At 53.3% G+C, this 46,207-nt stretch carries 49 protein-coding genes and 1 pseudogene; 28 read left to right on the top strand and 22 right to left on the bottom strand.

Annotated features, from left to right (window positions below):
* Together AC2FNE_RS10335 and AC2FNE_RS10330 are read right to left on the bottom strand one after the other, a co-directional pair.
* On the bottom strand, nt 1–872 hold an 872-nt coding region (locus AC2FNE_RS10335; protein ID WP_496805323.1), incomplete at its 3' end, for an aminotransferase.
* A 71-nt stretch (nt 873–943) separates the two neighbouring features.
* Complete coding sequence (locus AC2FNE_RS10330; RefSeq protein ID WP_496805322.1) at nt 944–1,639, bottom strand: GntR family transcriptional regulator; 696 nt, start codon at nt 1,637–1,639, stop codon at nt 944–946.
* Between the two features lie 131 nt (nt 1,640–1,770).
* Here AC2FNE_RS10330 and AC2FNE_RS10325 point away from each other — a divergent pair, with 131 nt between their 5' ends.
* From AC2FNE_RS10325 to AC2FNE_RS10305, 5 genes are all read left to right on the top strand, one after another.
* Nucleotides 1,771–2,856, top strand: coding sequence for a polyamine ABC transporter substrate-binding protein (locus tag AC2FNE_RS10325; RefSeq protein WP_170603174.1), 1,086 nt, complete (start codon nt 1,771–1,773; stop codon nt 2,854–2,856).
* Between the two features lie 67 nt (nt 2,857–2,923).
* Nucleotides 2,924–4,051, top strand: coding sequence for an ABC transporter ATP-binding protein (locus tag AC2FNE_RS10320; protein ID WP_496805321.1), 1,128 nt, complete (start codon nt 2,924–2,926; stop codon nt 4,049–4,051).
* Complete coding sequence (locus tag AC2FNE_RS10315; RefSeq protein WP_170479309.1) at nt 4,051–4,941, top strand: ABC transporter permease subunit; 891 nt, start codon at nt 4,051–4,053, stop codon at nt 4,939–4,941. The genes AC2FNE_RS10320 and AC2FNE_RS10315 overlap by 1 nt, the downstream gene beginning before the upstream one ends.
* Nucleotides 4,938–5,756: an ABC transporter permease gene (locus AC2FNE_RS10310; RefSeq protein WP_170603178.1), complete on the top strand. Its 819-nt coding sequence runs from the start codon at nt 4,938–4,940 to the stop codon at nt 5,754–5,756. Before AC2FNE_RS10315 ends, AC2FNE_RS10310 begins: the two co-directional genes overlap by 4 nt.
* On the top strand, nt 5,753–7,054 hold the full coding sequence (locus AC2FNE_RS10305) for an NAD(P)/FAD-dependent oxidoreductase (RefSeq protein ID WP_170603180.1): 1,302 nt from the start codon (nt 5,753–5,755) through the stop codon (nt 7,052–7,054). Before AC2FNE_RS10310 ends, AC2FNE_RS10305 begins: the two co-directional genes overlap by 4 nt.
* A gap of 4 nt (nt 7,055–7,058) precedes the next feature.
* Here AC2FNE_RS10305 and AC2FNE_RS10300 read toward each other — a convergent pair whose 3' ends face one another.
* The 3 genes from AC2FNE_RS10300 to AC2FNE_RS10290 form a co-directional block, all read right to left on the bottom strand.
* Nucleotides 7,059–7,883 carry a phosphotransferase family protein gene (locus AC2FNE_RS10300; RefSeq protein WP_367648128.1) on the bottom strand — a complete coding sequence of 275 codons (825 nt, stop codon included), beginning with the start codon at nt 7,881–7,883 and terminating at the stop codon, nt 7,059–7,061.
* Between the two features lie 96 nt (nt 7,884–7,979).
* A complete protein-coding gene (locus AC2FNE_RS10295) occupies nt 7,980–8,645 on the bottom strand; it encodes a flagellar hook capping FlgD N-terminal domain-containing protein (RefSeq protein ID WP_496805320.1) in 666 nt (221 codons plus the stop codon).
* 3 nt (nt 8,646–8,648) lie between these two features.
* Complete coding sequence (locus AC2FNE_RS10290) at nt 8,649–9,896, bottom strand: flagellar hook-length control protein FliK (protein ID WP_170603184.1); 1,248 nt, start codon at nt 9,894–9,896, stop codon at nt 8,649–8,651.
* Nucleotides 9,897–10,008: 112 nt separating this feature from the next.
* Between AC2FNE_RS10290 and AC2FNE_RS10285 the strand changes: the two genes are divergently transcribed.
* From AC2FNE_RS10285 to AC2FNE_RS10260, 6 genes are all read left to right on the top strand, one after another.
* The gene (locus AC2FNE_RS10285; protein WP_496805319.1) at nt 10,009–10,284 is read left to right on the top strand and encodes a rod-binding protein; all 276 of its coding nucleotides are present in this window, start codon (nt 10,009–10,011) and stop codon (nt 10,282–10,284) included.
* On the top strand, nt 10,274–10,621 hold the full coding sequence (locus AC2FNE_RS10280; RefSeq protein ID WP_496805318.1) for a flagellar biosynthesis protein FlgN: 348 nt from the start codon (nt 10,274–10,276) through the stop codon (nt 10,619–10,621). The genes AC2FNE_RS10285 and AC2FNE_RS10280 overlap by 11 nt, the downstream gene beginning before the upstream one ends.
* A gap of 210 nt (nt 10,622–10,831) precedes the next feature.
* Complete coding sequence (locus AC2FNE_RS10275; protein WP_496805317.1) at nt 10,832–12,067, top strand: flagellin N-terminal helical domain-containing protein; 1,236 nt, start codon at nt 10,832–10,834, stop codon at nt 12,065–12,067.
* A gap of 77 nt (nt 12,068–12,144) precedes the next feature.
* Nucleotides 12,145–12,522, top strand: coding sequence for a flagellar biosynthesis regulator FlaF (gene flaF / locus AC2FNE_RS10270; protein WP_496805316.1), 378 nt, complete (start codon nt 12,145–12,147; stop codon nt 12,520–12,522).
* Complete coding sequence (flbT, locus tag AC2FNE_RS10265) at nt 12,519–12,920, top strand: flagellar biosynthesis repressor FlbT (RefSeq protein ID WP_496805315.1); 402 nt, start codon at nt 12,519–12,521, stop codon at nt 12,918–12,920. Before flaF ends, flbT begins: the two co-directional genes overlap by 4 nt.
* Entirely contained in the window at nt 12,917–13,708 is a 792-nt protein-coding gene (locus AC2FNE_RS10260) for a DUF1217 domain-containing protein (RefSeq protein WP_496805314.1), read from the top strand. The genes flbT and AC2FNE_RS10260 overlap by 4 nt, the downstream gene beginning before the upstream one ends.
* Before the next feature lie 130 nt (nt 13,709–13,838).
* Here AC2FNE_RS10260 and AC2FNE_RS10255 read toward each other — a convergent pair whose 3' ends face one another.
* The 3 genes from AC2FNE_RS10255 to AC2FNE_RS10245 all read right to left on the bottom strand — a co-directional run bounded on the left by AC2FNE_RS10255 (nt 13,839) and on the right by AC2FNE_RS10245 (nt 16,463).
* Nucleotides 13,839–15,410 carry a DUF427 domain-containing protein gene (locus AC2FNE_RS10255; RefSeq protein WP_496805313.1) on the bottom strand — a complete coding sequence of 524 codons (1,572 nt, stop codon included), beginning with the start codon at nt 15,408–15,410 and terminating at the stop codon, nt 13,839–13,841.
* A 92-nt stretch (nt 15,411–15,502) separates the two neighbouring features.
* Nucleotides 15,503–16,204 carry a winged helix-turn-helix domain-containing protein gene (locus tag AC2FNE_RS10250; RefSeq protein ID WP_170603188.1) on the bottom strand — a complete coding sequence of 234 codons (702 nt, stop codon included), beginning with the start codon at nt 16,202–16,204 and terminating at the stop codon, nt 15,503–15,505.
* On the bottom strand, nt 16,176–16,463 hold the full coding sequence (locus AC2FNE_RS10245) for a hypothetical protein (RefSeq protein ID WP_170603190.1): 288 nt from the start codon (nt 16,461–16,463) through the stop codon (nt 16,176–16,178). The genes AC2FNE_RS10250 and AC2FNE_RS10245 overlap by 29 nt, the downstream gene beginning before the upstream one ends.
* A gap of 175 nt (nt 16,464–16,638) precedes the next feature.
* Between AC2FNE_RS10245 and AC2FNE_RS10240 the strand changes: the two genes are divergently transcribed.
* The 4 genes from AC2FNE_RS10240 (at nt 16,639) to AC2FNE_RS10225 (ending at nt 20,597) form a co-directional block, all read left to right on the top strand.
* Nucleotides 16,639–17,109: a hypothetical protein gene (locus AC2FNE_RS10240; protein ID WP_496805312.1), complete on the top strand. Its 471-nt coding sequence runs from the start codon at nt 16,639–16,641 to the stop codon at nt 17,107–17,109.
* Nucleotides 17,110–17,841, top strand: coding sequence for a ribonuclease HII (gene rnhB / locus AC2FNE_RS10235; RefSeq protein WP_174823092.1), 732 nt, complete (start codon nt 17,110–17,112; stop codon nt 17,839–17,841). It abuts the gene before it with no gap.
* Between the two features lie 105 nt (nt 17,842–17,946).
* The gene (locus AC2FNE_RS10230; protein ID WP_496805311.1) at nt 17,947–19,050 is read left to right on the top strand and encodes a site-specific DNA-methyltransferase; all 1,104 of its coding nucleotides are present in this window, start codon (nt 17,947–17,949) and stop codon (nt 19,048–19,050) included.
* Nucleotides 19,051–19,190: 140 nt separating this feature from the next.
* Nucleotides 19,191–20,597 carry an adenylate/guanylate cyclase domain-containing protein gene (locus AC2FNE_RS10225; protein WP_170603196.1) on the top strand — a complete coding sequence of 469 codons (1,407 nt, stop codon included), beginning with the start codon at nt 19,191–19,193 and terminating at the stop codon, nt 20,595–20,597.
* A gap of 12 nt (nt 20,598–20,609) precedes the next feature.
* On the opposite strand, the gene AC2FNE_RS10220 is transcribed toward AC2FNE_RS10225, so the two are convergent.
* On the bottom strand, nt 20,610–21,746 hold the full coding sequence (locus AC2FNE_RS10220; protein WP_170603198.1) for an alkane 1-monooxygenase: 1,137 nt from the start codon (nt 21,744–21,746) through the stop codon (nt 20,610–20,612).
* Between the two features lie 58 nt (nt 21,747–21,804).
* Nucleotides 21,805–22,860, bottom strand: a complete 1,056-nt coding sequence (gene mutY / locus AC2FNE_RS10215; RefSeq protein ID WP_170603200.1) for an A/G-specific adenine glycosylase — start codon at nt 22,858–22,860, stop codon at nt 21,805–21,807.
* An 81-nt stretch (nt 22,861–22,941) separates the two neighbouring features.
* Here mutY and AC2FNE_RS10210 point away from each other — a divergent pair, with 81 nt between their 5' ends.
* Nucleotides 22,942–23,448: a DUF721 domain-containing protein gene (locus AC2FNE_RS10210; RefSeq protein ID WP_170603202.1), complete on the top strand. Its 507-nt coding sequence runs from the start codon at nt 22,942–22,944 to the stop codon at nt 23,446–23,448.
* 13 nt (nt 23,449–23,461) lie between these two features.
* Nucleotides 23,462–24,124 (top strand): DsbA family protein, encoded by a 663-nt coding sequence (locus AC2FNE_RS10205; protein ID WP_170479270.1) that lies wholly within the window; start codon nt 23,462–23,464, stop codon nt 24,122–24,124.
* 52 nt (nt 24,125–24,176) lie between these two features.
* On the opposite strand, the gene lpxK is transcribed toward AC2FNE_RS10205, so the two are convergent.
* The 5 genes from lpxK to AC2FNE_RS10180 all read right to left on the bottom strand — a co-directional run bounded on the left by lpxK (nt 24,177) and on the right by AC2FNE_RS10180 (nt 30,259).
* The gene (lpxK, locus tag AC2FNE_RS10200) at nt 24,177–25,175 is read right to left on the bottom strand and encodes a tetraacyldisaccharide 4'-kinase (RefSeq protein WP_170603206.1); all 999 of its coding nucleotides are present in this window, start codon (nt 25,173–25,175) and stop codon (nt 24,177–24,179) included.
* Nucleotides 25,162–26,397, bottom strand: a complete 1,236-nt coding sequence (locus AC2FNE_RS10195) for a 3-deoxy-D-manno-octulosonic acid transferase (RefSeq protein ID WP_170479266.1) — start codon at nt 26,395–26,397, stop codon at nt 25,162–25,164. Before AC2FNE_RS10195 ends, lpxK begins: the two co-directional genes overlap by 14 nt.
* Nucleotides 26,394–27,194, bottom strand: coding sequence for an inositol monophosphatase family protein (locus AC2FNE_RS10190; protein WP_170603208.1), 801 nt, complete (start codon nt 27,192–27,194; stop codon nt 26,394–26,396). Before AC2FNE_RS10190 ends, AC2FNE_RS10195 begins: the two co-directional genes overlap by 4 nt.
* A complete protein-coding gene (locus tag AC2FNE_RS10185) occupies nt 27,181–28,527 on the bottom strand; it encodes a TldD/PmbA family protein (protein ID WP_170603210.1) in 1,347 nt (448 codons plus the stop codon). The genes AC2FNE_RS10190 and AC2FNE_RS10185 overlap by 14 nt, the downstream gene beginning before the upstream one ends.
* 208 nt (nt 28,528–28,735) lie before the next feature.
* Complete coding sequence (locus AC2FNE_RS10180) at nt 28,736–30,259, bottom strand: DUF2125 domain-containing protein (RefSeq protein WP_496773311.1); 1,524 nt, start codon at nt 30,257–30,259, stop codon at nt 28,736–28,738.
* A 132-nt stretch (nt 30,260–30,391) separates the two neighbouring features.
* Here AC2FNE_RS10180 and AC2FNE_RS10175 point away from each other — a divergent pair, with 132 nt between their 5' ends.
* Genes AC2FNE_RS10175 through AC2FNE_RS10165 form a run of 3 tightly spaced genes read left to right on the top strand, consistent with a single transcriptional unit; the run spans nt 30,392 to nt 32,480 of the window.
* Entirely contained in the window at nt 30,392–31,141 is a 750-nt protein-coding gene (locus tag AC2FNE_RS10175; RefSeq protein ID WP_170603214.1) for an SDR family oxidoreductase, read from the top strand.
* Complete coding sequence (locus AC2FNE_RS10170) at nt 31,138–31,746, top strand: enoyl-CoA hydratase/isomerase family protein (protein WP_170479256.1); 609 nt, start codon at nt 31,138–31,140, stop codon at nt 31,744–31,746. Before AC2FNE_RS10175 ends, AC2FNE_RS10170 begins: the two co-directional genes overlap by 4 nt.
* Nucleotides 31,743–32,480 (top strand): VOC family protein, encoded by a 738-nt coding sequence (locus AC2FNE_RS10165; RefSeq protein WP_170479253.1) that lies wholly within the window; start codon nt 31,743–31,745, stop codon nt 32,478–32,480. The genes AC2FNE_RS10170 and AC2FNE_RS10165 overlap by 4 nt, the downstream gene beginning before the upstream one ends.
* Here AC2FNE_RS10165 and AC2FNE_RS10160 read toward each other — a convergent pair whose 3' ends face one another.
* Complete coding sequence (locus tag AC2FNE_RS10160) at nt 32,481–32,777, bottom strand: HNH endonuclease (RefSeq protein ID WP_170479252.1); 297 nt, start codon at nt 32,775–32,777, stop codon at nt 32,481–32,483. It lies immediately after the preceding gene.
* On the opposite strand from AC2FNE_RS10160, the pseudogene AC2FNE_RS10155 reads away from it, so the two are divergent.
* Nucleotides 32,706–34,013: pseudogene (locus AC2FNE_RS10155) on the top strand (TIGR03862 family flavoprotein). The gene AC2FNE_RS10160 and the pseudogene AC2FNE_RS10155 overlap by 72 nt on opposite strands.
* Here AC2FNE_RS10155 and holA read toward each other — a convergent pair.
* The 4 genes from holA to AC2FNE_RS10135 all read right to left on the bottom strand — a co-directional run bounded on the left by holA (nt 34,010) and on the right by AC2FNE_RS10135 (nt 38,605).
* Complete coding sequence (gene holA, locus AC2FNE_RS10150; protein ID WP_496805310.1) at nt 34,010–35,038, bottom strand: DNA polymerase III subunit delta; 1,029 nt, start codon at nt 35,036–35,038, stop codon at nt 34,010–34,012. The pseudogene AC2FNE_RS10155 and the gene holA overlap by 4 nt on opposite strands.
* A complete protein-coding gene (gene lptE / locus AC2FNE_RS10145) occupies nt 35,035–35,526 on the bottom strand; it encodes an LPS assembly lipoprotein LptE (RefSeq protein ID WP_496805309.1) in 492 nt (163 codons plus the stop codon). The genes holA and lptE overlap by 4 nt, the downstream gene beginning before the upstream one ends.
* Nucleotides 35,513–38,050: a leucine--tRNA ligase gene (gene leuS, locus AC2FNE_RS10140; RefSeq protein WP_170603224.1), complete on the bottom strand. Its 2,538-nt coding sequence runs from the start codon at nt 38,048–38,050 to the stop codon at nt 35,513–35,515. The genes lptE and leuS overlap by 14 nt, the downstream gene beginning before the upstream one ends.
* 72 nt (nt 38,051–38,122) lie before the next feature.
* The gene (locus AC2FNE_RS10135) at nt 38,123–38,605 is read right to left on the bottom strand and encodes a DUF3576 domain-containing protein (RefSeq protein ID WP_170479240.1); all 483 of its coding nucleotides are present in this window, start codon (nt 38,603–38,605) and stop codon (nt 38,123–38,125) included.
* A 280-nt stretch (nt 38,606–38,885) separates the two neighbouring features.
* Between AC2FNE_RS10135 and AC2FNE_RS10130 the strand changes: the two genes are divergently transcribed.
* Together AC2FNE_RS10130 and AC2FNE_RS10125 are read left to right on the top strand one after the other, a co-directional pair.
* Complete coding sequence (locus AC2FNE_RS10130) at nt 38,886–39,833, top strand: porin (RefSeq protein ID WP_170603228.1); 948 nt, start codon at nt 38,886–38,888, stop codon at nt 39,831–39,833.
* Between the two features lie 101 nt (nt 39,834–39,934).
* On the top strand, nt 39,935–40,594 hold the full coding sequence (locus AC2FNE_RS10125; RefSeq protein WP_170479237.1) for a YggS family pyridoxal phosphate-dependent enzyme: 660 nt from the start codon (nt 39,935–39,937) through the stop codon (nt 40,592–40,594).
* On the opposite strand, the gene AC2FNE_RS10120 is transcribed toward AC2FNE_RS10125, so the two are convergent.
* Both AC2FNE_RS10120 and ribA read right to left on the bottom strand, forming a co-directional pair.
* A complete protein-coding gene (locus AC2FNE_RS10120) occupies nt 40,578–41,078 on the bottom strand; it encodes a L,D-transpeptidase family protein (RefSeq protein ID WP_170603230.1) in 501 nt (166 codons plus the stop codon). The two genes, AC2FNE_RS10125 and AC2FNE_RS10120, sit on opposite strands and share 17 nt — an antisense overlap.
* Nucleotides 41,075–42,169, bottom strand: a complete 1,095-nt coding sequence (gene ribA, locus AC2FNE_RS10115) for a GTP cyclohydrolase II (protein ID WP_496805308.1) — start codon at nt 42,167–42,169, stop codon at nt 41,075–41,077. Before ribA ends, AC2FNE_RS10120 begins: the two co-directional genes overlap by 4 nt.
* A 161-nt stretch (nt 42,170–42,330) precedes the next feature.
* Here ribA and AC2FNE_RS10110 point away from each other — a divergent pair, with 161 nt between their 5' ends.
* From AC2FNE_RS10110 to AC2FNE_RS10090, 5 genes are all read left to right on the top strand, one after another.
* A complete protein-coding gene (locus AC2FNE_RS10110) occupies nt 42,331–43,017 on the top strand; it encodes a response regulator transcription factor (protein WP_496805307.1) in 687 nt (228 codons plus the stop codon).
* 79 nt (nt 43,018–43,096) lie between these two features.
* A complete protein-coding gene (locus AC2FNE_RS10105) occupies nt 43,097–43,642 on the top strand; it encodes a GFA family protein (RefSeq protein WP_367648127.1) in 546 nt (181 codons plus the stop codon).
* A 72-nt stretch (nt 43,643–43,714) separates the two neighbouring features.
* A complete protein-coding gene (locus tag AC2FNE_RS10100; protein ID WP_496805306.1) occupies nt 43,715–44,503 on the top strand; it encodes an exodeoxyribonuclease III in 789 nt (262 codons plus the stop codon).
* A gap of 87 nt (nt 44,504–44,590) precedes the next feature.
* On the top strand, nt 44,591–45,508 hold the full coding sequence (trxA, locus tag AC2FNE_RS10095) for a thioredoxin (RefSeq protein WP_496805305.1): 918 nt from the start codon (nt 44,591–44,593) through the stop codon (nt 45,506–45,508).
* Nucleotides 45,509–45,534: 26 nt separating this feature from the next.
* A complete protein-coding gene (locus AC2FNE_RS10090) occupies nt 45,535–46,176 on the top strand; it encodes an LON peptidase substrate-binding domain-containing protein (protein WP_496805304.1) in 642 nt (213 codons plus the stop codon).
* The last annotated feature ends 31 nt before the right edge of the window (nt 46,177–46,207 follow it).

Below are 46,207 nucleotides of genomic sequence, written 5' to 3'. Positions count from 1 at the left end.
TTGGCGATCGTCATGATATCGGGCCTAATTCCAACTGTCTGGGAACCAAACCAATTTCCTGTCCGGCCAAATCCGCAAATAACCTCATCCGCAATCAGAAGGATGTCATACTTGTCGCAAATGCGTTGGATTTCTGGCCAGTAAGAATCAGGGGCAACAATAACGCCACCGGCGCCTTGTACGGGTTCCGCGATAAACGCGGCAACGCGGTCTTCGCCCAGTTCCAGTATGGCCTCTTCCAGTTCACGAGCGCGCGCCAGACCGAACTCTTCGGGTTGCGAGTCGCCGCCTTCTGCCCACCAGTTTGGTTGATTGATGTGGTGGATGTTGGGAATCGGGATGCCGCCCTGAGCATGCATTCCAGCCATACCGCCCAAAGACGCCGACCCAACGGATGATCCGTGATAGGCATTCTTGCGGCTAATGATGATGTTCTTTTCCGGCTGACCTTTTTCAGCCCAGTAGGTACGGACCAATCGAATGTTGGTGTCGTTCGCTTCGGACCCGCCCGCAGCAAAAAACACATGGTTCAAATCACCGGGTGCCAACTCCGCTAACTTCGCGGCCAGCGCTATTGCGGGCACGTGAGTCGTTTTAAAAAACGTGTTGTAGTAGGGAAGTTCCCGCATCTGCCGTGCAGCTGCTTCGGCCAATTCGTCTCGGCCGTAGCCGATATTGACACACCACAGCCCGGCCATTGCATCGAGGATTTCCTCACCGTCGCTGTCAGTCAGGTAGATGCCTTTTGCCCTGGTGATGACGCGCGCGCCTTCTTTCCCCAGCGAGTTATTAGCCGAGAACGGGTGTATGTGATGCGCCGAATCCAGGGCCTGTAGTTCGGCAGTCGGCATGTGATTGGTAATGGTCGACATCAAAGAATCTCCTGCAAGAGCGTTCGGGGCTAGAATATGATCAAATTAATTGCTGTCAATCGAATCGCATTCTAAGTGCGGGTCGCCAGAGCGCCAGATATCAAATCCATGCCTTGTTCGACGTCTTGCGCCGTGGCCAACGCGGCCTTTTCTGAGTCCCGGTTACGAAGTGCCGAGATGATATCCTTGTGCCTGTCCGGCAAACTTTGGGTGCCGAATCGGCCGCAGACAACGCGTAAAGACGGCCCGAATCTCAGCCACAAACGCTCAGCCAAATCGTACAAGATCGGCGCGTCGGCAAAGGAGTAAAGGGTTTCATGAAAGGCGTGGTTCAAACGCAGGTAGCCGCCCACGTCCCCTTCCGAAATGGTCCGATCCAATTGCTTGTCCAACTGCTCCAACCGATCGATGTTCGCCTCGTTGAGATTTGCGGTAGCTCGCTTGGAAAGCTCTGATTCTATGGCCTTTCTTGCAAATATCAACTCTTGCACATGAACGTCCGACAGCAGCGGAACGCTGACTCTGCGGTTGCCTTGAAACACCAACGCGCCGTCCGAGATTAACCTGCGGATGGCTTCGCGGACCGGTGTCATGCCGACGCCCAGCGAATCACTCAGGCCCTGAATTGTAACGGGCTGACCTGGAACAAGATCGCCAAACAGAATCTGTGCCTTGAGGGTTTGGTATACCTGCTCGTGCGCGGGTTGTTTCTCATTATTCATCTGAGCTGCGGTTGCCTTATTTTTGATCAAATCCAATTGGTTCATCCCGGTTCAGGCCCCTGTGACTTGTCAACAATGAAGCCCCATGAAACCATAAGCTCGATCTCGGAAAAACGCAAAACTTGATCAAATCCTAAAAAACGGGAAAATACCCGTACATCTACAGGGAGAAGACAATGAAACTAAAAGCGCTGACGATGACAGCGATCATGGCACTGGGGACTTCGGCGGCTCTCGCTGAAGAAGTGCGGGTCTACAATTGGTCGGATTACATCGATGAAAGCTTGCTAAGCAAGTTTGAAGAAGAAACAGGATTGACCCTGATCTATGACGTTTTTGACAGTAACGAGGTTCTGGAAACCAAAATGCTGGCAGGCGGTTCGGGCTACGACGTTGTGGTTCCGTCGGGCACGTTTTTACAACGTCAGATCCAGGCCGGAGCATTTCAGGAACTGGACATGTCACAGTTGTCTAATGCAGGCAACCTTTGGGATGTCATTCAAGAACGTACGGCCGGGTATGACCCAAATAACGCTTATTCGATCAACTACATGTGGGGCACCACTGGCATTGGTGTGAACGTCGGAAAGGTGAAGGAAGTGCTGGGTGATGACGTTGCACTGAACAGCATGGACTTAGTGCTGAAGCCCGAGAATATGGAGAAGCTCGCGTCTTGCGGCGTGCATTTCCTTGATGCGCCTTCGGAGATAATTCCGATGGTTTTGCAATACATCGGCGAAGATCCTGACAGCCACGACACTGACGTGATTGGCAAGACAGAAGAGATTCTGGTTAGTGTGCGTCCTCATATTCAAAAGTTTCACAGCTCAGAATACATCAACGCGCTCGCAAACGGCGATATCTGTATTGCTGTAGGTTGGTCAGGTGACATTTTGCAAGCACGCGACCGTGCTGCCGAAGCTGAAAACGGGGTCGAGATCGAATACCATCCTTTTGCCGAAGGGTCATTGATGTGGTTCGACCAGATGGCGATCCCTGCTGATGCACCGAATCCCGAAGGCGCACACAAGTTCCTGAACTTTATTCTGGACGCCAACAACATGGCGACGGCTTCTAACTATGTGTACTATGCAAACGGCAACGAAGCCTCTCAAGAATTTCTGGAAGAGGACGTAATTGGCGATCCGGCGATTTATCCGGATGATAGTACAATGCAGAACTTGTATATCACGACGCCCTATCCAGCAAAAACCCAGCGCGTTGTTACGCGTCTTTGGACCAAGATAAAATCGGGCACCTGATCCGATTTTCCAGGCAAGGCGTTATGCGCGCCTTGCCCTTTCTCCAGACCGACGAACGGGGGCCGTTTTGAACTCTAGCGTCTTTGCGCCGTGGGATGATCCACAGGCGAAACCTTTGATCCAATTCCAGAATGTCACCAAAAGGTTTGGTGAGTTTACGGCTATCGACAATCTGTCTCTGGATATTTTTGAAAAAGAATTCTTTGCTTTGTTGGGCCCGTCGGGCTGTGGCAAAACCACAATGATGCGGATGTTGGCCGGTTTCGAAACCCCAACAGATGGGCACATCTTGTTGGGCGGGCAGGACATTGATCCGATCCCGCCCAACAAGCGTGCTGTCAACATGATGTTCCAGTCTTACGCGTTGTTTCCGCATCTCAGCGTTTGGGACAACATCGCCTTTGGTTTGCGCAGGAACAACGTGTCCAAGCACGATTTGGAAGATCGTGTCGAAGAGATGTTGCGGCTGACCCGATTGGAACAGTTTGCAAGACGGAAGCCGCATCAAATTTCCGGCGGCCAACGTCAGCGGGTGGCGTTGGCGAGGTCCCTAGCCAAAGCCCCTAAATTGCTACTGCTGGACGAGCCTCTGGGCGCGTTGGACAAAAAACTGCGCCAGGATACGCAGTTTGAATTGATGGATATTCAAGAAAAAACCGGCACCACTTTTGTGATCGTTACCCACGATCAGGAAGAAGCCATGACTGTTGCCAGTCGTGTGGCTGTAATGGATCAAGGCAAGTTGATGCAGGTGGCCACACCGGATCGAATATACGAAACACCAGCTTCGGTTTATGTGGCTGACTTTATTGGTGACGTAAACATTATACCGGGACGCGCCACCGCGAACGGGGATGACGCCTACCAAATCGATTGGGCCGAAGGGCAGGCGCCGATTACTGCAACCTCAGCTACGTCGTTCAGTAATGGGCAAACTTGTCATCTGGCGATCCGGCCAGAAAAGGTGACGATCTCGGCGGAACGCCCCGCAGAAGCAGTTAACGCGATTCAGGGTAAGGTGCATGACATTGCATATTTAGGGAACCTATCCACCTATCACGTCCAGTTGCCGAATGGCACGATAATTAAGGCGCAGACGGCCAACACACGTCGAATTTCGCGGCGCTCATTTTCTTGGGAAGACCCGGTTTGGTTGTCTTGGACAGCCACTGCCGCGGTTCTGTTGACCAGCTGATGCGGCGCGCTTTTCTGATAGCAGTACCTTATGTATGGTTGCTGGCACTGTTCTTGGTGCCCTTCTTCATCGTATTAAAGATTTCTTTGTCGGACACCGAACTCGCTATTCCTCCTTACACTCCTACGCTTGACCTGAGCCAAGGATGGGCAGGGATCAAAGAGTTTTTCAGCCAGTTGGACTTTGAAAACTTCGTCTGGTTGACCGAGGATGATCTGTACTGGAAAGCCTACTTATCAAGCGTCAAGATTGCGCTGATTTCAACGTTTTTCACGCTGTTGGTCGGCTATCCGATTGCGTATGGAATGGCCCGGGCGCCGCAAGAATGGCGGCCGACATTGATGATGCTGGTGATTCTACCTTTTTGGACATCATTTCTGATCCGGGTTTATGCGTGGATGGGTATTCTCAGCAACGAAGGCTACCTGAACCAGTTGCTGCTTTGGACCGGTATCATCTCGACCCCATTGACCATTTTGAACACCAATACCGCGGTATATATCGGGATCGTCTACACCTATCTTCCATTTATGATCCTACCAATTTACTCGGCGCTCGAAAGGTTGGATGGGTCGTTGATCGAGGCTGCCGAAGATTTGGGGTGCTCTCGCATACAGGCGTTCTGGCTTATCACCGTGCCGCTTTCGCGACCCGGAATTATTGCAGGATGCTTTTTGGTGATGATCCCAGTCATTGGTGAATTTGTTATCCCGTCGCTGTTGGGTGGGTCCGGCACGCTGATGATAGGCAAAGTTTTATGGGAGGAGTTCTTCTCGAATCGAGACTGGCCAGTAGCCAGTGCTGTAGCAGTCGTCCTTCTGCTAATTCTGGTTATTCCGATCGTGTTGTTCCAGCGAAACCAGCAAAAGCAGACGGAGGCAGAACAATGACCAAGTTAAGCTGGTTCAATACTGTATCCCTGACGCTGGGGTTTGCTTTCTTATACATTCCGATGATCATCCTGATTATCTTCAGCTTCAACGAAAGTAAGTTGGTGACGGTTTGGGCTGGGTTCTCGACTAAATGGTACGGGGAACTGGCTCAGAACGAGGCTTTTTTGGATGCCGCTTGGGTCACTTTGCGAGTCGCGGTATTTTCCTCGACCTTGGCGACAGCCCTTGGCACAGCCGCAGCATACGTCCTGGTGCGCGGGGGTCGATTTTTTGGTCGCACCTTGTTTTCAGGTATGATCTACGCGCCATTGGTGATGCCCGAAGTGATAACTGGCCTTTCGCTTTTGCTGCTTTTTATCGGCATTGGTTTGGATCGGGGTATCTTGACCATTGTACTAGCACATACGACATTTTCGATGTGTTTTGTTTCCGTGGTCGTATCTTCGCGATTGGTTACATTCGATCGCTCGTTGGAAGAGGCAGCTTTGGATCTGGGGTGTTCACCCGCTCAGGCTTTTCGGCTGGTTACGCTTCCAATCATAGCGCCAGCGGTGATATCGGGATGGTTGCTTGCCTTTACGCTTTCGCTGGACGATTTGGTGATCGCTTCATTCACTTCGGGCCCGTCAGCAACGACGCTTCCAATTAAAATATTCTCGGCAGTACGCCTCGGTGTAAGCCCCGAGATCAACGCGCTTTCAACGCTTATGATTGCCGTTGTCACTATTGGGGTAGTTACAGCTTCACTTGTGACGAAACGTGCGATGATGCGGCAACGGCAGGATGAATTGGCTGCCGCGCGTGTGGAATGAAGCGCATCTTCCCAAACTATAGCTATGGTCCTGGACCAAGACAAAACTGTTGGTGGGATGAGACGACTCAAGCACCGGATTGGCCCATCCAAAGTGGCGAATTAGACGCTGAAGTCGCAGTCATCGGCGGCGGATTCACAGGTCTGTCCGCAGCCTTGCATCTGGCCGAAGAAGGCAAATCCGTTGTTGTGCTTGAGGCCGAGACACCCGGTTGGGGCGCCTCCGGTCGAAATGGAGGGTTTTGTTGTCTGGGGGGGTCCAAGCTGAAGCCCGAGACTTTGGTAAAACGGTACGGAGAGGTTGCGGCGCAGGCATATGAGCAGGCGGAAGTCGATGCAGTCGACCTGGTTGCCGAGTTGCTGGCGCGGTATCGGATTGAAGCCGACACCCATTCCAAAGGTGAAACGGTGCTTGCCCATTCTGCGAAGGCAATGAAAAAGCTGCGGCAGAAAGGTGAAGCAGGCGGTGTATTGCATGAAGCAGACGATTTGCCGGCGCTAGGGCTGGGTGGCACTTTTTTTGGGGGGTATACCACTCCGGTCGGGTTTGGGCTGAACCCCAGAAAGTACCTTTTTGGTTTGGCGGCGGCGGCGCGTGATCAGGGTGCGGAACTATTTCAACGCAGTGCTGCGTTGGACGTTCGAAAGACTGCCGTCGGGTATCAACTTTCCACACCATTGGGCAGCGTGCGTGCGGAGAAGGTTTTGTTTTGCACAAACGGTTATTCCAGTGAAGACTTTCCACTTTGGATGGCGGGCCGATACATGCCTGCGCAATCAACGGTTCTCGTAACGCGTCCTCTGACGGACGTTGAATTACAGGCACAGGGCTGGTCTTCGAACCAGATATGCTATGACACACGGCACCTTCTGCACTACTTTCGCCTGATGCCAGACAAACGATTTCTCTTTGGTATGCGAGGCGGGCTGATATCTTCCCCAAAGGCCGAGGCGAAAATTCGCAAAAAGGTGCTCCGGAATTTTCATGTTATGTTTCCGGCTTGGTCGCAGGTAGAAGTCACGAATGTCTGGTCGGGGTTCGTATGTCTTGCCTGGGACTTGTTACCATTTGTGGGCGCCGTTCCTGATCAACCCGGATGCTTTGCGGGTTTTGCTTACCACGGCAACGGCGTTGCGATGGGGTCGTATTGCGGTCAGGCACTCGCCCGATTAGCTATGCAGCAACCAGCGGAAATTCCCCTGCCGATTTCCACCCCTCCTCGGCGGTTTCCACTGGGTCGTTGGCGCCGCGCTTTGATGCCGCCAGCCTACGCGTTGATGGCGTTGGCTGATCTCTGAAAGATTAGAGTGTCGCTATTTCCAGATCGAATCCAGCCGAGTAATCCAAAGCTCCGTTTTCAATTCGCCAAAGGCAATAGGCCGCCATGCGCCAAGCAAACCAAGCACGCAGTGCGTTGTAGCGCTCGGTAATTTTTGGCTGTCCGTAAGCAGTTAGGAACCTGTCTGTTTCTGCCGTGGTTAGTGGTGCGCCACGGTAGATGTATTGCATGGCAGGGGATAAAAAAATTGCCAAATCCTCGCAAGGGTCGCCCCAGGCCGGGCATTGCCAATCGATTAGAGTCAATCCTGATGAAGATACCAGAATATTGCCCGGAACCGGATCGCCGTGAATCAAGCGAGTATCACGGGTCGGGGCAATATAAGTTTTGGGTTTGTAACGGTCCATGCGGCTTTTGGAGTTCGTTCGACATTTCGCCAAGATACGCAAAGCGTTCGCTTCAAGATCACCAGTGCCGTTACACCCTGCAGGCGCATCTAATTTTATCTTGGATTCGTGTAGTGTACGTAGAAGTTGAGCAACTTTCTGAACACCTTCTTGCCAAGGTGTACCAGGTGCATGGTCGTAGAGCACCCAATTGGAACTCTCGAATGCTCCTGTCGCCCTTATTTTGGGGACAAACCCAGTACACTTGAGTGCCTGTAAAGTTTTTGCCTCAGATTCTGCGTCGTTCCGGAAAAGTGGATTGTCAAAAGGGGCGCGGTACAGTTTCAGAACCGCATTATTGTCACCGCCCAAAACTTTCCAAACCCGATTAGTGCGTCCGCCGAAAAGTGTTTCGAATCGTACCAGCGATGAGACAAGCCCTTGTGCCTCCAATTGCGCCACCAAGTTGGCCGGGGGGAAAAGTGGATCAGTCAGGTTGGTACCAGGTCATTGGGCGAGTCGCGGATACCCAAGCAATGGACCGCCCAGACCGCCAGATCAAGCGCCCTTGCGAATGCTCGTGATCGAGTCCGCTAAAACAATCGCACCGCTGTCCAGTTTTAAAGCGACCTCGCCATCATGCATTTGTGCTTCCACTACCCTACTGTAAACCGCTGCCGGATTGTTCGAAATTTTGTCGCGACCCTTGTAGCTTTCCAACGTTGCCGAATAGACACCTTGGGGCAACTCCTCACCTTCACTGTCTTCGCCTGCCCAAGAATACTCGACATCTTCTACGGGTACAGGAACGCGAGCGACCACAACGCCGTCAGCGTCACGGAAAATCAGTTCCGCCCTGTCAGCATGTGGTTCTGCGTGCGTTTCAATTGCCACTGGTTCACCATCGTATCGAAAGGCGGTTGCTGCATGTACTTCAGTGCCGACCCAGTTGGACATCTTATCCAACTGGCTTCCACTAAGGGCGACAGCAAGCCCGGATAACAGCTCGTTAGCTTGCACCTGTTGTTCGACCATTGAAAACTGGGCCAACTGCGACGCAAATTCTGCGGAATCCAATGGTTTTAATGGGTCCTGATAGCGCGCCTGAGTGGTCAACATCTTTATGAAAGTCTCGAAATCAGAGGTCAGTATCGATGCGCGCGGCTTGGAGTTGTTTTCTACAGCCGGTGTGGATTGAGACGGGAAATTTACTGATGTAGTCATGGATCAAAGCCTTAGATCAAGGCCGCGTTCAAGGCCTGCTGGTGTGGGTCGCGGTGCGGGTTCGGCCAAGTCTTCTGAATCGGCGGCATCAAAAAGAGCCTGCTGAGGTGAATCATTTGCATCTTGGTGAGAGCCCCAGGCCATGCTGAGGTCAAAGGAAAGGTCACCCAATCCCAGTTTCTGAAACTCGGCCGACAGAACGCCAATATGCCGTCGCATCAAGTCCAGCGTTTCCGGCCTTTCTGCCGAGATCATCAGATAAAAGCCGTCCTCCCGACCGCCCATGGATATCGAGACACGTCCCAACTCTTCGGGATTGAGGGCGATTTCGACGTTTCCAGAGCCGGGTTTTGTTGTCACGACAGCGGCTATTTGTCCCGCGACGGCCCGCGCCGTTTCAGGACGCGTAAATACGGTCGCAGGTAGGGTTGAGCTATCGCGGATAACCGAAGAACTTGGCCCGTCTCGAACCGTGGAAACAGTGCCGAGGTCACTGTCGAACATCGACTCGCCCAACTCTGTTGTCGGGTCCTGCGTAGGCGTAAATATCAAAGGCGTGGTGTTAACAGCAGGGGCTGAGAATGGGGCCACGTAATTGACCGCGCGGGCTTGAGGGTTCGAATTCATCGGCGCCTGATCGAGCTTTTCCGGAATGTCCGTCGGAAATTTGTCCTGTTTTGGGATTTCACCCGTCTCGCGCAAAATGGCGGCCTTGTGCGCAATCTCAATGGTGTTGATTCGATGGACATTCGGTGCGCTGTTGTTCTGAACAGGCAATTCGGCAGACCGATTAATACTTCTGAACTGAGGATCGTTGGCTCTACCGCCCGAAGCAATGGCTTCCGTCTCTGGATTATTCTCAAACAGTTCAGTCGTCTTAGACGTCACTTGTTCGATTGCGACGGCACTGTGCGTTGGTACCTTGGTGCCAGATTCTGCCGAAGGCTCCTGCGTTTCGGCCGAGGCTGTTGGACGAATCGGTTCTGCGTCGATTGCCAACGGCGCTCCGACCATCGGCACCTCGCCATCCAGATCGGGCAGCTCCGCTTCGACGTTTTCGGCTTCGATTTCTTCAGCCGTCGATGCCGAAATCTCAGTTTCGTCTTGGGTGGCTTGGTCCACCGGGGCGAACAGGTTCAATATCTCGAGGAAATCGGAACCTTCCTGTCCTTCCGGTTGGTCAGCCTGGGGTGCGCCAGCAGAAGTGCCAGCCGGGATTGAGGCCATAATGTTCATCAGCGGGTTGGGCATTTTGCTCCGGGCTCCGTTTGTATGCCGGATATCTGCCCCCAAGGAGGTTACATTTTTTTTAACCGCTTTCAGGTCTGCTTGAGAAAGTTAGAAACAAATTTCGGAGAACCCGATGAATATTCTTCCAATTGGCTCTGAGGGGCAGGTCCCTGCGAATGCCTCACGCATTCAGGCCGCCGCAGTCGAGCTGGAGGCCACTTTTCTGGCCGAAATGCTGAAATCCGCCGGATTGGGCAAAACCAGTGATTCCTTTGGTGGCGGAGCAGGTGAGGATCAGTTCGCATCCTTTCTGACACAACATCAGGCGCGACAACTGGCGCAGGCAGGTGGCGTTGGCCTCTCTGAAATCCTTGTAAAATCAATGATGGAGAAAACAGATGCCGAATGACCTTATCAAGTCTTTAGAAGACATGTTGGATCTGGAACGCGCCGCGTTGGTCGAAGGTGACCTTGACCGATTGGGCAAAATGAGCCCCGAAAAAGAAAAGTTGATTGACGATATCAATGAACTGCAAGTGCAGGACAGCGACGAATTGATTGCTGTTCAGAAAAAACTGGAACGGAATCAGGCGCTGTTGAACAGCGCAGCCGAAGGGATTCGCGCGGTGGCTGACCGGATGTCCGAGCTGCGCCGCGTCAGGCAAGAGTTCACGACTTATGATGCAAAAGGACAGCGCAGCGGCTATCCGATGCGTGGTGAGGTCAAGCTGGAAAAACGCGCATAGCTCAAGGTTTGATTCAAATCCTAGATTTTAGGGCAGGCCATCTTAGCACTCCGTTAGGGGATTGAAGGTCAAGGTGGTCCTGCACCTGAAACAACAGGTGGCGCGTCGGCCGAAAGGCAAGTCGCAAAAGTCAGAACGACAGAATGCCTGCTTAAGTGGCGGGACTAACGAGGGCGTCAAACGCGCCCGATCAATAAAAGGATGACAAGTATGTCCAGCATTCTGACGAACAATGGCGCAATGGTTGCGCTGCAAACTCTTCAATCGGTCAACAAAAGCCTTGTTGAGACACAAAATGCGATTTCGACCGGTAAGCGGATCGCATCGGCCAAGGATAACTCGGCCATTTGGGCCATCTCCAAAGTGATGGAGTCTGATGTCAAGGGCTTCAATGCGGTCAAAGACAGTCTGGCGTTGGGTCAGTTGACAGTGGCCGTCGCGCGCAACGCGACTGAAACTGTCACGGAACTCTTGATGGAAATAAATGGCAAGATTCAGTCTGCGCAAGGTGCAAATGTTGACCGTGCTGCGCTTCAGCGCGACGTTGTTGCGCTGCGCACGCAGATAAATGACGTCATTAATGGCGCTCAGTTTAATGGGCTCAACTTGCTGGACGGTGGTGCCGGCACGACCATCCTGTCTTCGCTTGATCGGGACAACGCTGGCAATGTCAATGCAAGATCAATCACCGTAGTGGGTGGGGACTTGGCGACTGGCGATTATACCGCCAGTAACGTATTTGACGGTTCCGAAGGTGTGAGCGCCAACGGCGATTCTGCAGGTTTTACTTTGGACGCTGCTGGAGCTACCGCAGATGTGGTGATAGCGTCCGCCGCTGGCGTGGGTACTGAATTCGCGGCTGGCGACGAGGTTATTATTACCGTCGCAGGTCGGACTGCCTCTTACACGGTTCAGGCGTCGGACTTAAACCCAGGGGCTTACGAGGAAGATGTCACTAACCCACTTGTCGCAGTTGGCGTGAAGAATGCGGTCGAGGCGCTTGGGATAAACGGGTTAATCATCGCTTATGCCGATGCGACGTTGACGTTTACGACTCTGGCTCCACCTGATGCCGCCGATCAAGACTTGACTGTTTCGGCCCAGTATAAAAACGCTGGTTCTGGCGGCTTGGGTGCCCTTACTTCAATCAACATTGGCACTGAATCCGGTGCTGCAGCGGCGCAGAACGTAATTGCCGGTCTTTTGAGTACAGCAACCTCGGTAGCATCTTCATTTGGTTCTGCAGAAAGGCAGATTGAGACCCAGAAAAGTTTCATTTCGAACCTGGTTGACTCGTTCAAATCTGGCATCGGAGCCCTGGTTGACGCCAATATGGAAGAAGCATCGGCCCGGTTGCAGGCGTTGCAGGTTCAGCAGCAGCTGGCGACCCAGTCGCTGTCGATTGCGAACCAGGCACCGCAGTCCATCCTGTCGCTATTCCGTTAATAACGGCACCATACCGGGGCGCGACCACCGCGCCCCGGCATTGACAGCCAATTAGTGGACGACCGGAAGGATTTCACGTGACACCGCAACTAATTGCCCACAGGGCTTATACCCAGACGGCGGCCCCAACACGGACGCCCCGGGATACAGAATTCGAAACAATATCTCAGATCACGCGCAGGCTCAAGGCCGCATCGGCCCGAAAAGCAACCAATTTTGGTGAATTTGTCATGGCGCTATACGAAAACAGACGGCTTTGGAATGTACTGGCCACTGGCGTTGCTGATGAGGACAACGCGCTGCCAAATGAATTGCGTGCCAGACTTTTTTATCTGGCTGAATTTACCGACGAACACAGTAGCAAAGTTCTAAGTCAGAATGCGGGCGTAGAGCCGCTGCTGGAAATCAACATGGCCGTTTTACGAGGCCTACGCCAAATGGGGAGCATTTCATGAGTGGACTGGTTCTGAAACTGGCACCTAAGGAACGGGTGCTGATCAATGGTGTGGTGATCGAGAACGGTGATCGCCGGACAAGGTTTTCAATCATGATGCCAGAAGCCAATGTCCTAAGGCTGCGTGACGCAATCCATCCGGACGAGGCAAACACGCCAGTCCGCCGCGTTTGTTATGCCGCGCAATTGGTATTGTCCGGGGATACAGAACCCGATGGCGCCCGGCAACAGCTGTTGCGCCGCGTCGAAGAGTTGAGTCAAATATTTACAGATTCGGACAGCAGGCTCGTTCTGACCGAGGCGACAGAGGCGTTGGTCGCCGAACAATACTACAGATGCCTGAAATCGCTGCGATCCCTACTGCCGCGCGAAGAACGGCTGATGGCGTATACTCAATGACCTATCAACCGGTTATCCCACTTGGTGGCGTTGCAGGCTGGAGATTTCTGCAGCGCACCTATGACTTGCAGCTTCAGAGTTTCGAAGCCTCAAACGTCAATTCGCGTTCATCGACCTATTTCCTAGAGAATATTGGAAAAATCCAAACAGCTGAGGAACTGGTATCAGACCGAAGGTTGCTGCAGGTGGCGCTGGGTGCCTTCGGTCTGGAAGAGGATTTGAACAATCGTTACTTTGTTCAAAAGATCCTTTCGGATGGTACCAATGCGAATGACGCTCTGGCCAATCGCCTGGGAGACTCGCGCTATCGCGCCTTTTCTAAGGCTTTTGGATTTGGCCCAGGGGAAGTACGCAAAACCGGGCTGACAACCAATATGAAGAAAGTCGCAGAGGACAACATTATTGCCCGGTTCGAAGCAGCGGTTGGTGAATCTGATGACTCGATGCGTATCGCGCTTTACGCGCAGCATAAGTTGCCAGAAATAGCGAACAAAGAAGGCAGCGAGACGCGGAAATGGTTTGACCTGATGGGTACTCCTCCTCTTCGGTCAATGATGGAAACTGCGCTGGGGTTGCCGTCGTCGATTGCGCAGCTTGACCTCGACCGGCAGGTAGCCATTTTTCAGGATAGGCTATCACGGGTCACAGGTTCCGACGAAATGTCTCAATTTACGGATCCTGAAGTGGTTGCCAAACTTACTGACACATATTTGGCGCGAAATCAGATTGCGCAGATTCAAGCGACTATTTCACCAGCGCAAACTGCCCTCATTCTATTGGGTGGTTGAAATCTTGTAATTCCGCGGCGCTTTTCAATCTCAAGTGTCTAGAAAAAAACCATGTTTGGAGACGCCTGAGATTGAAATCTAGCTGCTAAGCTATCGTCTGGTTGGCTGAGCAAAATCAAGCCGCTGAGGTTCAGCGGCGTGCGATAGGGTCTTCGACGGCCTGCAATGCGTAAGCAGTTACTGGTTGCGATACGTTGTGAAGCTTGATTTTCCCTAGCGGGATCGCTTGATTGCAGACCGGCTCGATATCGTTTGAAACGACAATTTTGTGCCCCGTGGACTTGCTGAATTCGCCCAATCTGGCAGCGATATTGGCGGCCTGACCTATAACAGTGAAGTCCAGGCGTTCGCGGGATCCGACATTACCATATGTTACGCGGCCATAAGCAATGCCGATTGAGCAATCGCAGTCACCGGACATATCTGATTGGCGGTTTTCAGCTAGCTTTTCAACGATTTCAACGGCGCTGCGTTGCGCGTTCTCGCGGGCGGTGGCCGGATTGTCACTGGCCGGGAAAACAGCCAAAACAGCATCACCGATGAACTTCAGAACTTCACCGTCGTTTTGGTGCACTATGCCAGATACTGTCTCGAAGAATTCATTCAATAGGTTGATGTAGGCGCCCCGCCCAAGTTTTTCCTCAAGAATGGTCGAGTTTCGCAAGTCACAAAACATAATAGCCGCGTCGATGTCGTCACCGTCGCCGCGGCGAATCTCTCCACCCAAAACACGCGTTCCCGTCCGCTTGCCGACATATGTTTCCAGCAGAACCTTTGCGTTTTCGCGCTGCATAAACACTTCGTAGAACCGAGCGATAACAGCTGAGCATTCAAACACTAGCCCCAGATTTTCAGTGGTAAAACCCTTGGGATGGTCGCTGGTCAATGTAAGTACATTGATGCGACCATCCGAGAATGGCAGCGGCATCGCTACGTAATCAGTACCGCCCTTGGCGCGTAAGTCTTCCATGATTGGAAAGCTGTTGTTGGGATGCTCGACATTGAGACGTTGTCGTACTCCACCCAAACCATTCGAGACATGCCGCAACGGGCTGTTAATAAACGCAGGATGGTCATGAATTTCGTATGTTGGGACATTGGTCGAAATCTCGGCCGTATCCTTTTCCCAAATATGGTGTTTGCCGGCGATCAATGGGTGCAACGACCAAACCAAGACGCTAAGTCGTTGGAGAGCGATTCCATGTTCCAACATTTTTTCCGATAAAGCTTTGGTGAACTCTTCCGCTGTTTTTATGTCGGACGCACCGCGCATTAACCAATCGATCAATGGACCGCTAATGTTTCCATCTTCCGGATCGCGCAGGGTATTGTCGCCCAAATCAATGTGTGTGTAGGCACTCGGCAGGAACCCAATATGGCCCTGTATGGCTGCGCTCTCTGGCAGGGCGTCCTCGTAAGCCCAAATCGAGTTAGTAAGCCGTTCCCCCGATAAGTTGATATCGTGATAGGTGGCAGTGCCTTTGAACGGACAAAAAGTCTGTAAATCGGTTTCAGCACTTAGTTCAACACAAAGGTCTGAGCGCGGGACATAGATCGCGGGTGGTAATCTAGTTTCGTACATTACTTTGGCATTGCTGCTTTCCGCCAGCAACACGTCTCCGCGATAGATCGCAATACGATCTGGCAGAGTTTCAACGGAAATCCCGTAGCCTTTAGTCCTTGGCGTGGCATGGACGTTCATCATCAGCCTCCACTGCTAGGGCATTATTAGGATGGGTTCTTTCAGGACCAATTCCAAGGGGCGTGACGTGGAATTTACCGTTTCAGGCAAGCTCAGATCATCTGGATCACATCTTTTTCGATCGACAGCATGTAGCCCCTCTTTGCGATGTTCTTCACCAGCAACTCGCTGACCATTTGGTTTCCCAACGCATCGCGCAGGCGTTTTATTCGTGTGGCTCCAGCGGCTTCGTCACAATCTGCAGCGTCCCGGCCTGAAATAACGGCTTCGATTTGTGCGCCGGAAAGTACTTCGTCGTCCATACGAGACTCCGCCAAAACCGAGAGCGTTTCCATCGCCGCGGGGGTAAGGCGAAAATCCATGTTGTTCAGGTAAACCGTGTTTTCCTCGCGGCTAATTAACAACGATGTCACCTGAATACCGGTGCGTTCTATCTGCGCCATGCGACGGTTCAACAGAACCAGCATAACAAGGAACACCAATGCAGTAATCAGCATGGCGCTGGCAAAGACCAACAGAACAAAAATCACCATCCGATAACTGGACAGAGTGTCCGCAAATGCGGTTCCGGACTGCGCAAGTATCTCCAATAGGCGGATTTCGGCCTGCGCAGTCAGGTCGCTTTCTACAAACAGTCGTTCAACCCGTGCGTTAAAGGCATTGGCGTCAGGTAGCGTCCAAAATAAGAAGGCTGCCGCAGTGATCAGGATTAAAACGATCGCGGCGATACCTACCCCGACCAGTCTCACACCTGACCTGCGCGCCTCAGTAACGGAGATAGTATTTTCCGGCATTTTCCTTCCTTTGATCCAAACCTTCCGCTCCGAAAACGGACATCACGTTCAGCAGGGTCCAACCAGAAGACTTGAGCCGCTTGGAAACTTCCTTTGTCGCTTGTCCCTTGTCGCACGCTGACACTTTCATAATGCCATAGTGCAGGCGCAGAGGATCGTCCTGTTTGGCTTTGTAATCCGCGTAGCAGTCGGCGGCAGAAGCCGCGGTGCTCAGCGTTACCAAGGCCAAGGCGGCCAGAGAAGAGAGGATGTGTTTCATAGGCTGCATCCTGCGCATGGGCCCGGTCGATATTCAATATCCTCAATGACTTTTAGCTACCGCTATCCGATATCAATCAGCTGTTATTGTGTGTCCAAAGGGGCCGGCCACAGAGTCAGAGCATCATTTACACGGCCCGTTGCGGGTCACTGGAACATCCGAAAGGACATGCACCATGCATCGTAAATTCATCGCTCTGATCGTCGCTACAGCCGTCATCGTCACGGGCATCTCAGCCTCCAAGGCACGGGCTGCCGACGCCAAGGATATTTTGGGTGGATTAGCAGCCATTGCCATCGTAGGAGCAGCCTTGCACCATTATTCCAAGCAGGAACGGCGGGAACGCAAACAAGCGATAACCCGCGCCCCGCGTCTTAAATACAATAAGCCCAGTAGAAGATATCCAAGTGTACGCCCATTACCGGATCGTGTGGCGCGATACGACCTACCTCGGCGCTGCTTACGCACGTATGACAATTATTCGAATTCCCGGCCTTTGCTGGGGCCAAATTGCCTGAGCAAATACTACAAGCATGCAAAAAAATTGCCGAGCCAATGCGAGGTTGGCTTCTGGAACGGGAAAAAGGTAAAACGAGCCTACGAACCCGCCTGCTTGCGCCAATACGGTTATCGCGTCGTTTATTGATTGCGAATATCGAGCAGGAGCGACACCGCAGAAGCGTCGCGTCGGGAGGGGGTGGCTGTTGTCATCCCCTCTTTCGCCTTGCAGGTTTTGTTAAAACGCGATTTGCCTAGGTGGATGATGAAACCGAATTACGAGCTGGAACAAGCACTACTGGCGGGTGGGCGTGTCAGGATCGCTGGTGTTGATGAAGTAGGTCGGGGCCCTTTGGCCGGCCCGGTTGTAGCTGCGGCCGTAATTTTGAATCCGGTGGACATCCCCGAAGGTTTGAATGATTCAAAGAAGCTGACTGCCAAGCGTCGGGCCGCATTGGACGCAGAGCTTCACAACCGTGCCCAAATTTCCATAGCCGAGGCATCTGTGACCGAGATTGATGAGTTGAACATCTTGCAAGCGTCACATCTTGCGATGGTGCGTGCTGTGAAAGCGTTGACCCCGACGCCAGATTTTCTGCTGATCGACGGAAACATGATTCCGCGTGACATTCGCGTTCCGTCTCAGGCGGTGGTTAAAGGGGATGCGCAATCACTCTCGATTGCGGCCGCTTCAATTGTCGCAAAGAACTGGCGTGACAAGCTGATGGTGGATTTGGCGCAACAGCATCCGGGTTATGGATGGGAGGCGAACGCGGGTTATCCGACAAAACAGCATCGCGAAGCGCTGCGAAATCTTGGTGCGACCCCACATCATAGAGTTTCTTTCAAGCCGGTCCACAATATATTGTATCAAGAGTAAATTGTAAGTCTCTGATTCAAAAAAGAAATTGACGGCGAATCGACTTTGACTCATCCTTGTCTCAACCAAATGAGCGCAAAAGCGCCGTGGAACTGAGGCAGTGAAATGACAACGACCAAGACAAAGGGCGCATCCGCGCTCCCTTTAAACTCGATTCTATCCGGCGACTGCATCGAAGCGATGAACAGTCTGCCCGCAGCATCGATTGACCTGATATTTGCGGACCCGCCCTATAACCTGCAACTCAAAGGTCAGTTGCATAGACCAGACAACAGCCAGGTGGATGCGGTTGACGATCATTGGGACCAATTTTCGAGCTTTGCCGTTTACGATCAATTCACGCGAGAATGGCTGAAGGCTGCTCATCGACTACTCAAACCCGACGGCGCGATCTGGGTGATCGGATCATATCACAATATTTTCCGTGTCGGTGCGGCCCTTCAAGACGCGGGGTACTGGATATTAAACGATGTCGTGTGGCGCAAATCGAATCCTATGCCCAATTTTCGAGGCAAGCGGTTTACTAACGCCCATGAAACCATGATCTGGGCTTCCAAGCGCGAGGGAGCCAAGTACACGTTCAACTACGATGCGCTAAAAGCACTTAACGAAGGTGTGCAAATGCGTAGTGATTGGGTGTTGCCAATCTGTACTGGGCATGAGCGGCTTAAGGATGAAAATGGTGACAAGGCGCACCCAACGCAAAAGCCCGAATCTTTGTTGCACCGTGTTTTGATCGGTTCGACAAACCCGGGAGATGTTGTCCTGGACCCGTTTTTTGGAACTGGAACGACCGGAGCAGTCGCCAAGATGCTGGGCCGCGAGTTTATCGGGATCGAGCGGGAAGAAAGTTATCGTAAGGTTGCGGAAAAGCGCATCGCCAAGGTTCGCAAATTTGACCGAGAAGCGCTTGAAGTCAGCGCCAGCAAACGTGCTGAGCCACGTGTACCCTTTGGTCAACTGGTCGAACGCGGCATGCTTCGCCCGGGCGAAGAGCTTTATTCCATGAACCAGCGCCACAAGGCCAAGGTCAGGGCCGACGGCACGCTTGTTGGCGACAACGTAAAGGGTTCGATCCATCAGGTGGGCGCGCATCTGGAAAATGCGCCTTCCTGCAACGGCTGGACTTATTGGTGTTTCAAGCGAGATGGCAAAACTGTGCCGATCGATGTGTTGCGCCAACAAATCCGAGCTGAGATGCACAACTGATTTCACCAATACCGCCGGTGCCTGTGGCCTGACACATGGCACTAAGCCTTGCCCCGCCGGCTACGGCGGGGTCTTTTGTTTTTGCGCCAGTGGTGGTTGCATAGTGTAGAAACTGAAAGCCCGTATGGGAGATTAAGGCAATGACCGACATAAGCGCCCGCCAATCCCGTATCGATAGGATATTTCTTACCCAGCCAGACAAGTTTGATCTGGACAACAAATATACCGAGGCCGCGCTGGAACGGCATAAGCAGGAAGGGCTGGAACTGGCGGTGCGGGCCAGATGGATTGCAATGGGTCTGACCGGTGTTTTGCTGATCTTTCTAAACCCGCATTGGGAAGTGTTGTGGTATCACTTCATTCTTCTGTTGATTTGCGCGAATGGATGGTTGATCCGCCGCGCTGGTCGAGTTGGACAATCAAGAACAGAGTTGCTGTTGATCTTTCTGGACCTTCTGATCATGACAACGGCCATGATCGTTCCCAACCCGTTCAGCGATGATGTTCGGCCCTTGGCCATGCAGTACAGGTTCGACAATTTCCAGTACTTCTTTATCATCTTGGCGGCTGGAACGCTGGCTTATTCCTGGCGAACGGTAGTGGCCATCGGAACCTGGACTGCAGGAATGTGGACGATTGGCTGGGTCATTGCCTGGTGGGTTGCGTCGCCAATTCCTGGAATCAGCGAGCGAGTGGCCGAAGCTTTGCAAGGATATCCTGACGTGGCAGAGATGCTTGACCCCAACAGCTTTATGGTGCCGCAGCGGGTTCAACAGGTCATAGTCTTTGTGATGGTGGCCGTGACGCTGGGCGTTTCGATGCAACGTCTCAATCGGCTATTGATGAGCAATGCCGGTCTGGAACGCGAACGGGCCAACCTTTCCCGATATTTTTCACCCAACGTGGTTGATGCGCTGAGTCAGAATGACGAACCGCTAAAGCAGGTTCGGAAAGAAAACGTCGCTGTATTGTTCATCGATATCGTCGGGTTCACAAACTTTGCGGCTGGTCGCGATCCTTACGACGTGATCGAAGTTCTGCGCGGATTTCACGCAAGAATGGAGACCGAGGTTTTTCGTCACCACGGTACGTTGGACAAATATTTGGGGGATGGTTTAATGGCGACTTTCGGGACGCCGGTTCCAACGCCTTTGGATGCCAGTAACGCTCTGGCCTGTGCAAAAGCTATGGTAGGGGTCATTGATCGCTGGAACCTGGAGCGCGTCCGCGCCGGGGAGCCTGAAATTGCCGTTGGAATTGGTGTCCACTATGGCTCCGTAGTATTGGGCGATATTGGCGCAAACCGTTTGGAATTTGCTGTAATTGGCGATGCGGTCAATGTTGCAGCCAAGCTGGAGGCGATGACGCGCGAGTACAGCGCCCGTGTCGTCATAAGCGACGCGGTTAGATTGCAATCATCTAAGGAAACTCCCAGTACACAACAAACAATGTCTGGTTTTGTCGCCTTGAATCAACAAACAGTCCGTGGCGTTAGCCTGCCGATGGATATCTGGGTTTTACGATCCGCTGACAATCCATCTGGGTGAAACGGGCTTGACCTAAGTCCTAGGTGCCGGGTTTTGAGCATTGTTGTAAGGGCGCCAGTTCGTGATCTCAGGGTAATATTGTTGCCTCCAGGCTTGTACCCTGGGGTTCATGACACGTCTCCAAAGTGGTGGGATCATAGCAGCGACTGTCATGACGGGATAACCGTAAGGGAGCTGCGGTGCTGCGTCCTGTGAATGGTGTTGCAACAAAGGAAATCTGCGGTTCGGCTTGTAGTGGTGGTCAGAATGGCGCTGAAGATTGATCAGTAGCCAGTTTGAGGCTTTTTGGGAAGAATTCCAGGAATGCCGCGGGCGTACATGTTCGTACTTTCCGTCGCCCAAATATTTACGAGTTAACCCGTAATGTTCGACGTAGTTAACCAATTCCAGTTGCCAGATTGCAGTGCCAGCCTGGACCAGAAACAGGCCTAGTCCGGCCCAGCCACCGACAGCAAGCGCCAACAAAAGCATGCTGCCCTGCAGAATCCAGTATCGCCAGAATGGATTAGTCTTGTCGGTCCAAGGCAAATCTTTCCGGGCCAGTTTTTGTTGCTCGGCTCGGAACGCGGAAACAAGGCTTTGCCTCAAGACACGAGGGTAAAAGCGGTGAAACCCTTCGTTGTAACGCGCAGTTACTGGGTCGTGTGGAGTTCCAACATAGCGATGATGAACCAAAAGGTGCTCGGACCGGAAATGAGAATAGAGTACCATGGCGAGCAGAATATCCGCCAGCCATCGTTCAAGCTTGTCCGATTGATGCATCAACTCGTGGCTGTAATTGATCCCAATTGTGCCTGAAATCACGCCCATGCCGAAAAACACACCGATCTTTTCCAGCGATGACAGTGTTTGCGACCCGCTCACATACCAGATTAGCCCGTACAGAGTGATGAATTGAACAGGTGCCCAGGCGTTGGTTAAAAGGATGTACCAGCGTAGCTGACCATCAGGTGTTTCAGGGATAGCGTTATCCAGATTCAGGCCAACAAAATGATCCAGCACGGCATAGGCCCACCAAGTGGACAGTGGAACCAAAAGAATCCACCATCCCCCAGCAATTGCCGAAATCCAGATGACAGGAATCAGAAGGAACGAGGCCCAGAAAGGCAATGCAGTTCGCCAGCGTGACAATTTGTTTGGCTCGATCATCCTAGTGCTCCGTACCTGGAGTGGGCAGTCTAGTTCGCCCCAATTAATTCGCAGTGACCTATTGCCCGCGCCAAAGGGAATGGGCTTTGCGCATCACGGTAGGAAGATCATTCGGGCGAAAATTGTGTTTGTCCAGAATGATCAAACCTTCTGGAATGGTTCCGTCAGGTAAGTTTGCGGTCCAAATGCGCAGTATCAAATGAAAGTGCGTGAAAGTGTGGCGGACCTCGCCCCTCAACTCGGTCCAATCTGCCGGAAAGGGTGGCGCAGGCACAGGGGTTTCGGACCAGTCTGATCCAGGCCATCCCAGCATGCCACCGAGCAAACCTTTTTCCGGCCTGCGTTCCAAAAGCAATGCACCATCGTTTCGCCGTGCAATGTACAGGTGGCCGTGCCGGGTCGGTTTTGGTTTTTTAGGGGACTTTTTGGGCAACTCGAATTGTGAGCCAGCAGACTGGGCACGGCACCATGTTCGAACTGGGCAAACGCCACAAGCTGGCGACTTAGGTGAGCAAATGGTGGCGCCCAAATCCATGACGGCCTGGGCATAATCACCCGGACGTTCATCCGGTGTAAGCTCGGCAGCCCTTTTCTTCAGTTTGGGCTTTGAACCTGGTAAAGGGTCATGAATGTCAAACAGCCTGGCCATAACGCGCTCAACGTTGCCATCCATTACGGTTTCAGGCCGATCAAATGCTATCGCGGCAATCGCTGCAGCGGTGTACGGGCCTATGCCCGGTAGTTTCGTCAAGGCTTCATAGCTGCTTGGAAATTTCCCGTCGTAGACAGTTGCTATTACCCGTGCGCATTTTAACAAGTTGCGGGCGCGGGCGTAGTAACCCAAACCGGCCCATTCAGCCATGACCTGATCGTCGGGAGCAGCCGCCAGAGCCTTTACGTCTGGCCAGCGCGTTGTAAAGCGGACGAAATATTCGCGAACGGCGGCAACGGTTGTCTGTTGTAGCATGACTTCGGATAGCCAGACCCGGTAAGGGTCGGGTACACATCCTGCGACACGATCCATTGGCGCAACACGCCATGGCATGGCTCTGGCATGGTAGTCGTACCACCTCAGCAAAGCGGTACTAACGTCTGATTCAGCGGGGTCACGCAAGTTTTATCTATCTTCCTGTCGAGTTTCGCTGGCGCCGTGGCCATCACCCATTACAATAGGCGCGGAAAAGTTGGAAACCAGATGCAAAGCAGACGTTCTTCTACCCGCGGGTTCAAGCGCACCGCAACCTTGCTGAACGATCAAATTCGGCGCGCTGGCGAGAGCCGCGGGTTTGCCGTTTCGCGTTTGCTTACCCATTGGGCTGAAATTGTGGGCCAAGACATTGCCGCGATCGCCCGACCGGTGAAAGTAGGGTATGGCAATGGCAATTTTGGGGCTACTCTGACCGTGCTTACGACCGGACCTCAGGGCCCGATACTGGATATGCAAAAGGAACAAATTCGAGAACGCGTGAATGCGGTCTATGGGTTTAGTGCAATAACCAATATCCGAATTACCCAGACCGCTCCGACGGGATTCGCAGATGGGCAGGCCAGCTTCGACCACAAACCGAAACAGGAAAATCCTGAAATCGCACCTGAAATCGCAGCTGAGGCTGATAAAGTGTCGCGTGACGTAAATGATGTGGATTTACGCGCGGCCCTTGAACGTCTTGGCCGGAACGTTTTATCCAAACAGAAACACTAAGAAAGGGCTTAGAATGAGCCGTATTGCAACTGTAATCTGTGCGGTCGTAGCCGTAGCCGCGGGCGGCTATTGGTTAACTTTGCCGAATTCGACACCAGCGCCCACGTTAATTGGCAGTGCTGAAGCACAAGAGGCTGATCTGGATACTTCGACTATTGTCGAAATGGTTCAGGGGGCCGCTGACGCGCCCGTCGAGATAATCGAATATGCGTCCTATACCTGTCCGCACTGCGCGAATTTCCACCAAGGGGCGTACAAGAAGCTCAAGAAGGATTTTATTGACACCGGAAAGGTCAAGTTCACTTATCGTGAGGTTTACTTCGACCGCTATGGTTTGTGGGCCTCGATGGTAGCGCGCTGTGCCGGGCCTGAAAAATTCTTTGGCATCACAGACTTGATTTACGAAGGGCAGTCGGAATGGACGCGCGCAGGTGGACCGACCGAAATCGTGGATGAGCTTCGCAAAATTGGCCGCCTAGCTGGAATCGACAACAAGCAACTTGACGCTTGTTTGCAAGACGGTACGCGCGCTCAAACGTTGGTTGCATGGTATCAGGAAAACGCTGAGCGTGATGACATTCGGGCAACGCCGTCATTCATCGTCAACGGCAAAAAAGTTGACAACCAATCCTACGAAGAATTCAAAAAGCTGATCGAAAGCGAACTGGGCAGCTGAGTTCAAAAGTGGCTGCCCTTACCTAAGGGTCGCCACCCGACCTAAGACATCGTTACGGCGGCGGTGCAACACCCAGCAACATTTCCTTAACCTGTTCGGCTTCGTCTACCTGTAGCCGGACAGGAAGCGTTACGACTTTACTGCGAAAAGCGGCGGGCAGGCGTACCGCATCTTTTTCAGTTGTCACTAATTGCGCGCCGATTTCTCGAGCGTCATTCTCCAGCCGCCCCATCAAGGCCGGAGTTAGAAGTTGATGGTCATCAAGCGCTTCGGCTCGTAACAACTGCGCACCTTGCTGGCGCAAGGTCTGAAAGAATTTCTCGGGATATCCGATACCTGCAAAGGCAAGAACAGGAGTATCGGCCCAATCCATGCCGGTTTGCAACGGAGTCAACTGTCCGGTAGCGCGTGGAACTTTCACTTTAGCGTCCCATTGAGCAGAAAACTTATCCTGAGCATTTGCCCCGCCCAACGACAGTAAGAGGTCCGCTCTTTTAAGCCCGACACTCACGGGTTCTCTCAAAGGTCCGGCGGGAAGGCACAGCCCGTTACCGAAACCACGTTCGGCGTCGACCACAATGATCGAGAAATCCTTTTTCACAGATGGGTTTTGAAAACCGTCGTCCAATACGATGACCGAAGCACCGGATTCTGCGGCTGCACGAGCGCCGGCAGCACGGTCTTTGGCGACCCAAACGTCGGCAAAGGACGCAAGCAACAGCGGCTCGTCGCCGACCTCAGCGACGCTGTGACGAGCTGGATCGACTTGAACGGGACCTTTCAATGAACCGCCGTAGCCGCGGGTGACAACATGGGGGTTGTGCCAGGCATCGCGTAATTGTTCCAGTACCCAGATCGCAGTCGGTGTCTTGCCTGTCCCGCCAGCATGCAAGTTGCCAATGCAGATTACTGGAACGCCTGGGGTTAGCCCTTGCTCAGACGCAATCCGGCGCGCTGTTGCTGCAGCATAAACTCGCCCAATTGGGGCTAGAAGACGGGCGCGCACGTCAAGCTTGTCGGGGCTGGTATTCCAAAAATTAGGTGCGCGCATCTTGGGTTCTCTGCGAGTCCAGTTCATTTTGAACGAATTCTGTCAACTGGTCGACCTGTGGCGCCCCCTCCGTTACAACCGCCCAACCGGCCAGCGCCATTTCCGCCGCACGATCCGGTGCCATTAACGCGACGATACCGTCACCCAGCTCAGAGGCAGACGCGATCTTCAAAGCTGCGCCAGCCTTGTCCAACCTGTCATAAGCATCCTGATGTCTTTCCACATGGGGCCCGTGGATGACAGTGGATCCCAGAGCGACCGAGATCAACGGATCATGTCCTCCCATGCCCCGCTCAAGCGAGTTTGCCATAAAGGTCAACGACGATATCCGATGCCACAAGCCAAGGTCTTCGGGGTCCGAAAACAGGATGACTTGCGTGCTGTCTTCGATCAATTGTCCATCATCCCAATTGGCGCAACGCAGGTCCATAGATGATAGTCTGTCCGTAAGCTGGACCATTTCGGACCCGTCGGCGACATGAAGAACCAACGCCAAACGCGGGAGCATTCGCATTGCCTGACGGTGCGCAGTGAGAACGGAGATGAATTCATTGTCTTGAACCCAAGCTGCCAGCCAAACTGGGCGACCCGCCAATGCGTGGTTGGTTTCGATTAACTCGTCTTCAGGCCATGGTCGTGGGTTCGGGTTGATCCGAAGGGGTGGTGAGACAGCGATCTTGCTGTTTTGAATACCTAGCCGGCGAATTTGCCGTGCAGTTTTTTCGGAAGTCGCCAAAATTTTTGAAAAGCAGTTGAGAGTATATCGACTGATATCCGGTAACCAGCGCCCACCCGGCGCGACTTTCACGTCCACGCTCGCCTCGACAAGGATGAGTGGGACTTCACGTTCATTGGCCTGGGTAACGATATTGGGCGTCACGCCGCCACCGATCCAGATGCCCATATCAGGACGCCAATGGTCCAAAAAGGCACGAGCAGCCCCAGTCTGATCCGTGGGTAAATTAATCGGCGAAGCTATACAATCTTCCCAAGTGGACACGTCGACGCCGGATGGAGCTGTCAGTAACAAAGATAACTCCGGCCGCAGCAACAATAACCTGCGACAAAAATCATCGACAACGCGAATCCTGCCGGGATCGTTCACGTGAACCCACAACAATTCACCATCGGGTCGAGGTGTTTGGGTCCCTGCAGTTTTAGTTGGCACACCCCAGGACAGGACACGATAGGCCGCAAGGCTGAGAGAGCGCGGTTTGCTCATCCCGGCAATCCCGGTCCCCTTGGGTCAAGATGGATGAAAATCTGACCATGCAGGTTAGGTCCCGCCGCGACTACTCCGTTTAGGCGGGGATGGGCGTTGTTGAAGCGCAGGTCTTGGCCAAGCCGGTCGGTGCAAAGGCCACCTGCTTCGCGTAGAATAAGGTCTCCGGCTGCAATATCCCACTCCCAACTTGGACGAAGGGTCAACATCCCGTCAAACCTGCCCTGAGCGACCAGTGCCATGCGATAGGCAAGCGAAGGGCGGTACGCTTTGACGAATACCGGAACGTTTCCGGATTGCCAGTGGCGTGGATCTAGATTGGGTTTCGCGGCCAGAATTTCTGCTTCATGCATAATGCCTGGGTCCGAGGTCTGTATCGGTTCCCCATTCAGGGTAGCGCCTTGACCTTTGGCTGCAGCATAAATCAGATTGCGCATTGGCAGATAAATAACGGCAGCGGTGACTTCGCCGTGCTCGGCCACGGCAATGGAATGCGCCCAGGTTCGGGAACCTTCGACGAAGTTTCGCGTGCCGTCGATTGGATCGATGATAAATACCTTTTCGCGGTTCAGTCTATCGGACGAATCCTCAGTCTCTTCACTTAACCAGCCATAGTCGGGCCGATTTGATGACAGATCGCGTTTCAGCATCTCATTCACCGCAAGATCTGCCTCGGTCACTGGCCCCGCACCTCCGGGCTTATCCCAGCGCTTCGCGCGAGGTCCGGTATATCGCGTAGCGATTTTTCCTGCTTCATACGCCGCTTCAATCAGCAAGGACAAATCAGTTGCCGGCAAGAGTCATCCCTTCGATCAGAATAGAAGGCACAACCCGCGACAGGTAGCATCGTGCATCGTTGGCCGGAATGATGCGCATTAGCATTTCCCGAAGATTACCAGCAATGGTACATTCGTTGATTGGGTGACTAATTTCCCCGTTTTCGACCCAAAAACCAGACGCACCGCGGGAGTAATCGCCTGTATTAGGGTTGATCGTCGATCCAATCATGGAGGTCACCAAAAGACCGGTTTCCATGTCTCTCATCAAATCCGATCGGCTCTGGGTTCCCTGTGTCAGATTCAGGTTCCAGTTGCTGGGCGATGGAGGTCCGGATACACCGCGTGCTGCGTTTCCCGTTGAGTCCATGCCCAGTTTGCGTGCGCTGGACAGATCAAGTGTCCAGCCCGTTAAAATGCCATTCTCAACGATGGCCCGCTGTTGGGTTGGCAATCCTTCAGCGTCGAACGGGCGCGAGCCGGAAATGCGTGGGCGGTGGGGGTCTTCGACCAGCGACAGATGTTCTGGCAGGACCTGTTGTCCCAAACAGTCTTTCAACCATGATGCCCCACGCGCAATCGCGGCACCATTGCAGGCAGCCAAAAGATGTCCGATTAGTGAAGATGAAATGCGTTCATCGAATAAAACTGGAAAGCAACCCGTTTCGGGTTTTCGCGCGCCGGTTCTTTCGACAGCCCGTTGACCAGCGGTGCGACCGATTTCGGCAGGATCGCGCAGGTCTGATTGGAAGCTTCGACTGTCACCGTCATAGTCCCGCTCCATCCCCGTGCCCTCGCCCGAGATAGCAACACAGGAGGTCGAGCGACTGCTGCGCATGTAACCACCGGAGAACCCGTTTGTAGCGGCCAGATGAACGCGGTGCGTCCCATAAGCCGCAGCGGCGTCTGATACTTGTGTCACTCCTGAAACTGCGCGAGCAGCGGCTTCGGCTGCCAATGCGTCCTTCAACAGAGATTCCGCGCTGGGTTCAGGAGTTGGATCAAACAGCTCCAGAGCGTTCAAATCCCAATTTGAAGTCAGCTGTGAAGGGTCTGCCAAGCCGGAAAACGGATCCTCGGGGGCTTCGCGGGCCATAGCCACAGCACGTTCTGCCATCGCAGCAATTGTTTCTGGACGGCTATCAGAACTGGATACAATGGCTTGTCGGTTACCCAGAAAAACCCTCAATCCCAAATCTGTGCCTTCCGAACGCTCAGCATGTTCCAACGCACCTTCGCGCACATCGACTGAAACGGAAGACCCATCAATAACAATCGCATCCGCGGCTTCGGCTCCGGCTTTACGGGCTGCATCCAGCAGATTAATGCTGATCTCTTCTGGTGTTTGGGTCATAAGGCCTCCGGGTGTGGTGCCATTGGACCTAGCCTTGGACTGACCAGCCTGCAAGACCTGCAAGCTAATTGTAGTTGGTGTCAGTGGCAGGAACCCTTTTTGATTTGCGTCAGTGTTAGTGAAATTGGACTCCAAAGAAAAAGCCGCGCACAGGATAGGCACGGCCTGTCACGAAGGGCTGTGTTTTCAGTCCTTCCAAAGCCGAAAATCACTTGATACGCTGACCGTTAGCCAAGATTTGACCGTTTTCGGTGAATTCGATCTTTGAGTTCAGCGTATCCGGTTCCTCACCTGGAACAGCCATGAGTCCCATCATCATTCGGGCGCCCATTGCATCGCTCTCGGACACAAAGCCCATCGCGATAAGCTTATCGATCAAAGCGTTGGCGCCCACTAGTTGCAGGTTCAACTCTCCTGTCGGCGCAGGCATCCCACCGAATTCCTGGGTATTGGTGTTATCGAAGGTAAAATCCCCATCCCCGGTGAGATTTGCGCCCACCATTGAGATCAAAAGCTCTTTGATTTTCAGCGAATGCAGTTCTGCAGGCTCTAGCTGTCCTGATTCAATCTGTTCGCTGACTTCCGGGTCCATGAAGTCGATCAAAATCTTAGCAGTACCCAAGGTATTTAAGGCGATGGTCGCCGGGTCCCGTGGTAGAGCGCCGGTAGGATCAAACATGCCCCAAAGAACGTCCGACATTGTAAAATCATTCAAGTTCAGACTAAAAGCGAAAGGTTGAACTTCTTCCGTTGCCAAAACAGGTACTTCGATTACCATCGCTGTGTTGGCGGCATTGATTTCGACGGGCACAGGCAATTCCGACATGGTCATCGCGAGTTTCGTGCCTGTTTGCGACACTTCATAAGCAAGACGCTTGGCGTCTATACTGCCGGAAAAGCGACCGCCTTTCGAAGAGCTGCTCATAGAGAAGGTCTCATCTTCGGAGACACCTTCAATATCCGTACTTCCGGAGGTGTACGAAAACGCTCCATTTACCGCAAAGCCGGCCTCGTAAATGGCTTTGATGTCCGCAGCGTCGAATATTGCTGGAATTATCGTCGTTCCGTCAAATGCCAACTGCTCTAACCTGCCGTTTATGTTGATATCGTGGCCGGTTTCCGGGTCTTGTACGACAAGTTTGTAAGCCAAGCCGGCAGCAGTAATGCTTTGTACAATGTCACGATTTTCGCCGATCTGCATGCGGGCATTGCCCGATACGTCAGTGATCTCAAGGCTTGCATCGACTGAGTCCTCAGGAATATCTTCTCCCTCGAGGTCCAAGGCATTCACAACAAATCCCATACTGGCGGCAGAATAGTTGTAAGCCATGTCATCGGGCGAGCCAGAAACGACTATGTTCAGGTCCTTGTTCGTGTAAAGCAAATCACCCGAAAAACTATCGCCTTCGCCACCACCAGAGATTGTAACGGGAAAGCTCTCTGGGTAAACGATTTGAACGGTGCCATCACCATTTTCGGTTAATGTCACTTCGGGAATGGTCATTTGCACCGAATCGGAAGACTCGGGAACAGCCAAGCTGATGATGAAATCTGTGATGGTTGTGACATTACCGGAAACGCTTTGATCACCTGTCACGGTGTAGCCCATTCCGCCCAAATAAGCCTGCCAGTCGGACCAGACATCATTAGCGGTTAAATCAGCGAATGCGCTTTGGGTCGTAATGGCATAAGCCAAAGCGGCGCCGCAACTGCGGCGAAGAAAAACAGACATAGGGGGTCCTTCATTTTTTAAATTTGCTGCATGGTCGTGCCTGTAATGGGGATCGTCAAGGGGCAAGGGGTGGACCCTTTCCCCATTTGCGCGGTAGGACTTTATGCAATTTCAAAGGATTGGGATTAGACGATGCAAATGCAAGGGAAAACCGTACTTATTACCGGTGCTAGCCGAGGGATCGGAGCAGAAGCTGGACGCGTTTTTGCTGCAGCCGGAGCCAACGTGGCGCTTGTTGCGCGCAGTCACGATCAGATTGATGCTTTGGCCTCGGCTTTGGGTGACAATACCATAGCTCTGTCTTGCGATGTCAGTGACTTTTCGCAGGTGGAACAAGCCGTTGCAGATTGCGTGGACCGATTCGGGCGTCTTGACGTTCTGGTTGGAAATGCAGGTGTCATCGACCCCATATTCCATTTGTCTAACGCAGATGTCGCGGCGTGGGGACAGGCCATTGATATCAACTTAAAGGGTATCTTTTACGGAATGCGCGCAGTTTTGCCGCTTATGCGAGCTGCCGGTGGGGGTACAGTACTGACTATATCATCAGGAGCTGCTTCGAACCCGGTGGAAGCATGGAGCCACTATTGCGCATCGAAAGCTGGGGCAAAGATGTTGACGGAATGCCTTCATCTTGAAGAGTCGCAGCACGGCATCCGTGCTATGGGCTTATCGCCGGGTACTGTTGCTACGGACATGCAGCGCATAATCAAGGCAAGTGGGATCAACCCGGTCAGCCAGTTAGACTGGGATGTACACATTCCGGCGGATTGGCCGGCGCGTGCATTGCTATGGATGTGTTCCACGGACGCAGATGAATTTCTTGGAACGGAAATCTCTCTTCGGGAGGAGGAAATTCGCAAGCGGGTTGGTTTGACGTGATTGACTTGCAACAAGACGACGGGCTTTGGACCGTTACGCTGAATAACCCCGGAAAAGCGAATGCGCTGACGGGCTCAATGCTCGAAGAATTGTTGCGCATTGCCGAAGCTGCACAAGAAGCTCGTGCCCTTATCCTGACAGGAGCAGGCCGCGTCTTTAGCGCGGGCGCGGACATTGAAGAGGCGCGGGCAGGACTTACGACATCAGATTTGTGGGAACGCCTGTCCGGAACCATTGCAGACTTGCCTTGCCTGACAGTTGCAGCATTGAACGGAACTCTTGCCGGCGGGGCAAACGGCATGGTTTTAGCCTGCGATTTAAGGATAGCAGTGCCTGCAGCCAAAATCTTCTATCCGGTGATGAAGTTGGGTTTTCTGCCCCAGCCTTCGGACCCGAAGCGCATGGCTGCCCTGATCGGACCGGCTCGGACTAAGTTGATATTGATGGCCGGACAAAAAATAACGGCGGTCGAGGCATATGAATTCGGTTTGGTAGATCGGGTTGTCGACCCCGAAAACCTTTTGCCAACTGCTCGTGACCTAGTGGCCGACAGGTTAGTGGCTGACCCCATTGTCGCTTCGGGAATTGCCAGGTTGTGCCAATGAGGATTGCAGCATTGTGCCTGCGGGTGGCCGACCCGGTGAAACTGGCGGAGTTCTACCAGAATGCATTGGGCATGACCGTCAAGGCCGAGGGCGCCAATCGGCGAGTCGGCTATACCGGCCAAGACGCTGATTTATTACTGATACCCGGCGGTGGTGGATATAATCATGATAGGGGTCAAAGATACTGGAAGATTGGGATAACGGTGCCGGACGTGGACTTGGCGCAGGCTCAATTACGTGATCAGGGCTTTCAAGTTGGATCGCCACATCAGTTTCTGGACATTGGTTACATGTGCCATTTGAGCGACCCAGAAGGGTTTTCGATTGAGCTGTTGCAGCATGATTTCAAGGACAATCGACTGCAGGTGGCGGCTGATCCCTCTGCGCCTTTTGAAAAGGCGTGTATTGGTCAGGTAACTCTACGCACCGGGGATATTGGTGCTGAGGATGCATTTTGCCGGGAAATGGGAATGCGTTTGTTGTCAATTCAAGACGTGGAACCTTATGGGTTTGACCTGCATTTCTATGCCTTCTCATCTGACAACCCGCCTGAACCCGATATCTGGTCAGTAAAAAACCGCGAGTGGTTGTGGAAACGTCCGTATACAACAATCGAGTTTCAGCACATACCGGGTGTTCAGTTTTCAAATGTGCCAGATTATTTGGGCATTGAAGTCGCTGGGTTGATGCAACCGACCAAAGATGCGTTTGGTGACCCAGTTTTGCCAGGTTGATCAACGCCCCCGTCGTTTTCCAGGTACTTTTGATCGGAACCCAGGTGGGCGTTTGCGAACCCAATTCAAGAATTTCGCCAAACGTGGATGGGCACGCAATGTTTCGACCGAGCTGAAGTCGCGTGCCAGTTCACCTTCGGTCAATGTGGCGTGAATCTCTTTGTGGCAGATCACATGTAACAGAACTGTGGGCCCGCCCTTGCCACCTTTGAGTTTTGGGATCAGATGGTGCAGGCTTCCGCCTCCGTCTGGTATTGGGCGGTCGCAAAGCGGGCAGATCGGATCGCTGTCATTCATGATGGAAAAATTGCGCTGATCCGAACAGATGGCAAGAGGGTTACAATGGCGCAAACAGTGGTGATCGGGGCGGGCCCTGCTGGATTGATGGCAGCCGAGCAACTTAGTCTTGCCGGTCACAATGTTCTGGTAGCCGAGGCAATGCCGTCTGTGGGCCGTAAGTTTCTTATGGCCGGTAAGTCTGGGCTGAACCTGACCAAGGACGAGCCATTTGAGAAACTAATGGAAGCCTACGGAGATTCTGCGGCATGGCTATGGCCTGTAATTTCCGAGATGGACGCCCTGGCCGTGCAGAATTGGGCGAAATAGTTGGGACAAGACCTGTTCACAGGTTCGACCGGGCGCGTCTTTCCCAAGGTTATGAAGGCCTCTCCCTTGCTTCGCAGCTGGCTGTCCCGATTGGACGCAGCCGGCGTTCAGATTAGAACGCGTTGCCGTTGGACGGGTTGGGACGGTGAGAATTTGATTTTCGAAACACCTAAAGGGGTTCTTTACCTAAACGCCGACGCAACGGTTCTAGCCCTAGGAGGGGCAAGTTGGTCGCGGCTGGGATCCGATGGAAAATGGACCAGCCTGCTTGCCGGAAAAGATGTCTCGCTCAACCCGTTTACCCCATCTAATTCGGCCTTGTCGGTTGATTGGAGCCACCACATGCATCCGCATTTTGGCACAGCGTTGAAATCTGTACTCTGGTCGGCAGGCGAACTGCAAAGCCGGGGTGAAGCAATACTTTCCAACAAAGGCCTTGAGGGTGGCGGCCTGTATCCGCTTACGCCAGCCTTACGAAAAGGGGCGCCGTTGCGCGTCGATCTTCTTCCCGATTTCGATCCTAACGCTATCCAAGCACGTATTTCGGCCAGCAGGTCCAAGGCGACACTGACGCATTTGTTAAAATCCAAACTGCGGTTGCCTGCTCAAAAAATCGCCCTGTTCTATGAAATGACAAAAGCGGATGCACGGCAGCCTGATCGTCTTGTTGAAAGTCTAAAAAAACTGCAAATTCATTACACTGCCCTTCGCCCAATGGACGAGGCGATCTCGACAGCAGGAGGGGTGAGTCGGGACGCAGTTAACGACGACCTAATGCTTAGGGGCCAGCCAGGGGTTTTTTGCGCAGGCGAAATGTTGGATTGGGAGGCCCCGACAGGAGGTTATCTGCTGACCGGGTGCTTGGCGACCGGACGCTGGGCAGGGCGCGCTGCTGCCGATTGGTTGAACCAGACCGACCGGAATTAACTCGAACGGGCCAGCATCGCCAGACGGATCATAGCGCGCTCGACCAGCGCCATGGCAGGTGCAGTCTGATCTGCCGATCGCAGCGACAAGTCCGTGTCCGTCAACACAGTCAAAGCCGTTTGCAACCTGGGCGCTCCCCAACCCAGCGCCTGACGTAAAATGCGATCACGCCGCTTTCCGTAAACAGGAGGACGCAATTTGCTGATACCCTGCGCAGCGCCTCCGGGGTGGGATACGCAAGCGTAAAGCGTCCTGAAATGCCGAGTCGCGCCGATGCATAGCGTCACTCCGTTTGTACCCTGTGCCTGCAATTTTCTGATAAGAGGCCCAATCTCTGCTGCCCTGCCTTCGGCAACAACGTTTAGTACGTCATCAAGTGCCGCCTCTGTGGAGCTTGGGGAACATGCTTCGATGTCTTCGATGGAAAGACTGCCATCATCACCCCGTTTATAAAGCGACAATTTTTCAATGGTTTGGGCGAAATCTCCCGGGCTGAGTGCGGCGGCAAGTTCGGACAGCACCGACATCGAATCGCGTGGGATGTTCTGCAAACCAGCCTGCATCAACACCCTCTCGACCTCTGCGCGGGACGGCGGGTCGTCATATATACCGATGGCATAGGTTTCCGGGTGTGCTTCGAACGCTTTGCGGATTTTCGAACTGGGCTTGAGCTGTCCGGCAGTGACAACAATCTGCGCGTCCCCTGCAGACCAATCTTCTAGCGCTGCGAGAATTGCGGCGGCTGCGGTATCAGTTGCGTCCTCTACAAAAACAGCGCGAACACCTGGAAAAAAGCCAACAGCTTTGACTGCATCGAGCAACATAGCTGGGTCACCACGCAGTTCTGCAGCAGGCATCCGGGTCAAACGCATTTCCTCTTCGGCACCCGGTCCTAGTAGTGCCGCCAGCACCTGCTGACGTTTCAGGGCAACCCGCATTGCATCGGCCCCATATATCAACAAACCCAGCTTATCCACGTCCGGTTTGGTGAAATAGCCGTCGGCCTCACGCGGGCTAAGCTTCATGCGGTGATATCCGGACTGGTGTACAGGCGAGTTACGATATGATCCGACAGAATCTCCATCAGCCGTTCGGTTGCATCACGCTCATCTGCCAACGTGGAAACAGTCGATCCGGCAGCTGAATAGGCAACGAAATCAATCACCTGACCAGATGCCACTACTTGGCCGGATTCTTCAGAAGTCAGAGAGTAATTTGCCCGGCCATCAATTGTGTAACGGTTGGTCTCGTTCGAGGTTGAGATAGACGCGGCACGTGTGGTTGTGGACACGCTTACAGCTAGCTTGTATTCGCTGCCGGAGGTCGCGCTGCGGCCGAGTTTCTGCTCAAGGTTCTGGACAAGCAAAAAACTTTTCACGTCGCTCGGAGCTGAGACAGCGACCCTGCCGTTTAGAGTCGCGCCAGTACCACCTGGTGCATAAACAGGCTGAAAGCCGCAAGCGGTCAGCGCAAGCGGTATAAGCAAAAAGCTTCTGCGATCAAACGACGACATTTACGATCCGGCCAGGTACGACAATGACTTTCTTCGGAACGGCGCCATCCAGCGCCCTTTGAACAGCTTCGGTGCTGAGCGCAAGTTTTTCAACCTCGACCTTGTCCAGGTCTTTCGCCACGCTGATTTCCGCGCGGCGTTTGCCGTTGATTTGAATCGGCAGGGTGATCGTATCGTCGATAAGCATCGCCTCATCCGCTTTCGGCCAGGGCGCTGTAGCGACCAAACCCTCACCACCCAGCATTTGCCACAACTCCTCGGACAAGTGCGGGGTCATTGGCGACATCAACTGGGCCAGAGTTTTGGCGGCTTCGCGTTTTGCCGCAGTGCCCGCTTTGGATTTGGACAAAGTATTGGTAAAGGCATAAAGCTTGGCGATTGAAGCATTGAAGCCAAAGGACTCGACGCCGCCGGTAACATCATGGATCGCTTTATGCATTTCGCGCAGTAGAGTTTCGTCATCCGAATTGGCCGGGACATTTGACTCCGAGATCTCGGACGCGATGCGATGCACACGGCTGAGGTGCTTGAACGCGGCCTCAGCCCCTGCCGCAGTCCATTCTACGTCGCGCTCGGGCGGCGAATCGGACAGTACGAACCAGCGCGCGGTGTCGGCGCCAAAGGCTGATATGATACTGACTGGGTCAACTACGTTTTTCTTTGATTTCGACATTTTAGCCGAAGGTATGATCTCGACCGCTTCGCCCGTTGTCTTGAGTTTGCCATCCTCGACATCCTCGGGCAGGTGATAGACTGGGCGGTCCTTTTCGTCTCGCGTCTGGTAAATTTCGTGTGTGACCATCCCCTGAGTAAACAGCGCATCGAAAGGTTCAATTGCCTTCTTCGGCAGGTGGCCGGTGATCTGCATCGCCCGAGCAAAGAACCTTGAGTAAAGCAGGTGCAGAATCGCATGTTCGATACCGCCGATATACTGGTCGACATTCATCCAGTACTCGGCCTCGGCCAGATCGGTGGGGGTGTTGGCATGTGGCGCAGTGAACCGCGCGAAGTACCATGACGAATCGACGAAGGTGTCCATCGTATCGGTTTCGCGTTTGGCTGGACCACCACAAGACGGGCACTCGCAATCACGCCAAGTCGGGTGGCGGTCCAGCGGGTTGCCAGGCTTGTCGAAAGTAACGTCGTCAGGCAAACGGATCGGCAAGTTTTCTTTCTTTTCGGGAACTACACCGCAGGAATCGCAGTGCACAACTGGGATCGGGCAACCCCAATACCGCTGACGAGACAGCCCCCAGTCGCGCAGGCGATATTTTGTAACCCCTTCGCCCCAACCTGCTTTTTCGGCGAAATCAACGGTGGCGTTGATTGCTTCTTCACCCGTTGCCTCGGTGAGACCGGCGAAGTGGTTCACCCAGCGGACTTTCTCTGTTTTCGGAGGAACGAAAGCAATCTTGTCAACAGATGTATCATCGTCCAGTGCGAAAAAGGTATCGATTACCGGAAGGCCATATTTGCGGCAGAAATCCAGGTCGCGTTGATCGTGAGCTGGGCATGCAAAAATTGCACCAGTGCCGTAATCCATAAGGATAAAGTTTGCGATCCATACAGGCAGTTCCCAGCTGGGATCCAGCGGGTGCTTGACCTTTATGCCTGTGTCATAGCCCAGCTTTTCAGCGGTCTCGATTGCTTCTTCAGTTGTTCCACCCTTGCGGCATTCTGCAACGAAATCAGCTATTTTCGGGTCTTTAGCCTCCAGCTGTTTTGCAATCGGATGGTCAGGAGAGATTCCGACGAATGATGCGCCAAGCAGGGTGTCGGGCCGCGTCGTATAGACAGTAATCGGCTCACCTTCGTCTGTTCGTTCAAATGAAAATTGCAGACCCCGTGATTTGCCAATCCAGTTTTCTTGCATCAGGCGGACTTTGGCAGGCCAGCTGTCCAGCGTATCGAGGGCATCCAGCAATTCCTCGGAATAATCTGAGATCTTGAAGAACCACTGCGTCAGTTCGCGTCGCTCAACCAAAGCGCCCGATCGCCAACCACGACCGTTCTCAACCTGTTCGTTGGCGAGCACGGTCATGTCGACCGGGTCCCAGTTCACGACTGCGTTTTTCCGATAGACCAGCCCAGCTTCGAGCATATCAAGAAACAGCGCCTGCTGCTGGCCATAGTATTCCGGGTCGCAGGTTGCAAACTCACGAGACCAGTCGATGGACAAGCCCAACGGTTTCATCTGCGCGCGCATGTCGGCGATATTGCCATAGGTCCAATCTTTGGGGTGCCCTCCTATCGCCATCGCTGCGTTTTCGGCAGGCATTCCAAATGCATCCCAGCCCATTGGGTGCAAAACGTTGTGACCGGTCGCCAGTTTATGCCGCGCAATAACGTCGCCCATCGTATAGTTGCGCACATGTCCCATATGGATGCGGCCTGATGGGTAAGGGAACATCTCGAGCACATAGTATTTCGGCCCGTCCGCCTTGTGGTTGGCATAAAAAATCCCGGCACTGTCCCAGGCTTTTTGCCACTTAGCTTCGATTTCGTTTGCCGAATAGCGCGACATGGTGCGGTCCTTCGTGAATGAAAACGCCGGGTAGGAACCCGGCGTGGTAATATTGTGATTTTCGGCGGGTTGCTAGAACTTGTTGTCTTCAATGCGCAGCTGTCGGGCGCGCGATAGAATCGCATCTTCGACTGCACGGGTGGTTGAGGCACTGACCGGAGCACCGCCGCTGGACTGTAAAGCCAACGACAATGAGCGCGCGGCCAGAGCAGGATCGCTGATGTGGACGGTGGCGCGATAGGATCGGCCTCCGCCGGGCGGTCTGCCGTAACCTGTTATTATGACACCAGTAAAAGGATCTACCTCTTGCACCGGCAGAAAACTAAGGACGTCGAGCGATGCGGCCCAGAGATAGCGATTGACGTTGGTTGTTTGTTCGGCGCTTCCCCGGTCGAACAAGTCCCAGATCGTGGAACGATCAGGGTCGTTCAGTTCGCGCTCATCCGTGGTTCCACCCACAAGATTGGGGTTGGCCGTCGAAGTGCTTTGATTCTGCCCGCATGCCGATATGGCAGCGGTCAGCAAAATCAAAGACAAAATCCTTGGCAGGCGCATGGTAAGCGGGTCCTGTTATCACGTGTAAGGCATGTGCTGGGGCATACTCCTAGCCAAGGTCCCTGCCTGCAACAAGCCAATTCTTTCGAATTCTGCGCGTCTGGCCAGAAACCGGGGGCAAAACAGACTGTGGCATCCTTGCACCAATTTGGGTAGAATGACGGTTATTCGCCTATGCCAAGCTTGCACTTAGGGGGCAAAAAGAGCGACACGGTGTCCGTGCTGAGACGCATGTGTGCCATGTGTCGAGTAGAAAAACTTTGAAACCGAGGGAAACAAGATGAAAAAAGTTCTCTTCGCAACGGCAGCTACAATGGCGATCACCGCTGTTGCAGCGGAAGCCGCAGAAGTGAAACTGGGCGGTTATGGCCGCTTCGGTATTGGCTATTTGGAAGACCGTTCGACTGATGACAACGTAGACGACACCATCCTGGTATCGCGCTTCCGTCTGAACATCGACGGTATCACAGAAACAGACGGTGGCGTACGCTTTGAAGCTCGTGTTCGTATGCAGGCTGACGAAGATGCTTCGAACGGCGAAGCGGGATCAGCTGTCCTGAACGGACCACGCTTCTCGGTAATCTACGGCGGTCTGCGTGTTGACGCGGGTAACGTTGCGGGTGCGTTCGACAACTTGGCGAACTACTATGGTAACGAGCCTGGCCTGGAATCGTTCATTGGTCAGTACTCTGGTGTTGACTATGGCTTCCTTGGCTATTCGTCGACCGGAGCAGGCGCAAACGCTGTGTTCTTCCAGTATGCAGTTGGCGATTTCGCATTCGGTGCATCCTATGACACCGATGGTTTCGACGATCGTGATCGCTGGGACATCAGCGCCACCTACACCTTCAACAACATCACCGCAGCGCTGGCCTATGGTCAGACTGATGAAGGCGCCGGTATAGATGATGAAAGCCTGTTGGTTCTGACTCTGGGCGGTGAATGGGGTGACTTCGGTGGTACCCTGTTTGTTGCAGACGACGATGTTGATGACGACGACCTGAACGGTACTGCATGGGGTCTGTCGCTGGCGTGGAACGTTGGCGCTGCAACAACCATCACCGCAGCATACGGTGACGGTAACGCAGACAACGATAACCAACAGTATGGTATCGGCGCTATCTACGACCTGGGCGGCGGCGCGTCGCTGCGTGGCGGTATCGGCCACCAGGAGCGTGATGATGACGGCCAGGTCCGTGCTGACTTTGGTGCTCAGTTCAACTTCTAAGTTGGTCTGAATCACATGTTTAAGGGCAGGTCTTCGGGCCTGCCCTTTTCTTTTTGTGCAACATGGTGTTTTTCTGCGGCGAAAGCTGGATGAGAGGCCCCATGTCCCTGCAAGACATCAAAACCCGCATTGCGAACGCTGAAACCGCTGCTGGACGACCCCAGGGCTCGGTCAAGCTGATTGCTGTGTCCAAGGTGCAACCGAATGAACGGGTTGAGGCAGTTCTGCAACAAGGGCATCGCTGTTTTGGCGAAAACCGTGTGCAGGAGGCCGCTGGAAAGTGGCCTGCGTTAAAAGAACGCTATTCCGGCATCGATCTGCACTTGATCGGACCGCTTCAGACAAACAAGGCACGGCAGGCGATGGAACTGTGTAACGCCATACATTCCGTAGACCGCCCAAAGCTGGCAAAAACCTTGGCCCGGCTGACGCAAGAAATTGGAGCATGCCCAGACCTGTTCATTCAGGTGAATACTGGAGAAGAAGAGCAAAAGGCAGGTGTTTTGCCAAGCGGGGCGGACAGCTTCATTGCAGAATGCCGAGATCTGGAGCTGCCTGTACTGGGATTGATGTGCATTCCGCCCGTTGATGAGGAACCGTCGCTGCATTTCGCCCTGTTGGCTAAGATCGCCGACCGGAATGGGCTGGAAGGTCTGTCAATGGGTATGAGCGGCGACTTTGAGACGGCCGTTGCACTGGGCGCGACCCACGTTCGTGTCGGATCGGCCATTTTTGGGGAACGGGTCAAATCGCAGGGATAATCAACCGGGTGCCCGGAACGATCTGCTGTGCAATCCAACGTAAGTGATCCCGGCGGAAGGCTACACAGCCCTCGGTCGGGTAACGTGGTCGCCGCCATTGGTGCAAGAAAATAGCGGACCCACGACCCGGTATGGCATTTGGCCAATTCCAATCGGTCACCAGCACGAGATCGTACAAGGGATCAGCGCGCCGCAACTTTTCGTGGCTGCAATTATACGGAGAGCGAACCAAGTGGTTATAAGCCTCATCGGTTTGATCGTCCGACCAAAGGTCATTGGGTCCAAGGGCCCGGGCCCAACGGGCAGGGCGCACCATGCGGTCAGGACGGTAAAACATACCTACAATGCAGTGTTCTCCGACAGGTGTCGCTCCGTCGCCTTCTCGCTTGTCGCGGCTCAGGCCGCCCTTGCCGATTGCGCAGGGAAAAACGCGACCAAGAAAACGAACGCCCTTCGGGGTTAGAACTAAATCTCCGGGAGTCACAACAAGTGGCCCGACTTGGCAGCTTTGGTCGCCAAGTACCCCCGGTTATGCGCTGTTTCACCGACTTTCAGCGGAACGCGTTCCGTTACAGCTATTCCAGTGCGTTCCATCATTGCAATCTTTGCTGGGTTATTCGTCAGTAGCCGCACTGAACCAAATCCCAGCGACTTAAGAATGTCAGAACCCACGCGAAAATCGCGCTCGTCATCCTCAAAGCCCAAGCGGTGGTTGGCCTCGACGGTATCAAACCCCTGATCTTGCAGGAAATACGCACGCATCTTATTGGCTAGACCAATTCCGCGCCCTTCTTGATTTAAATAGAGAAGCACGCCCGCACCCTCGGCTCCCATCTGCGCCAGCGCCCCTCGCAGTTGTGGGCCGCAGTCACATTTGAGGCTGCCCATCAAATCTCCGGTGAAACACGCCGAATGCAATCGGGCCAACACTGGTTTGTCGCGGTCAGGGCGCCCGATTTCGATGGCATAATGCTCCTCGCCCCCATCTTCAGGGCGAAATACATGCAGCCGCCCGGCCTCGGAAACCTCCATTGGGAGGCGTGCAGCAACCACTTCGTGCAAAGTGCTGCGATCCGCCAAATGAGGCGCGGCGCGCGTGTGGTCTATGCATGTCAGGCCATGCGCAGTGGCGAACTCTCGGCCTTTGTCGATTGGGACAACAACGGCTGCCGGCAATAGTCGGGCGGATTTCGTCAATGCGATAGCGATTCGGTGCAGGTTGGCATTGCCATTGCGCTCGGTCATCAGCGGACCCTTCATCGGCGCACTTAGGTCCGACGAAGGATCGGCGACAGACTTAACCCAGCTGTGATCGGCGTCTGCCGGGATCACAACACGGGCGAGATCGCCATCATAAGCACGGGCCTTGAGCGTTTCGGCCCGACGAACAGTTACGGCAATTGCCGGGTTTGCATCTATCCCGCGCAGATCGGCCAGACGCTGAGGTGTCATTGTTTCGCATGCCATAGCCAAAACGCTAGCCCCGCCATCATCGATCATAACCACGGGCAGACCCATGCGTAAATCAGCTCGCGCGCGGGCCAAAAGCTCCGTGATATCAGGAATGAGGCTCATTTATGTTACCCTATAACTTTTCGCCCTTCTCCTACTCCCATCCTGACGAAATGTGAAACATTTCCTCCGCATCAGACACGAGGGCGTGAGTCGATTGCAGCAAATCTTGTTGATTGTAACTTTTGAACGCAAGTGATGGAAAAGGTTTAGGAGGACCGGCGATGGCTCAGCTCAAGAAAATCCTGCTTGTAGATGACGACGAGGACTTGCGCGAAGCACTAAGTGAGCAATTGGTTATGACCGAGGACTTCGATGTTTTCGAAGCTTCTGATGGCCAATCCGCAATGGAGCGTGCGCGTGAGGCAATTTATGACCTGATCATTCTGGACGTTGGGTTGCCGGATACGGATGGACGTGAGCTGTGTCGCCTGTTGCGTAAACAGGGTGTCAAAAGCCCTGTCCTGATGCTGACTGGTCATGACAGCGATGCCGATACGATTCTGGGCTTGGATGCTGGTGCGAATGATTATGTGAGTAAACCCTTCAAGTTCCCCGTTTTGTTGGCCCGGATCCGCGCTCAGCTGCGTCAACATGAACAATCAGAGGATGCAGTCTTTGTTTTGGGCCCGTACACGTTCAAGCCTGCCATGAAGATGTTGATAACCGAGGATGAACGCAAGATTCGTCTCACCGAAAAAGAGACGAATATTTTGAAGTTCCTCTATAGATCGACTGATGGCGTTGTTGCCCGCGATGTATTGTTGCACGAAGTATGGGGATACAATGCGGGCGTAACCACACATACGCTGGAAACCCATATTTACCGGTTGCGCCAGAAAATTGAGCCTGATCCATCCAATGCTCGCCTTTTAGTCACAGAATCTGGCGGATATCGTTTGGTTTCTTGACTCGTGCTGGATTGGTTCGGATCAAAGTGATACTCTTGATGCAAAAGTGGGTTTTTCCCAACCCGCGCATGTCCGGGTTATGACATGCACCTCCCTGTTGGACTGCCGGGCCGTTTGGCCCGGCTCTTTTTTTCACCGCACTAATCTGAACCTTCCGCAGACCATCGAGAGCTATTGTGCCTTGCTGAATGTTCTTGTAATGTTCCTCAAGATTAAAATTGGAGTTCTTGAAATGATTGATGGAAGCTGTTGTTGCGGAGCCGTTAAGTTCAAGTTGAAGACCGAACCTTCTGTAATGGGTACATGCCATTGTTCTCGTTGCCGAAAAGCCGGGGCCAGTACAATTGTTTTTGTCAAAAAAGAGGATTTGAACTGGGTTGCCGGAAAAGACAAGGTTGCGACATATCAACCGGGCGCACCTTACAAGTATGGGAGATGTTTCTGTACAATTTGCGGATCTTCCTTGGGTGAAATTCTGTCAAGCGAAGACAGTTTTCCCATAGCTGCCAACGCGCTGGACAGCGACATCAGTTTGACAGTTCAGTTTCACGAATTCGTTTCGGAAAAACCCTGTTGGTATGAAATTTGTGATGATGCGCCCCAATCCACTGGGCACCCTTCATAGAAGAGCTTTTCCGATAGCACCTGATAATCTACCGCGTTAGTCTGTGCTAACTGCGACAGAGGAATCCCCCTAATGCCTTTCACACTTGCTACCTGGAACATTAACTCCGTGCGGCTGCGCGAGCCTATCGCTTTGAAATTGTTGCAAGAAGAAACGCCAGATGTTCTGTGTTTGCAAGAATGTAAATCTCCGGTGGAAAAGATTCCTACGGAAGGATTTGCTGCGCTAGGTTATACCCACATGATTGCCCGTGGACAAAAGGGATACAACGGCGTTGCTATCCTGTCGCGGATTCCGATGGAAGAGGTGGGCGACAAGGATTTCGCTGGTCTTGGCCATGCGCGCCATATCGCTGGTAAATTAGAGAATGGCGTAACGATACATAATTTTTACGTTCCAGCTGGCGGTGACGTCCCGGATCGGGAAGTCAATGAGAAATTTGGCCAGAAGCTGGATTACCTGACCGACATGCGCGATTGGTTCCACGCGGAAAAGCCGGAAAAATCCATACTTGTCGGCGATCTTAATATTGCTCCGCGTGAAGATGATGTTTGGTCACACAAACAACTGCTGAAGGTCGTTTCGCATACACCAATCGAGGTGGAATATCTGGCTGAGACCCAGGATGCGGGCGGATGGGTCGATATAACCCGGCAGGACATCCCCGAGGGACAATTGTTCAGTTGGTGGTCCTACCGAGCGCGTGATTGGGATGCGGCGGACAAGGGACGACGGCTTGACCACATCTGGGCCACGCCTGACATCTCTAATTCGGGTCACTCCAGCCGCGTGCTTCGGGACGCGCGTGGATGGGACAAGCCCAGCGACCATGCACCGGTTTTTGCAACGTTTGACCTTTAGACGATCAATAATCCTGCAATTCTGCCCTTGGTTTCCGGGTCTGGCGGTTGCATATAAGGCCCAAATCGAATCCAAAGAGTGATTGCCATGGATCTTCTGAACGGCGCGGACAGTACCGCAGCAACCGACCTGATTAAGGACGGAACTGAGGCCACCTTTATGGCCGATGTGGTCGAAGCTTCGCAGGAAGCTCCGGTAATTGTCGATTTCTGGGCGCCTTGGTGCGGTCCCTGCAAAACGCTGGGTCCGCTGCTTGAAGAGGCCGTAATTGCCGCCAAAGGTGCGGTGAAAATGGTCAAGATCAATGTTGATGAGGCTCAGATGATTGCCTCGCAAATGCGTGTTCAATCCATCCCAACGGTTTATGCTTTCTACAAGGGTCAGCCGGTTGACGGCTTTCAAGGTGCCGTGCCAGGGTCAGAGATCAAGGCGTTTGTAGACCGCGTTATCGAGGCCGCAGGTGGCGAAAGCCCTGGCGGACAGTTAGACGAGGCGGTTCAGGCTGCAGAAGAGATGCTGACGGACGGTGCAGCGGTCGACGCGGCTCAAACATTTGCAGCAATTTTGGGTGAAGACCCAAACCATTCCGGGGCATATGGCGGATTGGTCCGCGCGCATATCGCGCTTGGTGACCTAGAACAGGCCGAGGCCATCTTGAATGGCGCGCCAGCAGAAATCTCGAATTCACCGGAAATCGAGGCCGCGCATGCGCAACTGGAACTCGCCAAACAAGCCGCTGACGCCGGACCGGTTGGTGAACTCACCGCTGTGGTAGAAGCAGACCCGGATAACCATCAGGCCCGATTCGACTTAGCCCAGGCGCTACATGCAAGTGGTGAAGTCGAAGAAGCGGTCGCACAATTGTTGGAACTGTTTCGGCGCGATCGTGAATGGAATGATGGTGCTGCCAAATCTCAGCTATTCACCATATTTGACGCACTCAAACCCAATGACCCGATCGTGTTGAACGGCCGCCGCAAACTCAGTTCGTTGATATTTGCCTAAACGCCATTCAGAGCTAGACTCGGGTTATGATGCATCCCGCCGATTTGCCGGATACCGTTTCCATTTTTCCACTGCCCGGGGCACTCCTGCTGCCGCGGGCCAGATTGCCTTTGCATATTTTCGAACCGCGTTATCTGCAGATGCTGGACGACGCTTTGAAAACAAAGGAACGTCTGATTGGAATGGTGCAGCCGAACACCTGCCAAGGTGACGAAACCAAACTTCATCAAATCGGTTGTGCCGGACGTGTGACGCAGTTTTCTGAGACTGAAGACGGACGATATTTAATTACCCTCACAGGCATCTCGCGGTTTCGAGTTTCTTCAGAGTTGGACAGTTTTACGCCGTACCGTCGTTGTGCTGTTTCCTGGCGCGGCTTTGATCGTGATCTTGGGAAGTCAGAAACAGACGATGGATTCGACCGGACGGCATTCTTGTCTTTGTTGGAGCGTTTTTATTCGTCCAGACAATTATCGACGGACTGGGAGACAATGAAAGACGCAGATGACGAACTGCTGGTCAATTCCCTTTCGATGCTTTTGGACTTCGACCCGGAAGATAAGCAGGCTTTGCTTGAGGCGCCCTGTTTAAGAACTCGGCGAGAAACATTAGTTACACTGATTGAGTTCGCAATGCGCGGTGGTTCCAATGAGGAAAAGCTGCAATGACCAAACCTGAGCACGCCTTTGATCGCCATAT

The organism is Ruegeria sp. YKSD179, from assembly GCF_059612885.1.
This window is presented reverse-complemented; position numbering and strand designations above follow the sequence as displayed.

Excerpts from the sequence above, each read along its gene's own strand:
- AC2FNE_RS10160 (WP_170479252.1), bottom strand. The coding sequence starts at position 32,777 with ATGAATGACAGCGATCCGATCTGCCCGCTTTGCGACCGCCCAATACCA.
- AC2FNE_RS10205 (WP_170479270.1), top strand. The coding sequence starts at position 23,462 with ATGAGCCGTATTGCAACTGTAATCTGTGCGGTCGTAGCCGTAGCCGCG.
- AC2FNE_RS10180 (WP_496773311.1), bottom strand. The coding sequence starts at position 30,259 with ATGTCTGTTTTTCTTCGCCGCAGTTGCGGCGCCGCTTTGGCTTATGCC.
- holA (WP_496805310.1), bottom strand. The coding sequence starts at position 35,038 with ATGAAGCTTAGCCCGCGTGAGGCCGACGGCTATTTCACCAAACCGGAC.
- AC2FNE_RS10105 (WP_367648127.1), top strand. The coding sequence starts at position 43,097 with ATGACATGCACCTCCCTGTTGGACTGCCGGGCCGTTTGGCCCGGCTCT.
- AC2FNE_RS10285 (WP_496805319.1), top strand. The coding sequence starts at position 10,009 with ATGAATATTCTTCCAATTGGCTCTGAGGGGCAGGTCCCTGCGAATGCC.
- lptE (WP_496805309.1), bottom strand. The coding sequence starts at position 35,526 with ATGTCGTCGTTTGATCGCAGAAGCTTTTTGCTTATACCGCTTGCGCTG.
- ribA (WP_496805308.1), bottom strand. The coding sequence starts at position 42,169 with ATGAGCCTCATTCCTGATATCACGGAGCTTTTGGCCCGCGCGCGAGCT.
- AC2FNE_RS10185 (WP_170603210.1), bottom strand. The coding sequence starts at position 28,527 with ATGACCCAAACACCAGAAGAGATCAGCATTAATCTGCTGGATGCAGCC.
- trxA (WP_496805305.1), top strand. The coding sequence starts at position 44,591 with ATGGATCTTCTGAACGGCGCGGACAGTACCGCAGCAACCGACCTGATT.
- AC2FNE_RS10130 (WP_170603228.1), top strand. The coding sequence starts at position 38,886 with ATGAAAAAAGTTCTCTTCGCAACGGCAGCTACAATGGCGATCACCGCT.
- AC2FNE_RS10090 (WP_496805304.1), top strand. The coding sequence starts at position 45,535 with ATGATGCATCCCGCCGATTTGCCGGATACCGTTTCCATTTTTCCACTG.
- AC2FNE_RS10295 (WP_496805320.1), bottom strand. The coding sequence starts at position 8,645 with ATGACTACATCAGTAAATTTCCCGTCTCAATCCACACCGGCTGTAGAA.
- AC2FNE_RS10165 (WP_170479253.1), top strand. The coding sequence starts at position 31,743 with ATGAGGATTGCAGCATTGTGCCTGCGGGTGGCCGACCCGGTGAAACTG.
- AC2FNE_RS10245 (WP_170603190.1), bottom strand. The coding sequence starts at position 16,463 with ATGAAACACATCCTCTCTTCTCTGGCCGCCTTGGCCTTGGTAACGCTG.
- AC2FNE_RS10110 (WP_496805307.1), top strand. The coding sequence starts at position 42,331 with ATGGCTCAGCTCAAGAAAATCCTGCTTGTAGATGACGACGAGGACTTG.
- AC2FNE_RS10315 (WP_170479309.1), top strand. The coding sequence starts at position 4,051 with ATGCGGCGCGCTTTTCTGATAGCAGTACCTTATGTATGGTTGCTGGCA.
- flbT (WP_496805315.1), top strand. The coding sequence starts at position 12,519 with ATGAGTGGACTGGTTCTGAAACTGGCACCTAAGGAACGGGTGCTGATC.
- AC2FNE_RS10250 (WP_170603188.1), bottom strand. The coding sequence starts at position 16,204 with ATGCCGGAAAATACTATCTCCGTTACTGAGGCGCGCAGGTCAGGTGTG.
- leuS (WP_170603224.1), bottom strand. The coding sequence starts at position 38,050 with ATGTCGCGCTATTCGGCAAACGAAATCGAAGCTAAGTGGCAAAAAGCC.
- AC2FNE_RS10290 (WP_170603184.1), bottom strand. The coding sequence starts at position 9,896 with ATGCCCAACCCGCTGATGAACATTATGGCCTCAATCCCGGCTGGCACT.
- lpxK (WP_170603206.1), bottom strand. The coding sequence starts at position 25,175 with ATGCGCGCACCTAATTTTTGGAATACCAGCCCCGACAAGCTTGACGTG.
- AC2FNE_RS10220 (WP_170603198.1), bottom strand. The coding sequence starts at position 21,746 with ATGATCGAGCCAAACAAATTGTCACGCTGGCGAACTGCATTGCCTTTC.
- AC2FNE_RS10260 (WP_496805314.1), top strand. The coding sequence starts at position 12,917 with ATGACCTATCAACCGGTTATCCCACTTGGTGGCGTTGCAGGCTGGAGA.
- AC2FNE_RS10255 (WP_496805313.1), bottom strand. The coding sequence starts at position 15,410 with ATGAACGTCCATGCCACGCCAAGGACTAAAGGCTACGGGATTTCCGTT.
- AC2FNE_RS10330 (WP_496805322.1), bottom strand. The coding sequence starts at position 1,639 with ATGAACCAATTGGATTTGATCAAAAATAAGGCAACCGCAGCTCAGATG.
- AC2FNE_RS10210 (WP_170603202.1), top strand. The coding sequence starts at position 22,942 with ATGCAAAGCAGACGTTCTTCTACCCGCGGGTTCAAGCGCACCGCAACC.
- AC2FNE_RS10225 (WP_170603196.1), top strand. The coding sequence starts at position 19,191 with ATGACCGACATAAGCGCCCGCCAATCCCGTATCGATAGGATATTTCTT.
- AC2FNE_RS10230 (WP_496805311.1), top strand. The coding sequence starts at position 17,947 with ATGACAACGACCAAGACAAAGGGCGCATCCGCGCTCCCTTTAAACTCG.
- AC2FNE_RS10100 (WP_496805306.1), top strand. The coding sequence starts at position 43,715 with ATGCCTTTCACACTTGCTACCTGGAACATTAACTCCGTGCGGCTGCGC.
- AC2FNE_RS10325 (WP_170603174.1), top strand. The coding sequence starts at position 1,771 with ATGAAACTAAAAGCGCTGACGATGACAGCGATCATGGCACTGGGGACT.
- AC2FNE_RS10125 (WP_170479237.1), top strand. The coding sequence starts at position 39,935 with ATGTCCCTGCAAGACATCAAAACCCGCATTGCGAACGCTGAAACCGCT.
- AC2FNE_RS10240 (WP_496805312.1), top strand. The coding sequence starts at position 16,639 with ATGCATCGTAAATTCATCGCTCTGATCGTCGCTACAGCCGTCATCGTC.
- AC2FNE_RS10280 (WP_496805318.1), top strand. The coding sequence starts at position 10,274 with ATGCCGAATGACCTTATCAAGTCTTTAGAAGACATGTTGGATCTGGAA.
- AC2FNE_RS10135 (WP_170479240.1), bottom strand. The coding sequence starts at position 38,605 with ATGCGCCTGCCAAGGATTTTGTCTTTGATTTTGCTGACCGCTGCCATA.
- AC2FNE_RS10305 (WP_170603180.1), top strand. The coding sequence starts at position 5,753 with ATGAAGCGCATCTTCCCAAACTATAGCTATGGTCCTGGACCAAGACAA.
- AC2FNE_RS10310 (WP_170603178.1), top strand. The coding sequence starts at position 4,938 with ATGACCAAGTTAAGCTGGTTCAATACTGTATCCCTGACGCTGGGGTTT.
- AC2FNE_RS10195 (WP_170479266.1), bottom strand. The coding sequence starts at position 26,397 with ATGAGCAAACCGCGCTCTCTCAGCCTTGCGGCCTATCGTGTCCTGTCC.
- AC2FNE_RS10175 (WP_170603214.1), top strand. The coding sequence starts at position 30,392 with ATGCAAATGCAAGGGAAAACCGTACTTATTACCGGTGCTAGCCGAGGG.
- AC2FNE_RS10275 (WP_496805317.1), top strand. The coding sequence starts at position 10,832 with ATGTCCAGCATTCTGACGAACAATGGCGCAATGGTTGCGCTGCAAACT.